Here is a 56,959-nt window from a genome sequence, read left to right on the forward strand (position 1 = left end):
AGAGCTTATGCCGCTGACTGGCGAGGCTGGACTCGATATCTCGAAGGCTTTGTCGGCCAGAAATCTGGGACATCGCAATGCCAATGAACTGATCCCAGCGTGAAGCAGAACGGAGCTTTTGCCCTACATGATGCTCACGGGCCGTTCGCTCGAAATCATGTCTGGACAAGGGCTGGAGCAACTGATGAAACGCGGTGTTATGATGAGACAAAGCCTGAATCCTTTGTGAGTAGAGTGTTTGGTCGCACTCTCATTTTACTCACTCGGATTCAGGCTTTTTCATTTACTGCTATTTATGGGACAGCAGTGCTATTGGGGCCGGTTTTTTTTCGCCTGCTAATTGCGACTAATCTTGCTCTGAGTCATTCTCTGTTCAGGGAGGGGCTTATAAGTTATAGCCAGTTGAATATTGCCGCGTATGACGGCCTTATGGAGAGGAATAAACGATGATGAAAACAATAACAGCCGCAGCTGCGGTTCTGTCTCTGTCTTTTGTGGCGCAGGGCGTGTCAGCTCAAACCGGTGAGGAGATCGTTGCCAAGCACTGTAAAGCCTGCCATGACGCGGGTGTCGGCGGTGCACCCAAGCTCGATGACAAGGCGGCCTGGGAGCCCCGTTTGGCAAAGGGTACTGACGGTATGTTGTCTACGGTTCTCTCCGGTAAGGGGGCAATGCCGCCGAAAGGTACCTGTATGAGCTGCTCCGAGGATGAGCTGAAGGCGGCGATTGAGGTATTAACTGCGGGGGTACGCTAGGTTTTCAGGTTGTCAGGGGAGTATGTAGATTGCTCCCTTTCCCGGCAGAGAAAGTGATGTATGCCTGCTATGCTGGAGGAGAGCAGTAACTCATAATAAAAGGAGCTCGTCCTTGGCTAATTCATTTACAGCGCTTCCTCTTGCCAGGCTCGAAAGTGTCCCCCACCTGCTACGGCCTGAGCATCAACAGTCACCGCCAGATCTTTATTCACCCGCTGTGCTGGTAATGACAGACTTTCTGACCACATCCCCGGTGAGTATTGAGCAGTCCTGTCAGGTCGATCACGCACTCGCATTCATGAAACGCCAACAGGTTAGATTGCTCTTTGCTATCGATGAAAAATCCGCGCTTTGCGGCATCATCGCCGCAAGGGATTTAACCGGTGATGGTGTCATTCGCTGTATTCAACAAAGCGGTATCAGTCGAGATCAACTAACGGTGCGTGAGTTGATGCTTCCGGTACTGGATTCGCGTGTGATCGATTACGCGGATGTGGAGCGGGCTTGCATCGGTCAGGTGATGTCGACGCTGACCCAGGCTTCCAGTCAACATCTGCTGGTTGTCGATCAGGGGTTGGCGGGTGTTCAGCGAATTCGCGGTATTATCTCTGCCAGTAACATAAGCCGGACGTTGAATCAGGACTTCGCGGTTATCGCGGAGTCAGGTTCATTTGCGGGCCTGGAGTCCGCGCTACACAGCGGAAAGTCGGTTTCGCGAATGACATCAACACTTTGATCTTTGTGCGTTTTCCGGTAGTTTTCGGACAAGGAGTCGGGCATTTGAGCCCGACATGCGCTTTTTGCTTCTAGCCCCGGGAGAATAAGCATGGCAAACCCCTTGGAGAGCCAGGTGGAACGGTACGACGCACTGCTGTCAGCGTCGGCGGACATGGTGATTGTGTTAGTGGATGGACAGGTCGAGTACTGTCATCCGGGTGAATCAACCTGGTTGCATTCGGAGATGCTGAAAGGTGTGAGGCTGGATAAGCTTCTGCCTTCAGATCTGCTGACTCAGGTTCAAGCGACAATTGAGCGCGCCCAAGCGACACCTGGAAATGTCGAGTCGGTCGAGTACGTGTTTCGTCCAGAACATATGGTGACCTTGAAAGAGGCGGGTTTGCGTGAACCGATTTGGTTTGAAGCGCGCTTTGTCGCCACGAATGCTGGCGATGTGATCTGGAGTGCCCGGGATATAAATGAGCGCAAAAAGTTACAGCGGAAGGTCACCAATCAGGCCCAGCGGGATCCTTTAACGGGTGCTTACAACCGCCGCGCTTTAATGACGGTAATGGCGCAGACCGTGGCTCAGGCGCAGCGCTATGACTGGACCTGCAGTGTTTTACTCATCGATGTGGATGATTTCAGCAAGATCAACGACCAGCAGGGTTGGGATGCCGGTGATCAGCTACTGCAGCAGATCGTAACCGGTATTCATAAGCTGAAGCGTACCGCAGACTTTTTAGCGCGCTATGGCGATGATCAGTTGGTTCTATTTCTGCCGGAAACCAACCACGACCAAGGCATGGCCGCCGGTGAGCGCGTGCGGAATCTGGTCCAGGAGATGGAGATGCCCTATCCAACGGGCGATCTGCAATGCACGGTCAGTGTGGGTGTAGCTGGGCTTCAGGGGCTCGAGGATACGGCAGCGGATATGCTAAAGCGCGCTGAAGAGAATCTTTATGTGGCTCGCAGCAGTGGCGGTAATCGTGTTGAGGGTGAGTCTAGCTGAGTTTCTCTAACTGGCGCTCACGCTTCAGGTTCTGGTAAAGATCGCGGCTGAAGATCGCCAAGGCTATCCAAATCAGGATAAAACTGATCAGTGTATCCGTGTCCACCGTCTCATCGAGCAGGGTGATCGCCGTTACGAACTGGATCGAGGGTGTGAGGTAGTTGGCAAAGCCCAGAATTGATAACGGCAGCAGCCGGGCGGCAGATGCAAACGCCAGCAGCGGTACGGCGGTCAGTACGCCTGCGCCAATCAGGAGTAGAGGGTGGGTGGTAAAGTAGCCGCCCTCTGCGTTGCCAAGTTCAAACCAGCTGAATGTGGCCAGTGCCAGCGGCAGAACCAGTGCTGTTTCAACCAGTAAGCCCGGTAGCGGTTCCACATCAACCTGTTTGCGTGCCAGCCCGTACAAGCCGAATACGAACGGCAGTGCCAACGCGATCCAGGGGATTCCGCCTTCACAGTAGATGCGATAGCCGACGCCGACAGTGGCGGTTACCAGCGCTGCCAGCTGGTGTGGGCTGATTTTCTCTTTCAGAATCAAAACGCCAAGCATGACGCTTACCAGTGGCGTCAGGTAGTACCCCAGGCTTGCTTCCACAACCTGTGCCTGAGAGACCGCCCAGATATAAATGCCCCAGTTCAGACTAATCAAGATAGAGCTGATCAGCAGGCGCTTAAGCTTACTCGGTGCTTTTAATAGCTCAATACAGCTCTGGAGTTGTCCGCGCAGCAACAACACGCCAAAAACGAACAGCGCGCTCCAGATAATGCGGTGGGCCAAAACCTCAATGGCGGGCACAGACGCAAGCAGGTGGAAATAAAGCCCAAAACCGCCCCAAATGCTGTAGGCAACGAGCGCATGGGCCACGCCTTTGGCGGAAATGGGCATCGTGTCTCCGGAGTGAATGCTGTCCTTAGCTCACGGGCAGGCGTTGGATGTCTGGGTGCTTCTCAAGGGTGCTGATCAGCAGCGCCATCTGGTCATCAGTTCCCACTGTGATGCGCAGATAGTTCGCAATGTCGGGTCGGCTGAAGTGGCGCACCAAAATATTGTGGGTTCTCAGGTAGCCCATTAACTCGGCTGCTTCCAGATAGCGGTGACGCACGAACAGAAAGTTGGTACTTGATGGCAGGCAGATGAAGCCGAGCTCTGCCAGCTCCTGGGCGCTGTGGTCCCGAGTTGCCATGACTTGATCGCAGGTGGCACGAAAGTAGCTTTCATCTGCCAGCGCAGCGCAGCCCGCCTCAATTGCCAGCATATCCATCGGATAGGAGTTAAAGCTGTTTTTGACTCGCTCCAGACCATCGATCAGATCAGCGTGTCCCAGTGCATATCCTATGCGCAGCCCGGCGAGCGAGCGCGATTTGGAGAATGTCTGTACGACCAGCAGGTTGGGGTACTGCTCAACCAGGGTTGCTGCGCTGGCGGCGCCGAAGTCGACATAGGCTTCATCAACCAGCACGAGGCTGTTCTGATTGCGCTTGAGCAGCTTTTCAATGTCATCGATTCCCAGGGCAATACCGGTCGGTGCGTTGGGGTTCGCAAAGATAATGCCGCCGTTATCGGTGCTGTAATCATCCAGGCAGATTTGGAATTCATCATCCAGAGGGACTTTCCGATGTTCAATGCCATACAGGTTGGCATAGACATCGTAGAAACTGTATGTCGTCTCAGGCATCAGCAGGGGCTTGTTCTGGCGGAAAAATGCCATAAATGCCAGAGCCAGTACTTCGTCAGAGCCGTTGCCAATAAAAACCTGCGAGCGAGTGAGTCCAAAATGCGCTGCCAGGGCTGCTTTCAGAGGGGTCGCATCGGGGTCCGGGTAGAGTCGCAGTCGATCGTAGTCGAACGCTCGTAAGACTGCCGACACGCCCGGAGCAGGCGGGTAGGGGTTCTCGTTGGTGTTGAGCTTGGTGAGATTCGCGACACGCGGCTGCTCGCCCGGAGTATAGGGAACCAGCGACTGGATGGCGGGACTCCAGAATTTGCTCATGGTGTTCGTATGCCTGGCAATTACAAATGGAAACAAGCGCAGAAGAATATCAGATCCCCCCGCGCCATGCGAGATGGGGCTATAGTGGATACAGGCGCAGACGGAAAACAGGTCCTGTATTCCTGTCGTTGGACGCTGTTAGAATAACATGACTCTTGTCTCTGATAATGGACAATTAAGGTTGCCTCGATTCAAGCATAAGTATCTCGATGTAAGACGGTTTGCCAGCGAGCTGATTCTTGCGCTGCTTCTGTTTGTGGCTGTTTTTCTACTCGCCTCCGAGCTCAACCTCAGCGAGGCGCTGTACCTGTGGTCACAACAGGTGGATGTTTATCAGCTGGATGAGTTGATGCTCAGCGTTCTGGTGGTGGGGCCTCTGTACTTGGCTATCTTTGCGTATCGAAGATTGCGCGAGATCCGCCATCTCGTGGAGGAGGCCAATACCGACGCGTTGACCGGAATTCTCAATCGACGCCGGGCCATGGAGTTGCTCTCGCACGAGGTTCGCCGCGCACATCGCTATCGGCGGGAGCTGTCGATCATTCTGTTTGATATCGACCATTTTAAGGATATCAACGACATCTATGGACATCCGGTCGGTGATCAGGTTTTGCGCCTGTGTACACGGCTCGCTGCGGGGCGGATACGGGATCTGGACCTGTTGGCCCGTACCGGGGGCGAAGAGTTTATGGTGATCACCACGGAAACGCCGGGTTCAGGTGCCACTGAGCTTGCAGAGCGCCTGAGGTCTGCCATCGAGTCGGCCAGCTTTGGACTTGATCAGTGCGTCACGGCCAGTTTCGGTGTTTCTCAGTTACGTCCTGGGGAAAGCTTTGCCGCCTTGATGCAGCGAGCTGATGAGCGCTTGTACTGGGCGAAACGTCAGGGAAGAAATCGGGTAAAAGGGCCTGACCCGGAGGGTCAGTCGTCACCTTAAGCTTTCGGCTTACTGTATCGGGCGATCCAGGGCTCCGATATCCAGCATGGGAGCCGCATCAATCTGATCGGCGTTGAGTAGCCCGGATATATGCTGTAGGGAGGCCACAATCATCGATTGCTCCCAGTCCGGCAGGTGGTCAAATTGATCGATAAAGCGATCTTGAAGCGTCGTCGGAGCGGATTTAAGTAACTCAATGCCGGCCTGTGTCGGGCAGGCCAGTACTTTACGTTTGTCTGTCTGGCTTCTTTCCCTTCTGACCAATCCCTTTAATTCCAGTCGGTCAAGAATACTGGTTACGGTAGCCTGTGCCAGGTTCATCTTGCGTGCGAGCACACCGATGGTGATTGCACCTTCTGCGTCCAATGTCTGCATCGTCATAAGCTGGGGCATTGTCAGCCCGGTGATGCGGCTGAGCTGCTTATCGTGCATATCGGTAACGCGAATAATCTGGCGCAACAACACCAAGACGTCCTGACTTCTCGCCATATCTACCCAGTTCTTCTCAAAGGAATCTATTGGAATAGCGGGGTTTTTAGCCTGATTCATAGCACCTTGCAATAGAAAGCTGTCTCTAAAATTTAAATCCATTGTAACGCTAAGCAAATTAAATTGACAGGTTATCAGGGTGTAATGCGCCCAATGCCCCACAATAAGCGCGCTTCTGTGTTACACTATGCTTTCGAAAAGCGAACAAAAGTCGTGGTTGATTAACGCATCGCGATATGTTTTAGAATAAAAACCATCGAAACACTAAATATTCAGGATGCTATGAATACCAACAAGATGAAGATCAAGTTTCGTAAACCGGAGTCCCGTGACGGCGCGGCGGTGTACAACCTGATCAAACGCTGCCCCCCGCTCGATACGAACTCCATGTATTGCAACCTTCTGCAGTGTGGCGATTTCGCCGACACGTCGATTGCAGCGGTGGATGAGAAAGGCAAGATGGTCGGGTTCATCTCCGGCTACATCCCGCCAAATCGTCCCGATACGCTGTTTGTCTGGCAGGTTGCTGTTTGTAAGTCAGCGCGGGGTCAGAAGTTGGGTAACCGTATGCTGATGGCGTTGGTGGATCGTCTCTCCGATGAGGGCGTTCACTATGTTGAAACGACAATCACGCCTGATAACAAGGCGTCTCAGGCGATGTTTGCCCGTTTCTTTTCCGCGCTTAGCGCTCCCGTTGAAAAGAGCGTGAAGTTTGCGCGTGAGGACCACTTCGATGGCGCCCACGATGATGAAGTTTTGTATCGCGCAGGCCCGTTCAAACTGGCCGTTGCGATGGCGTCTTGAAGCACGAAATTAACTCAAGCAGGAGTTTATAATGAGTATTTTTGAGCAGGTTGAATCAGAAGTTCGTTCCTATAGCCGTTCGTTCCCTGTCGTGTTCAACCAGGCCCGCGGGGCTGAGCTCACTACCGAGGAAGGCCGCACCTACATCGATTTTCTGGCCGGTGCCGGTACCCTCAACTATGGACACAACAACCCGGAGCTGAAAGAAGCGCTGGTCGAGTACATCAGCTCTGACGGGATCACCCATGGACTGGATATGCAGTCCAGCGCCAAAGCGCGTTTCCTGGAAACCTTCCACGAGTACATTTTAAAGCCTCGTGAAATGGAAGATTTCAAGGTGATGTTTACCGGCCCTACCGGCACCAACGCTGTTGAGGCCGCGCTGAAGCTGGCCCGTAAAGTAAAAGGACGCAGCACAATCGCTGCCTTTACGAACGGTTTTCATGGCTGTAGCGCCGGTGCGCTCGCCGCGACCGGTAACCAGCATCACCGCGGTGGTATGGGAACCTCACTGAACGATGTGTTCCGCCTGCCGTTTGACGGCTACCTCGGTGAAGGTGTTGACACTACGGAGTATTTTGAAAAGCTGCTGAACGATCCGAGCAGCGGTCTGGACCACCCGGCGGCAGTGGTTGTCGAAACGGTTCAGGGTGAGGGTGGCCTCAACGCAGCCAGCGCTGAATGGCTGCGCAATCTTGAAGCGGTATGTCGTCGCCATGACATGCTGTTGATCGTTGATGATATTCAGGCGGGCTGCGGCCGGACAGGTAGCTTCTTCAGCTTTGAGGAAGCGGGAATTCGTCCGGATATCGTGACGTTGTCCAAGTCACTCAGTGCCTATGGTCTGCCGTTTGCGGTGGTGACCTACCGTAAGGACCTGGATATTTGGTCGCCCGGTGAGCATAACGGTACGTTCCGGGGTAATAACCTGGCGTTTGTCACGGCTGCGAAGGCGTTTGAACTGTTCTGGAAAGATAACAGCTTCGCCGAAGAGGTGCAGCATAAGGCGGCCCACCTGCGTGATGGTCTGGAGAAGATTATCCGTCATTACGGTCCGGCGACGCTGAAGCTCAAGGGCCGTGGCCTGATGAGCGGTATCGAATGTCCAGACGGCGATATGGCCGGTGCGGTCATCAAGGAAGCCTTCGAAAATGGCCTGGTGATTGAGACCAGTGGTGCACATGATCAGGTGGTCAAATGCCTGGTTCCTCTGACCATTACCATGGCACAGATCGATTTCGGTCTGAATGTACTGGATAAGGCTTTTGCCAACGCGACCGCTGAGCGCGAGCAGAAAGCCTCTTAAGCAACAGTTACAGAAGGACACGGATATGATCGTACGTACAATGGCCGAGTGCGCTGAAAATGGCCGCAAAATTTTCTCAGAAACAAATACATGGGATAGCACCCGTTTGTCTCTGAAAGATGATGGTATGGGGTTCTCGTTCCATATTACGAATATTTACCCCAATACCGAGACCCATATTTGGTACCAGAATCACCTTGAAACGGTTTACTGCATCAGCGGTTCCGGCGAGGTGGAAACGTTGGAGGATGGCAAGGTCTATAAGATCGAGCCGGGTACAGTTTACATTCTGGACAAAAATGATCGTCATTTGCTGCGTGGCGGCCCCGAAGGGATGCAGGTAGCCTGCGCCTTCAACCCGCCGCTGCACGGCAAGGAAGTTCATGATGAAAATGGGGTGTATCCCCTGGAAGCGGAGTCTGTCGATGCCTGAAGAAGAGACCACAGCAACTGCCCGTCATAGTGTCGAGAAGATTGGCGGAACGTCCATGAGCCGTTTCGCCGAGTTGATGGATACCATCCTGATCGGTGACCGGAGCGGTGAGGATCTCTACCAGCGCATATTCGTCGTATCCGCCTATGGCGGTATGACAAACCTCCTGCTGGAGCACAAAAAGAGTGGCGAGCCGGGCGTGTACGGCCGGTTCGCCAACGGTGAGCAGGAGCAAAGCTGGCACGAATCGTTGGACAAGGTCCGTGACGAGATGCTGGCGATGAACCGCTCGCTGTTCGGTGATAGCGCTGCCTGTAGAAAGGCCGATGCCTTTATCACTGAGCGCATCGAAGGTGCGCGCAGCTGCATGGAAAACCTGCAGCAGCTGTGCCGCTATGGTCACTTTCAGCTCACGGACCACCTGCTGCGTGTACGTGAGATGCTGGCGGCAATTGGTGAATCGCACAGTGCGTTTAATACCGTTTTGGCGTTGCAGGATGCCGGTGTCAACGCCCGTCTGGTGGATCTCAGCGGTTGGCACGAGCCGGAACCGCTGCCGTTCGAAGAGATGCTGCGTTCGCATCTGGACGGTATCGATCTGGCGACAGAGCTGCCGATCGTCACTGGTTACACGCATTGTCAGCAGGGGCTGATGCGCACGTTTGACCGTGGCTACAGCGAGATGACGTTCAGTAAGATCGCGACGCTGACTAATGCCCGTGAGGCGGTAATTCATAAGGAGTTCCACCTGAGCACGGCGGACCCCAGTATCGTTGGTCTGGACAACATCGTGACCATTGGTCGTACCAACTATGATGTGGCCGATCAGCTGTCCAACCTGGGTATGGAGGCGATTCATCCCAAAGCGGCGAAAGGACTGCGTGAGAAGGGGATCGAGCTGCGTATTAAAAACGCATTCGAGCCGGATCACTCCGGTACTCTGATCAGCCAGGACTATTGCAGCGCAGAACCCTGTGTCGAGATCATTGCAGGCCGTAAGGGTGTATTTGCGGTGGAAGTGTTCGACCAGGATATGCTGGGCGATATCGGCTACGAGATTGAGCTTCTCCAGCTACTGCGTGAGCTGAAGGTTTACGTGATCAGCCGTGACTCCGATGCAAACAGTCAAACGTACTATCTGTCCGGGACCCGTAAGATCATTAACCGGGCTGTGCGTTTGATCGGTGAGAAGTATGCCGGCGCTGAGGTTCAGCTACACCGGGTAGCGATTGTTTCGGCCATCGGTTCTGATATGAAGGTACCGGGTATTCTGGCCCGCACGGTATCCGCTCTGTCCGGTGCTGACATCAGTGTACAGGCGCTCCATCAGTCTGTTCGCCAGGTGGAGATGCAGGCGATAGTCCGTGAAGAGGACTACGAAAAAGCCGTACGCGCCATGCATCACGCCTTGATTGAGCGTGAGGAGCACGGTGACGTGATCTGCGCGGCGTAACCTGCGCGGACTACACGCACCTGAAACAGATCGGCCCGGCGATTTGCATCGTCGGGCCGATTGCCGTTCAGTACCGGATCTTAGATCCGCTCGTCATACACATCGCTAAGCTGACGTGCTAACGCGCGTTCTTCCATCAGGTCTTCAATCTGACGGCGGCGTTTGCCGTTGTAACGCAGGCGGGTTTCCGCGACTTCGTTATCATCGGCGAGCTGCTCGCTCCAATCATCCAGGTCGTCCAAGGACTGATCGACACGAATTTTAGTGCCCATCGGCAGTAATCTCACACTTGAGTTGACTCTCTTCCGCTGGCTTGGCCATACGGAATCTCTCCGAGCGGGGTGTCCCCCTCTTAAGCGCGAATATAGGGCAAGAATTCTCGTCGCAGAAAATTAATTTTTACTATGGTTTTTTAAAAAAAAGCCGGGTTGAAGCTATCATTGAAAAGGGGCTGCAAGCCTATTTACAACCCCTTGTTTCTTTTGATTATTTTTCAAATACATAGGTGCCGGGCGCAGGACACAGAGGCGCGTATCCCTGTTCCGTGTTGCCCATGGCTGGCGGTGATTGGCGACCGCTCGAGTGCTGCTCAAGCCAGTCACTCCAGGGTTCCCACCAGGAGCCTGTCTGTTTGCTGTAGCGGTTTAGCCATTCGTCGGCAGAGATATACTTATCATCCGGCTTGTTTTCGGCGATTCGATAAGCGCGGCGAGGATGGCCGGGTTCGCTGACAATACCTGCATTGTGTCCGCCGCTGGTTAAAATAAACGTCAGGTCGGTGTTGACCAGCCCGTGCAGTTTATAAACCGAGCGCCAGGGGGCGACATGGTCTTTCTCCGTGGCAACGGAGAAGATCGGAACACGGATGTCGCGTAACGAAACCGGGCGGTCGTCAACGATGAAACGGCCGCTGGCCAGGTCGTTACGCAGGAACATGCTGCGCAGGTACTGTGTGTGCATTTTGTAGGGCATGCGAGTGGAATCGCTGTTCCAGGCCATCAGATCGTTCATATGTGGACGTTCCCCGAGCAGGTATTCGCTGACCAGACGGGACCAGAGCAGGTCGTAGGAACGCAGCAGTGTGAATGCACCGGCCATCTGGCTGGTATCCAGATAACCGCGATCCCACATCACATCTTCCATGTAACTGAGCTGGCTCTCGTCGATGAACAGCATCAGCTCGCCCGCTTCGGTAAAGTCGGTCTGCGCGGTAAACAGCGACAGGCTCTTGAGACGGTTATCCTCGTCTCGGGCCATGGCCGCTGCCGTTGTCGCGAGAAGGGTGCCGCCCAGGCAGTAGCCGGCAGCATGGACCTTTTGGTCGGGGACGATCGCGTTGATCGCCTTGAGGGCATCCCGGACACCGCGATTGATATAATCCTTCATGGCCAGGTCGCGATCATCGGCATCCGGGTTGTGCCATGAGATCATGAATACGGTGTGGCCTTTATCCACCAGGTACTTGACCATGGAATTATGCTCGGACAGGTCGAGAATGTAATACTTCATGATCCAGGCTGGAATAATCAGGACCGGCTCTGCATGAACTTCCTGGGTTGTCGGTGCGTATTGAATGAGCTCGATCAGCCGGTTGCGATAGACAACCTCGCCCTTGGTTACGGCCAGGTTTTTGCCGACGCAGTGTTCCTCACAATGACGCTCGCTACCCAGCATCTGTGCCTGAACATCCTCCATCAGGTTGCTCAGCCCTTTGAATACACTCTCGCCGTTGGTTTCGATGGCCCGGTTGATAATCTTCGGATTGGTCAGAGGAAAGTTGGTTGGTGAAAGCATATCCAGCCACTGGCGAGCGGCGAACGAGACCACGTTCTCATGGTGTTTGGCCACGCCCGGGATACCGGTGGTTGCATAGTGCCACCACTGCTCGTGCATCAGGAAGCCTTCGGCAATCACATTGTATGGAAAAGTCTGCCAGGCCGGATCATTAAAGCGTCGGTCCTGCTCCAGCGGCTGTATCAGGGGCGGAGTTTCGGGGTCGATGGCGGCACGGATACTCCAGACCAGATAGGCCTGCTGCTTGCGGGTCAGGTTTTCCAGCAGCTCGTTCATCTTGCCCGGCGAGTGGCCCACATGTATCAGCCAGTCCGCATAGGCAAGCGCGAGCGATGCCGGCGAAATGCCCTGCGTAAATCGCCCCTCGAAAGCGTGCATCACCCGGTCGATGCTGTTTTTGAGCTCAGTGAAGTTGGGTTGCGTCATGCAGCTTGTCTCCTTGCGGTTTTTGCGCCTGCGGCAATCAAATGCAACGTATAAAGTCAGACGCCTGAGAAAAACCGATTGTCTCTCGAAACAGTTGACTGAATCATTAAGACTAGCGCAGCAAGTGAGTTTCGTCAGCCTGTACCCATGAGAGAATCCGGTAATTGATCCAGGGCACGGTAAAAAGGCCGGGTGTGTGATCTGTGTCTTTTGCTGCACCTGCGAAAGATTTACACTGGGGCTGTAAGCTGATCCCTTGCTGGCGGCTTGCTCGAATTTAATACTGGCTGTGCACTGCCGGGCTACACTGGATGGCAGTGTGTCAACGCGGATGGGGCTTGTCTGTGTCTACCCGATATCTTAAACGGTTTTTCAAACCTCGTTCCATTGCGGTTTTCGGCGCGTCAGAGCGAGAAGACAGCATGGGGGGGATTGTTCTGCGTAACCTGCTTGAGAGCGGTTACGAGGGCAGCCTGATGGCCGTCAATTCCAAAGGGTATGAGTCGGTCAACGGGGTGTCCTGTTATGCCGGTGTCGCAGAGCTGCCCGAGATGCCGGATCTTGCAATCATCTGCTCCCCTCCGGAGGCTGTGGCCGGGATTGTGCGTAAGCTGGGAGCCAACATGGTCAAAGCGGCGATGATTCTGACCGGCGGCCTGTCGCTCCATCAGAGCAGCCATGCACGCACCTTGAGAGAGGATGTGCGAGAAGCTGCACGCCCCTATGGTATTCGGATTCTGGGCCCCGATTGTATGGGTATGCTGGTTCCGGGATCGAAAATGAACGCCAGTTACTCCCATGTCAACATACTCAAAGGCAAGGTGGCCTATGTGGGGCAGTCGGGACTGCTGGGAACAGCCATGATCGATTGGGCTAACGGCCAGGAGATCGGTTTTTCCCATTTCCTCACACTGGGGGATGGCGTCGACGTGGATCTACCCTCGATTGTCGATTATCTGGCACGAGACCCCTGGACCCACGCCATTTTGCTGCAGATGGATCGCGTTATTGGTGATGCGCGGTCATTTGTTTCGGCGATCCGGGCGGCGTCCCGAAATAAACTGGTCCTGGTTCTGAAGTCCAATATTGTCAATGATCCGACAGCACCGGTGAGTCATGCCCCCGGATTGCCCAATCCCGATATGGTGTATGACGCGGCATTACGCAGAGCCGGTGTGGTACGTGTCGATACAGCTGATGAGCTGTTTAACGCATTGGAGACACTCTCACGGATGAAACCGATGCGGGGTGAGCGGCTTGCGCTGGTCAGCAACGGCATGGGCCCCAACGCACTGGCCATGGACCGTTTGTTGAAGCAGGGCGGCCAGATGGCGCGCCTCTCTGAAGAGACCGAAGCGTTGCTGGCGGAGATACTGCCTCCCGAGGCACGGGTCACGAATCCTGTCGATTTGAACGCCGATGCCACACCACAACGCTTTGCTGAAGCGACCCGCGTTTTAACGAAAGATCCGAATGTGGATGCGGTACTGGTCATCCACGCGCCCACGCGACTCGCGCCGAGCGTAGAAACGGCGACAGAGGTCATCGACATTGCCCGCAAAACACCGCGCAATGTCCTGACCTGCTGGATGGGCCGATATTCAGCGATTGCTGCAAGGAATGCCTGTAATGCGGCAGGCATTACTACATTTCTGACGCCGGAAGAGGCGATCAACGCCTTCATGCACATGGTGGATTATCACCGTAACCAGCGTGTGATGCGACAGACCCCTGCACCCTATCAGCAGCATAACCGCCCGAATCGCGACAGGGCGCGGGAATTGCTCCAGCTGATCAAGGAGGAGGGGAGGCACTGCCTGCGTCATGCGGAAGCCACCATGCTCCTCAACCTGTACGAGATTCCCACCGCCAACACCTACTACGCAAACGATATTCCCGAAGTGGTTGAATGTGCACGGCAGATGGGTGGTTCTGTCGCTGTCAAGGCGTTGCACGCATCCAATAGTATGCCGTTCAGTTACGATGATAGCGGCCATCAGCGTTGGCATGACCTGGCGCTGGATCTCTACTCGATCAATGAAGTTCGGCATGCGACGACTAAGCTCGCCTACCGGGTCAGTGAGCGTTTTAGCTCAGAGGAACTCTATGGTTTCGCTGTCCAGCAGATGAAGCGAGGCTTTCAGTCACTTCAGATCAACGTGGGCGTTACACGTGATCCGGTGTTTGGGCCATTGCTGATATTCGGTGTGGGAGGGTATACGGTAGATGTGCTGGCGGACCGCCATATTATGCTGCCCCCGCTTAATCTTGCCCTGGCCCGAGAGATGGTTAAATCATCGCGGGTATATCGCATTATTGCCGAGAACAGTTATCAGATTGAGCGAGATGTAGATCATCTCAGCGGGATGTTACTGCGGCTGTCCGAGATGCTCGTTGATCTGCCGGAGCTGGAAGCTCTGGAGATCAATCCGTTGTTGCTGAATAAACGCGGCCTGCTGGCCGTTGATTGTTCGGTTTCGGTGGCAGAGCCGGCGCGTCTGGCAATCAGTCCCTATCCTGAACATCTGACCGAGCAGATTACGCTCAAGCGCTCAGGGCGACCCGCCACGTTGCGGGCGATCCGTGGCGAGGATGAGCCTGCCCATCTTGAGTTCTATAACAAGCTCAGTCCCGAATCGATCCGCCTGCGTTACTTCTACAGTCGTGGCATCCCGACACATGATGAGTTGGCCAACTGGACACAGATCGATTATGACCGGGAGATGGCGTTTATCGTTTCGGCCCCCCGTCTGGATGGGCAGGGGCAGGAAACGCTGGGGGTAGTTCGAGCTGTCACTGACGCTGATAATGTACGCGCTGAATTTGCCGTTGTAATCCGCGATGACCTCCAGGGTGAAGGGCTGGGGATTATTTTAATGCAGAAAACTATCGATTACTGCCGCTCCCGCGGTACTCTCGAACTGTCCGGCTCGACCCTGGCGACTAACAAGGGGATGCAGGCGCTGGCACGCAAACTGGGCTTCCGGATCAGTTATAACGCCGAAGAGGAGGTGATCGAGATGCGGATGCAGCTCAATGAGCCCACCGAAGACTGGCAGATCTACCGCTTGCAGCAGTAACCCTCGATTCGTATAGTGCGCCTGATCGATCAGTCAGGAAATACTCTGGATCATGGCGCTAAACCCTGTAAAACCTTCCGCTTTTGCCCTTTCTGTACCGGTAATGTTCGGGTACGTACCCTTGGGTATGGCGTTTGGCGTGCTATTTTCTGATTTGGGATATCACTGGCTCTGGGCGTTTGCGATGGCGTTGTTTATCTTTGCCGGCGCAGCTCAGTTTCTGGCCGTGGGCCTGATTGCCAATCAGGCGGGCTTGTTTGAGGTATTCGTTGCGATATTCCTGCTCAATGCGCGCCACCTGGTCTACGGACTTTCGCTGATCTCTCATCTTGGCCTCAAAGGCTGGCGTCGCTGGTATCTGATCTTTGCGTTGACTGATGAAACGTATTCCCTGCTGACGGCATTGGATCGGCGTGAAGGAGTCCTGTCCGGAGATGTTTTAGACAGTCTGCGGGTCAAGATCGCCGCATTGAATCAAGGATACTGGGTGTTGGGTTGCACATTGGGAGCCTGGCTTGGCAGCCGTCTTGATCTGCCGACTCAAGGTGCCGAGTTTGCCTTGCCAGCGCTGTTCATGGTGCTGACGCTGGAGCAGTATCGGGTTATCAAAAAGCCCCTGATTTTTCTGTTAGCGTTGCTGGTAGCGGCGATAGCACTGCTGATCAGCCGGGATCAGATGTTGTTGATCGCGGTTTTAATGGCGGTATCGCTGCTTTTGATGGCCAAAGGAGGCGAGGAATGGAGCCGACTGCGTATCTTTTAGCGTTTATTGCACTAGCGACACTGGCAACGTTTCTTACCCGCGCTATTCCGTTTATGTTGCTGTCAAAGCACGCAAACCACGAGTGGCTTCAGTTTCTCGGGCGTTACCTGCCGCCGGTATTGATGGTTTTGTTGTTGGTTTACGCGTTGAAAGAGCCGCTCAGTACCGGGCATGGGTTACCGCAGTCGCTGTTGGCGCTGGCACTGGTCACCGTTTTGCATCTCAGTCTGCGTAATGCGCTGGTGAGTATTATCGGCGGAACACTGCTGTATATGACGATGGTACAGCAGTGGATGCCAATCACCTGAACCCTTCTGTTCAGGGCATCTCGGGGCAGTACATCTCGTGCAGCGTGTGAATGATACGCTTGGCGGTATCGCCCTGCAGTGAGTAGTAGATGGTCTGGGATTCCCGTCGCGTTTTGACTAGTCCATCCTTTCTCAGCACCGCTAAATGCTGGGATAGAGCGCTTTGGCTCAAGTCCAGGCAGCGGTTTAGCTCTGATACCGACAGCTCTCTGCCATCCAGATGGCAGAGAATCAGAAGCCGGCTATCATTGGCGAGCGCCTTCATCAGCTTGGCGGCGCTGGAAGCATTGGCTTTCATTAGCTCAAGTGTGGAGTTTTCACTCACGCTGGCGCTATCGGCAGACGGGGTTTTCGGGTTCGGTTTGTTCACGATTACAACACTCCGGCGCTCGAGTAGCGGCCTGATATTCTTTTTTGGACTAACATCTTATAACGCTTACGCGATTTTATCCTATTCCCGGTCCTTCGCTCAAACAGTATATCAGAGATTGAAATATTAGTTATAACTAATACAATGATAGGGAATTCAGTTCGGCTCTAAGGGGACCACCTTGAAAATACTGCGTGATTCACTGTCGGAACTTTCCACCCGGTATCCGCGCTCGGTCTTTGGTATCGTCATCCTGCTCTGCCTGCTGGCGGCTTTCCAGATACCGTCAATCAAAGTGGATACCGATCCAGAGAACATGCTTCCCCATGATCAGACGGACCGTGTGTTTCATGATCAGGTCAAAGAGCGGTTTTCGCTTTACGATATGATCGTCGTAGGCATGGTCAATCATGATAGCCCGCAGGGGATCTACAATCCGCAGTCACTGGCGGCGCTGTCCAAGCTTTCCGAGGCGATCAGCGGGTTTGACGGCGTCATCTCCCAAGACCAGCTTGCACTGGATCGGGTAGACAATATTACCCAGGAAGGCCCGGGCAGTATCCGCTTTGAATGGTTGATGCGCGAAGCGCCGAGTACATTGGAGCAGGCACAAGAGATCCGCGAAGCGGTAGAGCGGCTGCCCTTACTCGATAACACGCTGGTCTCCGGTGATGGACGAGCCACTGCGATCTATGTACCGATTGAGAAAAAATCCCTCAGTTACGGTATTTCCCAGCAGATTGAACAGACCATCGCTACGCTCGATGTGGATGATGAATTTCACATTGCCGGGCTGCCGGTGTCAGAAGATACCTTCGGGGTGGAGATGTTCAAGCAGATGGCGATCTCCGCACCCCTGGCCGGACTGATGATCTTTATCCTGATGTGGGTGTTTTTCCGCAGTCTGCTGTTGATCACGGCACCGATGCTGGTAGCGCTGGCGTCGGTTATTATCACTATGGGATTGCTGATCGGGCAGGGCTTTACTGTACATATTATGAGCTCGATGATTCCAATCTTTCTAATGCCGATCGCCGTGGTTGATTCGGTGCACATACTCTCCGAGTTTGCGGATCGTTACCGGCCGGGTGACAACGCACGTCCTGCGGTCAAAGCGGTGCTCGGTCACCTGTTTACCCCCATGCTTTATACGTCGCTGACATCAGCGGTAGGCTTTGCATCCCTTGCGTTCACACCGATCCCGCCGGTACAGATCTTCGGTTTGCATGTGGCGTTCGGGATCATGCTGGCCTTTTTACTCACCGTGACCCTGGTGCCCGCGTATATTGTCAGTCTCTCGCCCAAGCGCATGGCGCAGCTGAAAGACCATAATATTGAGCAGGAGGACAACAGCCGTTTGGGACGGCTGCTATCGGCGACTGGGCGTTTCTCAATAAGCAGGGCTCGCGGGCTGGTGGTTGTGTTTGCGCTTGTCAGCATAGGCAGTGTCTGGGGTCTGAGCCTTATTCAGATCAACGATAACCCGGTGCGCTGGTTTAAATCGGATCACCGTTTGCGGGTGGCTGATCGGGTGCTTAACGACCACTTCTCCGGGACCTATAATGCCTATCTCGTGTTCGAGCGTGAGCAGGCGGATAACCCGGTTGTACTGTTGAACGAGAACCTTCGCGCAGTCACCGAAAATAAGGCACCGGCGCTGGCGGATCTGGTAGACGAGATGCTGAATGACCAGGCAGAGGATCTGGATCAGTACGCCAGTAACCTGGCCGGACGGTTTGATGAAGCAAGTTTCAATCGACCGGTAGAGGAGGAGTCGTTCTGGCTCTCATTGCTCAAGGAGACGGAGCGCGCCCAGATCGATGCCAAGTATTTCCTTAATCCCGAGGCGCTGAAGTACCTCGATAATATGGCTGATCACCTCACCGGTCTCGATCAGGTGGGTAAAGTGAACAGCCTGCCGGTGCTGGTGAAAACGGTTTACCGTGAACTGACCGGTGGCGCCGATGAACAGTTCCGGTTGCCGGAGTCGGCCCGCGGGGTTTCCCAGACGCTGCTCAGTTATCAATCGTCGCATCGCCCCGATGACCTATGGCATTTTGTAACGCCGGACTATCGGTCCAGCCTGCTCTGGTTGCAGCTTAAAAGCGGTGATAACCAGGAGATGAGCGCTGTCGTTAATGCTGTGAAGGCCTACATTGATGACAACCCCCTGCCAGAGGGCGTGACTGCCGATTGGGCCGGTTTGACCTACATCAATGTGGTGTGGCAGGAGCAGATGGTCAACGGCATGTTAAAGAGCTTGATCAGTGCGTTCGTGATGGTTCTGGTCATGATGGTGCTACTGTTCCGCTCAGTTCGGATAGGCTTACTGGCCATGCTGCCACTGACAGTGACGATCCTGTTTATTTATGGGTTGATCGGTGTGATCGGCAAGGACTACGACATGCCGATCGCGGTGCTGTCCGCTCTGACACTGGGATTGTCGGTGGATTTTGCGATCCATTTTCTGGAACGGGCCCGCGCGATCTATCGGGAGACCGGAGACTGGCGCGGGGCGGTTGACGAAATCTATAAAGGGCCATCGCGGGCGATCAGTCGCAATGCAGTGGTCATTGCTATCGGTTTTACTCCACTGCTGCTGGCACCGCTGGTGCCGTATATCACTGTGGGCTTTTTCCTGGCCGCGATCATGGCCGTATCCGCTGTGGTTACCATCGTCCTGTTGCCGGCGGTGATCACGTTGATTAAAGGCAAGGATTCGCTGTTTGGTGCTAAACGGGAGGGGTCATCATGACTCAATGGTTGAAATCAGGAGCGGCCGCGCTGCTCACCACGCTAATGATCCAGACGACCGCCGCGCAAACGCTGACCGATGTGAACACCATTGTCGATCAGGCGAACCTGGCGGCCTACTATCAGGGCAATGATGGCCGCAGCGAAGTGCGGATGCTGATCACCGACGGTCAGGGACGTGAACAGCTGCGCCAGTTTACGATCCTGCGCCTGGATGAGTCTGATGGCGGTGATCAGTACTTTTACGTGGCATTCAGCCGTCCCGCCGATGTGCGCAATACCGTTTTTATGGTTCACAAACATGTGGCGCGGGATGATGACCGCTGGCTCTATCTGCCGGGGCTGGATCTGGTTAAACGGATATCGGCCGGTGATAAACGGACCAGCTTTGTCGGTTCTCACTTCTTCTACGAAGATGTGTCCGGTCGTAACCCGGCTGAGGATACGTTTGAGCTGATGGAAACAACCGAGACGCACTACCATCTGAAAGCGACCCCTAAAGATCCCGCCAGTGTCGAGTTTGATCACTACCTGCTCTGGATTGACCAGCAAACCATGCTTCCGACACGGATCGATTATGTGGACGGCAACGGCGAAAACTACCGTCGGGTTGAAGCGTTGGAGGTGGAAGATGTTCAGGGCTTCCCTACCGTGATCAAAAGCCGTGTCTCCGATCTGCGCTCTGGTGGCGAAACCACCATGCAGTTTGGTTTTATGAAGTACAACATCGGTTTGGAGGCCGATGTGTTCAGCGAACGTTCGCTGCGTAACCCGCCGCGCGAGTGGCTGCGGAGGCCCGAATGAAGCCTTTGATAGCCGTGGTTGCGTTGGGGGTTGTCGGTGGGGCTCACGCAGCATCATCCGGTGATGATCTGTGGGGCGATGACAGTTGGGGCGAGCCGGAGACGGGGCCGCAGTTACATGGCTTTTTTGAGAGCGCCTTGGGGACGCGCTTGCAGGATGACTCGGCGATCAGCGATGACCTAACGCTTGGCGAGGCTCGTATGCGCCTGGAGTGGGCAGAAACGCTGGAGCACTTTCACTATAGTCTGAAGGGTGACCTGTACGCGGATGGCGTAGAGGAGGGCGTGCGCGCCGATATTCGTGAAGCCAGCATCCAGTTTACGCCGGTTGAGGCGATTGACGTGCAGGCAGGTCAGCAGGTGCTGACCTGGGGGACCGGCGATATGCTGTTCCTGAATGATCTCTTTCCCAAGGACTGGAAATCATTCTTTGCCGGGCGGGATGAAACCTATCTAAAGGCGCCGGCCCCCAGTATCAAAGTCAGCTATTACGGGGAAACGGCGAACCTGGATCTGGTCTGGATGCCCTTGTTTACACCGGACCGCTATATCGATGGTGAGCGCTTCGCCTATTTTTCACCGCTGGCTGGGGAGTCGGTAGCGGCTCCCAAGGGCAAGCTCGACGCGGATGAACCAAACGATCTGCCCGGCGACGGTGAGCTGGCGCTGCGCTTGTTTGGCCGTGCGGGTAGCGCTGAATGGGCTGTGTATGGTTACCATGGCTTTTGGAAGCAGCCGATGGGCGTGAACGCCATCGGGGAGCCGGTCTTTCCTGATCTGGATGTGCTCGGTGCCAGTTTTCGAGCCCCCGTGGCCGGAGGTATCGCCAACAGCGAGATCGCCTGGTATGAGGGCGAGGATTCATCCGGCGACGACCCCAGAGTCCCGAATGACCAGCTGCGCGCACTGGTGGGGTATGACCATGAGTTGATACCGCGGTTGAACGGGGCTGTTCAGTATTATGTTGAATGGACCCAGGATTATGACGCGTTAAAGCGCAGTGATGATCCACGTTATCGGCCGGAGGAGTGGCGTCAGGTGGTTACCTTGCGCCTTACCTGGAAACTGATGCGCGATAATCTGACGCTCTCCTGGTTCAACTACTGGTCACCCAGTGATGAGGATTACTATCTGCGGCCCTCGGTCAGCTACCGGATGGATGATAACTGGACGCTGACCAGCGGGGCGAACCTGTTTGGAGGAGATCAACCGCACACCTTCTTTGGCCAGTTTGAGGACAGCTCAAACCTCTGGGGGCGCATTCGCTACAGTTTTTAGGCGGCCCGTCCTCTCTGCCGGCGCGGGTCTGGCCCATCGGTCATGACCCGGTTACGGCCGGCACCCTTGGCGCGGTAAAGCGCTGTGTCGGCACGCTTGATCACCTGCGCGGGCTTTTCTTCCGACTCGCGCCAGGCGACACCAATACTGATGTTTACGGTGACTTGGGTCTGCCCCGTCTGGCCGCCGCGCGACTCCCTGCCCACTTTGTCGTTGCGAGGGCGCTGCGGTGCGCGCACCTGCATCGGATAGTTGGCGACGCGCTCCCGAACTCGATCCAGCGCGTTGACCACCTCCTCTTCGCGTCTGCCCGAGAACACAATCGTGAACTCTTCTCCACCATAGCGGTACAGAGTGCCGCCGGCTTCAACCCGGCGTAACTGGGTTGCTACCATGCGCAGCACCTGATCACCGACATCATGACCATAAGTATCATTAAACTTCTTGAAGTGATCTATATCGAGCATGGCGATGGCATAGTGCCGCCCAAGGCCAGCAAGGCGATGTTCGAGCGCCCGGCGCGCGGGCACTCCGGTTAATCCGTCGATAAAGGCCATGGCATAGATATGTTGTGTCACGGCAACCAGCACCGATGTCGGTATCAATATGAAAAACAGAGTGCTCAGGGCCGGGTCCCGCAGGTAGGCGACGCCCAGTGCAAAGCTTAGCAATGAGCCGAGCAGGGCAACCTCGTCACCGGTTCGTCGAAAGAGAGTCAGCACCAGACCCAGTAAGATCAGCCCCAGACAGACCCAGGCCGCCAGCTTATTAAGCAGCAGTTCCCCATGGACCATATCCAGTAACAGCGGCGGGAACTGGACCAGCAGCTTTACCAATTCCCCGGGGTGATAGTGCCAGGCAGCGCCGATGATCAGGTAGGGCAGTAACGCGGATGCAAGTTTGAAAATGCCTCGTCGGCTCAGGAGAGATGTATCCTGCTGGATAACCACCCAGGCTTGCATCAGCGGAGCGATCAGAGAAGTCAGGATGAACACGACGTAGCTATCCGGCGCATTGAGATTGTCTGTCTGCGCAGCCTGGATCAGCATTACGGCTGCAACCAGATGAGCGGCTACCAGCGTCAAGCGGCCGCGCTTAAAGGCGCCGGCAAAAAACACGGCCAGCAGCCCCAGAAACAGCGGTAGGTTGTCCAGTAAGGCCACCAGCGCAGGTTCCAGCGAGCGCGCCAGCGGGGCCAGTGCCCAGGGCACAGCCAGCAAAAGCAGCGGAAAAAGCAGGCGCGCAAGTGTGATCACAACGGTTGTCGTCCCCGATAGCTAACGGGGAGATGCTACCACGAACCTATGCGTTCTACACCGGCACGCCAGCGTCTGTGATGCGGTCAGCTACCCGGTTGAGGGTTACGGAAGCCGAGTAACCGGGCAATGGTCATGGCCGGGCACCAGCCGGTAAAGGCCGACTGCAGCAGGCTAGCACCGATTATGGCGGTAACGACAAGCAGTTGCTGAGGCAGGTGTGCCAGAAAGACCAGAGCCAGGGTGAGCAGGACGAGGCTGCCAGTGATCATATGTACACCCTGATGGATACTCATGCCCGTCGCACAAGTCTGTTCTTTAAGGCCTGCAAGGCGAAACAGGGTCATGGCCGGGCACCAGTTGGTGAATGCGGATTGCAGCAGGTTTAGGCCGACAAAGGCGGTCAGGTAGTAGCCCCAGGGGTGAACATAGTGGCCGATCGCCATACTGATCAATATAACGCTGCCTGCCATCAGGCGAAGCGCGGCATGAAGGTTCATCGAATTAAATCTCCATCACTAAATTAGTTATAACTAATATAGCATTCTCAGGTATGTGGTTGCTAGGTTCTCGGCCTATTCTATTGATAGAGTGAATTATGCTCTGCGCAATGCATAGGAGAGGTTATGTTCGAGCGGATACTGGTCAGTGTGGATGAAGATCACGCGCATCTGGAGATGGTCGATAAGGCGGCTCGAATGCTCGGTGAGGCCGGCTTGCTGGAGTTGTTCTGCTGTGTCCACCAGGCGTTATTGGGATCGGGTGGGCTACGCAGTGCCGAAGCAGAACGTCGTGCGCGTCACGCGTACATGACTCAGTGTGAAGCGAGGCTGGATCATCTGGCGGATCGGATCCGCCTGCCCCATGAACGCGTAGGCACAGATGTCTCCTGGAATGCCCATCTGGTGCAGGGTGTGCTGACCAAGGTAGAACGTTTCAGACCCGATCTGCTGGTTTACCCCGTTTCAAGCCACCCCGGATTTTTACACCACCTTTTAGCGCCGGAGGACTGGAAGTTACTGCGCGAAGCGACCCTGCCGCTGCTGATGACCCGCGAGCACCATTGGGGCAGCAGGCTGCGGTTGGCGGTAGCGCTGGATCCGTTTCATCCGCTTGATGAGCCGGCGTCACTGGATGGCAAGTTGTACGGTATCGCGCATCACCTTGCTCGACATCTGGATGCTGAACTGCATGTGCTGCACAGCTATCAGGCGCTGCCCCAATCCACCATTTTTGATGAACATCGTGTCACCGATTTCGCAGGATTACAGGAGGAGGTCCGTCACAAACATCAGCAGAAGCTGGAGGCGATGCTCGCGCCCTGGCGGAATGAACCGGGCGCTGCACAGCTTCACCTGATCGAAGGTGAGTTGCATCATGTGGTGCCGGATTTCGTGGAGCAGACCGGCATCGATCTTCTGATTGTTGGCAATGTGCCCCGTGGAGCGCTGGACAGGTTGCTCAGTGGCAGCAGCGCAGAGCGGTTACTGGACCGTGTGCGCTGTGACCTGATGGTGATTAAGCCTTAGATATCGAAGCTGGCCCAGATTGGCGCGTGGTCCGAAGGCTTTTCCATCGCCCGGATACCATAGTCGATGCCCGCGTCTTTACAGCGCTCAAGCAGTGGTCGGGTCGCCATGACCGCATCGATACGCAGGCCCCGTTTGGGGTCTGCTTCAAAACCGCGACTGCGGTAATCGAACCAGCTGAAGCGGTCATCGACCTCAGGATGACAATAGCGGAAAGTATCGGTCAGTCCCCAGTCACACAGGCGCTGCAGCCATTCTCGTTCCTGGGGCTGGAAGCTGGTTTTGCCGGTACGTAACCAGCGTTTGCGGTTCGCCTCGCCAATCCCGATATCCCGGTCAGTGGGAGAAATGTTCAGGTCTCCCATGACCACAATGGGCTGGTCAGGCGTCAGAGTGCTCTCCAGGTAGCTCATCAGGTCGGCGTAAAACTTCCGCTTGGCCGGAAACTTGGTTTCATGCGCGATATTTTCCCCCTGAGGAAAATACCCGTTGATCACGGTATAACGCTGGCCTGATTCTGTTTCATACTCACCGACAATCAGCCGACGCTGAGCATCTTCGGTATCATCGGGAAAGCCTCGCGTGATCGATAGCGGTTCATGGCGGGAAAGCAGGCAAACCCCATAGTGTGTCTTCTGCCCGTGATAATGGACGTGATAGCCCAGTGAATGCATAGCGTCGACAGGGAACTGGTCATCAGCCACTTTGGTTTCCTGGATCCCGATCACGTCGGGAGCGTGGTGCTCCACCAGTGCTTCGAGCTGATGCTGGCGGGCGCGAATACCATTTGTATTAAAAGACACCAGTTTGATCACGGTAACTCTCCTGACGCAATGAGCGGATTCAAGAGCGCGATACTAGCAAAATCAACGCAACGCCGAAGCCCTGTGTGATAGATTATTGCTATGACCGGGTTAGGGTCGATCAATTGGCAATTTTTACAGATCCCCCGTAGGGTGCTTGCCACTGAAGTTCCCGACCAGCAGGGGCCAGGACAACCAGAAGGAGAGAGGCGTGTCAGAGTTTGATTATGATCTGTTTGTGATCGGAGCGGGTTCCGGTGGCGTTCGTGCCGGGCGCATGGCCGCAGCCAAAGGAGTTCGTGTAGCGATTGCCGAGGACCTCTATTTGGGTGGTACCTGTGTCAATGTGGGCTGTGTTCCGAAAAAGCTCTATGTCTACGCCTCCCATTATGCGGAAGGCTTCCACGAAGCCAAGGGGTTCGGACTGGATGCCGGGCCTGTTCAGTTTGATTGGGCGCGTTTGCGGGACAACAAGAAATCAGAGATCGGGCGCCTCAACGGTATCTACGGCAACCTGCTGCGTAACGCCGGTTGCGAAGTGATAGACGGTCGCGCCGTTGTCACTGGCCCGAACAGTGTCCAGGTCGCCGGTACAACCTACACGGCAGAGAGGATTTTGGTGGCAACTGGTGGCTGGCCGTTTGTGCCGGAGTTTCCGGGCAGTGAGCACGCGATCAGCTCAAACGAAGTCTTTGACCTTGAGACCTTCCCCAAAAAAGTGATCGTGGTCGGTGGTGGCTACATCGCCGTGGAGTTTGCCGGTATTTTCGCCGGTTTGGGCGCGCAGACCGATCTGGTCTATCGAGGCGATATGATTCTGCGTGGTTTCGATCAGGAGATCCGCGAATTCACCGCCCAAGAGATCGTCAAAAAAGGGATCAATCTCTGCCTGGAGACCAATATCACGCGGATCGATAAGCAGAGTGACGGCACCTTGGTTGCCGAGTTTACGGACGGTCGCAAAGTTGAGGCGGATCAGATCCTTTATGCCACTGGGCGTAAGCCTAAAACTCAGGGCTTGGGACTAGAGTCGGTAGGTGTTGATTTAGCCGATAATGGGGCTATTCGCGTTAATGAAAACTTCCAGACCAATGTGCCTTCGATTTACGCGATTGGCGATGTGATCGATCGTGTTCAATTAACACCGGTGGCGCTGGCCGAAGGTATGGCACTGGTCCGTCATCTCTACGAGGCGGGATCGGCCGATGTGGACTATGATCTGATCGCGACGGCCGTGTTCTGTCAGCCCAATATCGGTACCGTGGGTCTGACCGAAGAGCAGGCCAGGGATCGATTCGAGAGCATCGAGGTTTACCGTTCTGAGTTCCGGGCGCTTAAGCATACGCTGAGCGGCAGTGAGGAGCGCACCCTGATGAAGATGATCGTCGACAAGGCGACTGACCGGGTTGTGGGGATCCATATGGTGGGCGATGACGCCGGTGAGATCATTCAGGGCATGGCAGTGGCGCTGAAGGCCGGTGCGACCAAGGCGGTGTTCGATAGCACAATCGGTATTCATCCGACCGCTGCCGAAGAGTTTGTCACCATGCGCCAGCCGGCGCGCAACTGATAGCGCACTCGGCCGGTGGCTGGTTGTACCCTAACGTCAGCCAGCCACCTTACCTGTTTTAGTCGTCGGCGCAGACTTGGTTGCGCCCCCCATCCTTAGCTCGATAGAGTGCCTGGTCGGCCCGTTCGATCAATGTGCTAACGCTGTCACCGGAGCGGAAGCGGGTAACGCCAAACGAAGCGCTGATTGAGCTGATGACAGACCCTGAGCTGCGTTGTCGAATCCGGATTGACTCCACTTTATGACGTAGCCTGTCCGCCAGCTCCACGGCTTCATCCAGATTGCCGCCCGGCACCAGTACCGCAAACTCCTCACCGCCATAACGGACCGGTATAAGCGGCTCCAGGCACTCTTCCTTGAGTAGCTTGCCGACGTACTGCAGCACCTTGTCGCCCATCAGATGGCCGTAGGTGTCGTTGAACCGCTTGAAGTGATCCACATCGATCAGAATCATAAACAGCCCACCGGGCGCACCGGCTTCGATAAGTTGTTCAAGCTCACCGTCAAAGACGCGGCGGTTATAGAGGCCGGTTAAAACATCCAGACTGGCATCCTGTCGTGTTTTCTGCAGTTCCTGCTTGAGGGATTCAATCTCGGACTGCGCCGCGTCAATCTGCTGCTGAAACTTGCGAGTGGTCTCGTTGATCGCCTGAGTATTCAGGGTCAGTGTTCGAACGATCGACTCCAGGGGTAGCGGATCCACGTCACTGTCACTGACTTCGTTCAGGGCATCCAGACTTTCCTTGAGTACTTCCGAATAATTATCGGTGTGCTGGGCCGCCTCTGCGGCTTGGTCCTGAAGCGATGAAACCAGGTTGAGCAGGCCCGCCTGAACTTCGTCCGTGGCGCCACCTTCACCTTCGAGCAGGTGACTTCTGAACAGCTGCTCGCTAAGCAGCGTGGGGCAGGTGCCGTAGGTTCTGACTGTGGAGTCCAAAGCCTCGTTTAAGGCCGGCAACTTGTTGGAGACGTAGGTGTACCACAGCGCATAATTCAGCGGATTGGGCGGTACGTTGTTGCGCACCATCAACGGGATGGCCTGACGCAGATAATCAGTTGCCTGACTGGGAGACTCGTTGTACTTCATGTCGAGTAAGTCCTGTGTACGAACTGTGTCGGGTTAACCTCGAATGTTGGCTGGTAACCAGATGCGCAGGTTCCGGAACCAATCGAGTGGGCCAAGCTGTTCGATCAGGTGCCGTTCCAGCTCTTCGGCGGCCAAACCAGAGCGTTTGACCGATGCATCCATCTCCGGGCTCACCTTGAGATCGAGATCGATATACTCTGGATGGTAGAACAGCGTCAGTTCGTAGTCAGGGTTCTCTCCAATGATCCGACTTAGCGCGGCATCAATATGATGCGCCACCTCCGTCCTTGGGGGCATGACCGGTAGACTGTCTTCCGGGTAGACCTGATCATCATATGTATCAATATGGAATATAACATGGCCGATGTCATCAAACCGATCTTTTAGTCTAAGAACGGCGACATCTCCGATGTAGTGGCCTTCGGCTGCGCTCAGATGCGGATCCACCTGCAGGTGCATTTCTAGCAGGCTCTGGTTGCCCATCTGGCGGCTCTTAAAACTGTGTACACTCTCAATGCCTTCTACCGACAATACGGTTTCGCGCAGCGCTTTCACACGCTCTTCAGGCAGCGCGGTATCCACCAGTTCTGAAATACTGCGAGTCACCAGGTCCCAGCCTATCTTGCCAACCATCAGGGCCACCAGAACGGCTGCCAGCGCATCCAGCCACCAAACGCCCATCATGGCACCGGCCACCGCGACGAGGACAACAATAGAAGAAAGTGCATCCGTGCGGCTGTGCCAGGCGTTGGCGATCAACAGGTCGGATTTAAGCTCTTTTCCAATCTTAAGGCTGTAGCGAAAAATCCACTCCTTGCCCGCAATTGAAAGCCCTGCGGCGACCAGGGCGGGCCAGGTAGGCAGAGGAGGTGGTTCTGCCGCAAAGAGACGGTCCACGCTTTCCCATGCCATCAGGCCGCCCACAGTGACTAGAATAACCCCCAATACGACGGTGCCGACGGTTTCGAAACGGCCGTGTCCCCAGGGGTGGTTACGGTCTGGCGCTTGGTGGGAAAGCCGAAGCACTGCGATAACCAGAAAGTCTGTAAGCAGGTCGGAGAGTGAGTGCAGTCCATCGGCGACCAGTGCCGCCGAGTTAGCGAAAATACCGATCACGATCTTGAGCACACCCAGGACCGTGTCGAGGAGGGAACCTATCAGTGTTACCTTCTCTGCCGCCCGGCGTCTTTCGTTGAGTTGTTCCTGCATGTCTGGAAGGCCCCTACAGAGTTCGCACGCATATTACAGGGCTTTGCTATTGTTAGGCCAGTGATCGCCGATAAGGATGATATCGGACAAAAAATAGTGTGATGAAATGTTGCAAAGGCCACAAGATTTTGTCTGGGTCGAAAATCAGGGATAACTTACGTTCCAACGTCTGTTTTTGTTTCCTGTTCGATTTTAATGTATTGATTCTAAACAATAAAAACAACTGGTTAAAAAACATACAATCTGTGTCAATGGACGGAATCATGGGTTGTTGGCGGAAATTTTGTGGCAGTTTTCACAGTGTTATCCACAGTAGATGTGGGTAGTGCGGCCAAACCCCCGCCACTGCTGGAGTGAGCAAATTATAAACAGCCTGTGTGTGAATGCTTCCGGCAATCGTGCTGGATATTTCATTGCCTGTCGCGGTAGACTGGTTCGCTAACTTATTTGCGGCGATTTGCCCGCAGTTGCCTGGCAGGAGTTGGCGCATGGACGCAAAGGAGCTCGGAAATCTAATTCTCCCTCTGTCCCTGTTTCTGATGATGCTCGGGGTGGGAATTACGCTCGCCGCTTCTGATTTCAAGCAAGTTTGGAAGCAGCCCAAGGCGGTGGCTGGGGGCGTGCTGGGTCAGCTTGTTGTGCTACCGCTGCTGGCGCTGTTGACGGCGACTCTGTGTTCGCTGCCTGGCATCTACGCTCTCGGCCTGTTGGTGATCGCTTTGTCACCGGGGGGCGTCACCTCTAATATGATCACGCTGGTTGCGCGCGGCGACACGGCGCTTTCGGTCACCTTGACGGCGCTCAGCAGTCTGATCACGCCATTTACGCTGCCGCTGGTATTGACGATGGCGCTGGCGTTCTACGGAGAAAGCAACACGCTTAGCTTCCCAGTATTGCCGGTAATCGGCAAACTCAGTGCCGTCACTCTGGTACCTGTGTGTCTGGGTATCTGGCTGAGGTATCGTTATGCTGAGCCATGCACTCGGTTGGAGCCCTGGGTCAAAAGAGCGGCGGTGATGCTGTTTGGTTTGATGGTGCTTTCGCTGATACGGGCCCACTGGGGCGCGTTGCCTCAGATGGTGACGGAGTTTGGTGCGGCAGTGACTGGCATGGCGCTCGCCGCCATGCTCTGTGGCACACTGATAGGTCGCGTACTCGGTTTGAATGGACAGCGCCAGGTGACCTTGGCCATTGAGGTTGGGCTGCAGAATGCCGGCACAGCGCTGATGGTCACATCGGTGGTGATACAAAGCAGCGAGATGTCCTCAATTGCTCTGCTATATGGCATCTTGATGCAATTTCCGGCCGCTGTTCTGATGCTTTGGAGAAACCTGCCCAACGTGCGGCGCCGGTACCAACCCTCCGGGCGATGACGGGTCAAGCAGGATTTCGTCGCGCTTTAATCGATCCCCAGTAGTTTGTGGGTTTGCAGGCTCAATTTCCATCTGGGATGGGCCAGACAGTATTCGATGCAACGGCGCTGGTTGGCGCCTTGCAGGGGACCATCCATCGGTTGCAGGTAGAAGTGTTTGAACTGCAGTGACTCGAAGCGCTCAGGCTCCGCCAATGATTGCGGGTAGACCAGTTTGAGCTCGTCGCCAGTGCGGATCACCAGGTCGGTTCCGGCTTTAGGACTCACGCAGACCCAGTCGATACCAGATGGCAATGGACGGGTCCCGTTGGTTTCGATGGCAACCTCGAAGTCCAGCCGGTGAAGTGCATCAACCAGTGGTTCATCCAGCTGCAGCGCTGGCTCTCCACCGGTACAGACCACATAGCGTTGCCCGGCCACGCCTGCTGGCCAGAGTGACGCGATAGATTCTGCCAAGTCCGAGGCGGTACTAAATTTGCCACCGCGCTGTCCGTCGGTGCCAACGAACTGGGTATCACAGAACTGACAAACGGCTTTGGCACGATCTTCCTCGCGCCCAGACCAGAGGTTACAGCCGGCAAAGCGGCAAAATACCGCGGGTCTGCCGCTTTGCGCCCCTTCACCCTGCAGGGTGTAGAACATTTCGTAAACGGTATACATGGGTTATTGGCGCCTCAGCGCTCAAGTTCTCCACCAAAAGCGGTTAGTAGTTGAGGCAGGAGTCGGGTCAGCTCCAGGCCAAGCTGAGTCAGATCTGCATCCAGCGCCGCCAGCTCTTCTTCCGGCGCCTGCTCTTCGAGCTGGTCCCGATACTCGTCGGTCAGGCGCAGGCGGTGAAGGGTCAGGTCGTCGTGCAGCACAAAACGCAGCTGCTCCTCCCAGCACAATGCCAGCTTCGCGACCTCCATGCCGTTATCGATATGGGCACGGATCTCCGGACTCGTCAGTAACTGCCCCTTGGCACGGATGACACCTTTCTCGTCGGTCAGTGTATCGCGCAGTTCACACTCCTGCTCCAGCTCGAAACCACTGGGCAGGCTGGGGTCACCCTGTAGCCAGTTTGACATCCGTGCCGCTGGAGATATCTGGACTTCCGGTAGATGAACGCGAAGGGACCCCAGGGCATCTCTGAGCTCGGACAGAAGCAGTTCGGCTTTAGTCAGTGCCGATGCATCGACGATGATCCAGCCCTGCTGCGGTGCGATCAGTGCATGACAGGGGCGGCGGCGGGTAAAGGCACGCGGGAGCAGCTCGAAGGTGACTTCGTCCTTGAGCTGGGCGCGCTCTTTACGGAACACCTTGCGCGACTCTTCCTGTTCAATTTTTTCTACCCGCTCGGCCAGTGCATCGCGAACCACGCTTGAGGGGAGTATACGCTCCTCCAGCTGCAGGCAGATCAACATAAAGCCGTGGCTGGTGAACACCGGGTCGTCAGTGAGCCCGGATGTGGGGGAAGTCCAGCCAACGCGTTTCAGTTCATGTCGCGAACAGGGGCTAAAGGGCTTGCTGTTGAGCGCCTCCTGAAGGCGCTCCGGGGTAAGGTCGGACTCCGGCTTAAACCGGTACCAGATAGCGTTTTTAAACCAAAGCATGCAGCCTCCCGTTACGAGCCCGTCCTGTCCGCGGGCAACCTGAGGCGCGCATTATTGGCTCAGGGGGAGCGGGTTGCAACCCCTGAGGTCGGTATCAGGCTCCTTCGTAGGCGAGCAGGGTATAGACCGGTACGCCGGTCTCCTGGATACGTGCCGAGCCCTGAAGGTCGGGCAGATCGATCAGTGCTGCCGCCTCGATAATCTCGGCACCCAGCTTTTTGATCAAGGTGCAGGCGGCCAGGATGGTTCCGCCGGTGGCGATTAAATCGTCAAAGATCAGAACGCGGTCACCGCTGCTCACCGAGTCGGTTTGCATCTCGACGGCGGCGGTACCGTATTCCAGATGATACTCCTGATGGATGGTATCGCCCGGTAATTTACCTTTTTTGCGCACGAGAACCAGCGGCAGATTCAGCTGATGCGCGAGAATCGAGCCGAACAAAAAACCGCGCGCATCAATACAGGCGATGTGCGTGATATCGGAGTCGATATAGCGCTGGATAAACGCATCGGCCACCATGCGGGTGGCCTTCGGGTCCTTGAAAACAGGGGTAACGTCCCGAAACAGTACGCCAGGTTCAGGCCAATCCGGTAGTGAACGGATGACTGATTTGACGTAAAACTCGTCGTAGGACATTGGTTATCTCCTGTTCTCTGTTGCTCTTTTGATCCACCTCAATGTCGACCGGGCTTGAGACGGCTTTAATGAATGGCGTTGGGTTACACATTGAGATGGCTACTTCATTGTGCAACTATTTGGCGCGCACCCTTAACGGATGCGCGCCTTTTTATTGTCCTGTTTACAGCTGCTGAGACGTGCTGCCGTCAGCATCTTCGAAGGGGTTGCACTCGCCGGCCAGTTCGTACATCTCGGGCAGGTTGGTCAGCTCGATTTCCTTGCCGTCGACACGAATCAGCGACATCGCCTGGAATCGGGTAAAGATCCGGCTGACGGTCTCTACCGCCAGGCCCAGGTAATTACCGATTTCGTTGCGTGACATCGACAGGCGGAAGTGGGTGGCTGAATATCCCCGCGCTCTGAAGCGTGTCGAGAGCTTGATCAGAAAGGTCGCGACGCGCTGTTCGGCGTTTTTCTTAGACAGCAACATCATCATCTGCTGATCGTCCCGCAGTTCCTTGCTCATGGTGCGCAGCATCTGCCGTCGAAGCTCAGGCATCTGGCCGGCCAGGTCATCCAGACGCTCGAACGGTATTTCACAGACGGTTGTGGTTTCCAGTACCTTGGCTGAGACGGGGTAAGTGATCCCGTCAACACCACTCATGCCGACCAGCTCGCCCGGGAAGTAGAACCCGGTGATCTGCTCTTCGCCTTCGTTGGTGAGTGTGTAGCTCTTGATTGTACCCGCCCGTATCGCATAGACGGAGGTAAAAGCCTCCCCCTGGTTGAACAGGTGCTCGCCCTTTTTCAGCGGCCGACTTTTCTCGATGATATCGTCAAGCCGTTCCATCTCCGTCATGTTGAGCGAAACCGGCAGGCAGAGAGAGCTCAAGCTACAGGTGCTGCAGTGCACCTGTTGCAGACTGCGCAGTTTGCCTTCACATTTCTGTTCACCCATGGGGCTGTCCCTTTTTTTCGTGTGCTTACGGCATTATGTAACATTTGATCGATCGGTTGAAGGACTGATCAAATGATACGAGAGTAGCTTTTCGTTGCGCTGTCCCGCGGAATATAGGCATCGAAAGCCATACAGATCCGACGGATCAGCAGTCGTCCGGCTGGAGTCACGCGGATCGCGTCTCGCTCCAGGCTCACCAAACCATCTTCGGTGAATTGATCAAGATCGGCCAGCTCACGCTCAAAGTAGTGGGCGAAGTCGATCGACCAAGTCTGCTCAAAGCGCGCCATATCCAGCTCAAAATGACAGATAAGCTCCGTGATTGCCGCGCGCCGGATATGATCGTCGCGGTTCAGTGTAACGCCCCGTTTGATGGCGTGGCTGTGGCTGTTCACTGCGTCAGTATAGGCCGTGATATCGTGCTCGTTCTGATAATAGACATCGCCGATCTGGCTGATCGCCGAGACGCCCATGGCCACCAGGTCACAATCCGCGTGGGTGGTGTAACCCTGAAAATTGCGGTGCAGATGGCCCTCGCGTTGTGCAATGGCGAGTTCGTCATCAGGTTTCGCAAAGTGATCCATGCCGATATAAACATAGCCGGCATCGAGCAATCTTTCGATCGTAGACTGCAGAATATCGAGCTTCGTTTGAGGGCTGGGCAGGTCATCAGCATTGATATGACGCTGAGACCGAAAGCGATCCGGCAGGTGGGCGTAGTTAAACACCGACAGGCGATCCGGCGACATGTCGATCACGGACTCAAGCGTGGCTTGGAAACCGGCCAGGCTTTGATGAGGCAGGCCGTAGATCAGATCCATATTGATCGACTTGAAACCCAGCTCGCGAGAGCGGTCAAGGACACGGCGTGTCATCTCGGTAGGCTGAACCCGGTTAACCGCCTCCTGTACCTTGGGGTCCAGGTCCTGGACACCGAGGCTGACACGGTTAAAGCCGATCTCTCTCAGCACTTGCAGCGTGCTATCCTGCGCCTCTCTGGGGTCGATCTCTATGGAATAGTCGCCCTGGTCATCGTCTCGGAGCCGGAAGTTCTGGCGCAGCTGACCCATCAGCTCGCGCATCTGCTCGTCCGATATAAAAGTCGGTGTACCGCCACCCCAGTGCAGCTGGTTTACCGTACGTTCCTGGCTATACCACTGGGATAGCTGCTTCATCTCCCGGTACAGCGTGTCCAGGTAGGGTTGCGCCTTGTCCCGCCGGCGTGTAATGACTTTGTTGCAGGCGCAGTAATAACAGACGTGCGCGCAAAACGGGATATGAACATAGAGTGACAGGGGGGCCTCGACATCCGCTGTGCGCTGCGCAGTGTCAACCAATGAGTTGGCGGACAGGGATGGATCGAACTGCAGAGCCGTTGGGTAAGAGGTGTAGCGAGGCCCCGACAGGTCGTAGCGGCGGATCAGGTCTATATCCCATTGGATACGTTCTGCAGTTGTCACAATCTATTTCCTCTGTTTAGCGGTGGCGCCCGGCCAGTATAGCGTTGTTTGGGATACGGATCTTGGGCGAACTGTGTTCAATGGCCATGGCCAATCCATGCCGTGATCGGAAGGGTATATATGCCAAAACCTATAATCATCAGCCCGGCGGCTTGGCGAACGCCCTGGCGCTGCATCAGTGTTCTGACCTGCTGAGCGAGTAAGCCGGTGGTGATCATGGCCGGCAACGTTCCCACGCCAAATGCTGTCATCAGCAGTGCGCTCTTGTGCCAGCTACCGGCTGCGCTTGCCCAGAGTAGGGTGCTGTACACAAGTCCGCAGGGCAGCCACCCCCACACTAATCCCAGCGCCAGAGCACGGGGTGTCGTATCAGCGGGGAGCAGCCGGGCCGCCAGGGGGCGAAGGTGACGCCAGAGCAGGCCGCCACCCCGTTCAAGCCAGTTGATAATCTGCCACCACTGAGCGACATAGAGCCCCATGCCGATCAAAAGCAGTCCGGCCAGGGTGCGCAGAATGACAGCGCCGGTCGCACCGCCGCTCAGTTGGTGCCCGGCCAGTCCGATGAGGGCACCGGCGAGTGTATAGCTGGCCACTCGGCCCAGGTTGTAACACAACGTTAGCCAGAGCCCACGACCGGTGCGGCCGTGGCTCTGGCTGACACCCACCGTTGCCGCGATGCCGCCGCACATGCCGACGCAGTGGGTTGCGCCCAATAGTCCCAATAGAACAGCGGTGGAATAGGTGAGTGCTTCAGTCATGCTTTGTGTCGGTGTCAGGGCCTTTAACGCGCTTTTCCGGCCGGACATCTTCCGGGATGAGCTCTTCATCATCTTCATAGAGAATGCTGTGAGCCGGAGAATCCAGATCGTCGAACTGGCCCGAATTGACGCTCCAGAAGAACGCGGCGATAGCGATGCCCGCCAGAATAATGGCGATAGGAATCAACAGATAAATAATGCTCATAGGACCTCCGAGCGCTCTAGCGGTCGCGTTTGGGACGGCGGCTCAATCGTAGGGCGTTGCCAACAACCACCAGCGAACTGGCGGACATGCCGATAGCGGCCATATAGGGAGCGATAAAACCGGTGGCGGCCAGCGGTAACGCCAGCACGTTATAAAGCAGAGCCCATGCCAGATTTTCGCGAATGATAGCGCGAGTCTTGCGAGCCAGTCGAATCGCATCGGTGAGACGCATCAGATCGTTTGCGATCAGAACCGCATCGGCGTTGGTTTTGGCCAGGTCGGTAGCGCCCGCCATCGCGATTGAAGTACGGGCCCCGGCCAGCGCCGGGATGTCATTAATACCGTCACCGATCATGACAACCTCGGCCCCTGTATCGGAGAGCGCCTTCAGGAAGCTGAGCTTCTGCTCCGGGGCCATGCCTTTCTGAACCTCGGAGATCCCGAGCCTGCGGGCCACATCGTCAGCAGCGCTAGAGCCGTCACCGGTCAGCATGACAGTAGTCAGACCCAGGCGGTTAAGCAGGGCGATAGTCTGGGCCGACTCGGGACGGATCTGGTCGTCGAGCCTGAACCAGCCCAGAGGCCGGTCGGTATCACAGAGAAGCAGCCAAAGCCCACTTTCATCAGGCGCCGGTGGCGGAGTAATCCCGGCCAGTTGCGCGGCAAACAAGGGAGTGCCGATTCGCATCTTTCGTCCATCAAGCTCGCCTTCGAGCCCCTCGCCCAGGTGGTTACGAATGTGCTCGGCGCGGACCTGGAAGTAGGGGGTAAAGGCTTGGGCGATCGGGTGTTCGGACCCCGCTTCCAGGGCGGCCGACAACCTCAACAACTCATCCGTATCCGATCCGCCCAGCGGCCGGATATCCTGAATCTGCAGGTTGCCTTCGGTGAGGGTGCCGGTTTTGTCAAATACCACATGCGTGGCGGTTGCCAGGCTCTCCAGAACATGGCCGCGACTGATCAGTACACCCGCCTGGCGCAGGGTGCCTGTAGCTGCTGTCAGTGCTGTGGGCGTCGCCAGGGACAGCGCGCATGGGCAGGTTACTACAAGCACGGACAGCGTGATCCAGAACGCGTTTTGGGGCTCAATCAGCCACCAGCTCGTTGCGACAGCGGCGGCGGTGATCAGGGTGCAGGCGACAAAGTAGCGTGCCACCTGGTCAGCAATACGTGCCACCGTAGGCTTCTCGGCTTGCGCGCGATCCAGCATGCGAACAATAGTCGAAAGGCGCGAGTCGCTCCCGGTCTCGGTAATCTCTATGACAACCGGGTGTTCAACATTCTGTGTACCGCCTACGACCAGGTCACCCGGGGCCTTGGACAGGGGCATATATTCGCCGGTCAGGGCTGATTCATCCACCGAGGTGTGCCCGGAGACGATGCGACCATCGGCGGGCAGGGTATGGCCGGGTTTAACCAGTACCCGGTCGCCCACCCGCAGGCGGGTGGCGGGAACAAGTACTTCCTGTTCACCCTCCAGGCGCAACGCACTGGCGGGCAGCAGATTCAGTAGCGCGTTTCCAGCTCGGCCGGTTCTGTGGCGCGCCTGCATCTCCATAAAACGTCCGATCAGCAGGAAGAATGTAAACATCGTGACGGAGTCAAAATAGACCTCGCCGCTCCCGGCGAATGTGGCCCAGACACTGGCGCTGTAGGCAAGCAGGATTGCCAGCGATACCGGTACATCCATGCTTAGCTGTCGGGTCTTGATATCGCGCAGTGCCGCCGTGTAAAAGGGTCTGGCGGAGTAGAGTGCAACGGGTGTGGCGAGCACCAGGGACGCCCAGCGAATAAAGGTTACGATTTGGCTTTCCATACTCGCTATATCACCGGCATATAAAGCGGCGGCGAGCATCATCACCTGCATCATGCCTAAACCGGCGACACCGATGCGGCGGATCGCACGCTTCTTTTCCTGCTCAAGCAGGGCTTCTTCCTGATTGGGCTGATAGGGGTGCGCCTGATAGCCGATCCGGTCCACCTCGCCGAGCAATGCGCTTAAGCGGGTTTCCGACTCATTCCAAACCAGGCGTGCACGGTGGGTCGTCAGGTTAACGCTGGCCCGAACGACCCCGGGTTGTTTGGCAAGGTGGTGCTCGAGTAACCAGACGCAGGCGGCACAGGTGATGCCCTCTATCACCAGCAGCGCTTCCCGTTCTCCCTGGGCCGTTTTTCGGACAAAACTGTGTTGTACGTCGGGATCGTCGAACAGGCTAAGCTCAAGCGCCCGCTGCTCCGAATTGCCGGTGATCCGATCATTTTTCTGGTTCTGCTTGTCCCGGTGTCGGTAGAACGTATCCAGACCACCGTCTACGATGGTCTGCGAAACGGCCTGGCAGCCCGGGCAACACATGGCGCGCTGCTCGCCGTCAATGAGTGTGCGAAACTGGCTGCCGGGCGGTACGGGAAGGCCGCAGTGGTAACACGCTTCCCGGGTCACCCCGTCCACATGGGAATTCATCGATGCGCTATTCAGCCGTTGCGGCCCAGGGTGTAAGTAACATGATCGTATGGCGGAGTGGTTTCCAGCCGTAGCTGCCAGCTCTGATCCATCGGTTCCAGAATCAAGTAGCGCTTGCTCTCCAGTTTGTCCTGAAGCGAGCCGCTATAAAGTCCCTGGCCATCAAGCGACCGTAGGCGCAGTACCTGATCGTATTTTTGATGCGTGGGGTGGACCAGGCTGAGCTGCAGCTCTTCCGGCAGCTGGGTTGCTGAGTTGAGGCGCAGTTGGATATCGCCGGTCAGGCTGTCCATCATGAGCTCGCCATTAATGCCCATCTCGGCCGCATGCTGTTCACGGCTGTGATCGATGTTTAAGCCACGAGCGACTTTGTAATAGTCCTCCTTAACAATGCCGTCACTGGTCGTCACCGCCAGATAGATAAAAACCGGCGCATAAATCATGACAGCGATAAGAGGGGCCAGTACAAACCAAAGCCAGGTTTGTTTGTACCAGGGGGCGTGATTTTCTTGACTCATGGACTACCTCAAAAACGGAGCGGCCGGGTGAAAGCCCGGCCGCTATTTTAAACTAAAATGGACGTTCGCGCCTATCGGGAAGGGGCCGGTCCGATAAAGCGGTTTTCCTCGGTCACGCGGATCGAGGTCGCATCGACAGCTTCGACAGTGAACTGGATGTCATAGTTCGGTTTTTCCAGATCACTGGGTGGTACGTGCAGTCGAATCGGGTAATCCAGAAGCTCGCCCGCAGCAATATCAACGACAGGCTCCGACACAAGTGTCATGCCGTCGATGCCGCTGACCGAAATTCGATATGTGTGATCGTTCTGTTCTTTGTTCGCGATCTTCAGCGTGTAAACGTTCTCAATCAGCCCGGACGGTGTTGTGGTGTAGAGTTGTCCACGGTCACGAATGATATCGACCTCCAGCGGAACCCGGCTGTACAGGGTGTAGGCGAAGGCTGAGAACATGGCGATCAATGCCACGAAGTAACCGATCAGTCGTGGCCGCAACAGGTGGGTTTTCTTACCTTCCAACTGGTGCTCCGTGGTGTAGCGCACCAAGCCGCGGGGGTATCCCATACGATCCATGATGTCGTCACAGGCATCGACACAGGCGCCGCAGGCCACACATTCATACTGCAAGCCATCACGAATATCGATGCCCACCGGGCAGACATGAACACAGTTGCCACAGTCGATGCAATCGCCCAGTCCCTGTGCTTTATAGTCCGCACCTTTTTTGCGGCTGCCGCGCTTTTCACCGCGCTTTTCATCGTAAGAGATGATCAGCGTGTCCTGGTCGAACATAACGCTCTGGAAACGTGCGTACGGGCACATGTAGATACATACCTGTTCGCGCAGCCAGCCTGCGTTCCCATAGGTCGCTACGGTAAAGAAAGCCAGCCACCACATCTCCCAGGGGCCAAGCTCAAAACTGAACAGGTTGGGCACCAATTCACGAATCGGTGAAAAGTAGCCTACAAATGCGATTGCTGAGGCGGCGGCGATAAGCAGCCAGAGCAGATGCTTGGCGCCTTTGCGCACCGCTTTGTCCTTGCTCATGGTGCTTTTGTCGAGCCGGATCCGCTTATTGCGATCACCCTCGGTAACACGCTCGGCCCAGATGAATAGCCAAGTCCAGACAAACTGGGGGCATGCATAGCCGCACCAGAGGCGGCCGGCGAATACAGTAACGAAGAACAGTGTGAAGGCCAGGATAATAAGCAGCCATGAAAGCAACATAAAATCCTGAGGCCAGAATGTCATCCCAAAGACGTGGAACTGCCGTTCCGGCAGGTCGAACAGGACCGCCTGCCGACCATCCCACTGCAACCAGGGGAATCCGTAAAACATCAACAGCATTATGGCGCCGGAAATGATGCGGAAATTCTTGAAGAAGCCTTTGTAATATTTGACGTAGATGTGTTCACGTTTGGCGTAGAGATCGAACGTCTCCTTGTCGCCGTTCCCTTTCTTGGGAGTTACATCTTTCACCGGTATCTGGTTCATGCCTTACCACCACAAGTCAAGTAATGCTGACAGTGTTTGAATGCTGTCTTTGTATTAGGTCCTGCGAATATTACAGGGGTTGTGAAGCTTACTTCCAGTCTCGGGAACATACCTGATCTTCGTTATTATCGACACCGCTGCAACGCTCTGTTCCGGCGGTTGCGGGAACGGGGGAGGGTTAAAACTGCCTGAAACGATTCATTGGTGTCAGTCTTTTATCATGCCGCCTTTTTAAACCGGTATTGCCTGAAGGCTTACTGGTTGGAGAGGCTGTAGACGTACGCAGCGATCAGGTGGATCTTGTCGTCTGACAGCAGGTTGCTGTGTGCGGGCATTACACCTGCACGGCCATTACGGATAGTGTGAGCAACCTGTTCAAAGCTGCCGCCGTAAAGCCAGGTGTCATCAGTCAGGTTCGGAGCGCCCAGTGCTTGCATGCCGGTACCCTCAGGGGTGTGGCAGGCCGCGCACAGTGCCTGGAACTGGCTCTTGCCGCGCTCCGCCGCTTCTGCATCGACACCTTCGCGATCGCTCAGTGACAGTACATAGCTGGTTACGTCGCGAACACCATCTTCACCCAGAACTGCGCCCCAGGCCGGCATTGCGCCGTTACGACCGTTAGCAATAGAAGCCTTGATTGCATCCGGGTTGCCGCCGTAAAGCCAGTCGTTATCGGTCAGGTTGGGGAAACCGTATGCGCCGGTGCCGGCAGAGCCGTGGCAGACCGAGCAGTTGTTGGCGAACATTCGCTGACCCATTTTCAGGCCGGCTTCTTCACCCTGCAGTTGCTCGATTGACAGGCTGGCATACTTCTCAAACACCGGGCGATACTGCTCTTCCGCGTGTTTCATCTCCTCTTCCCACTGACCGTGGGAGCTCCAGCCCAGCAGGCCCTGGAAGTTACCCAGGCCCGGGTAAAGCACCAGGTAACCCAGACCGAATACGACGGTAACCAGAAACATCTGGAACCACCACTTCGGCAGCGGGTTGTCGTACTCCTCGATACCATCGAACGCGTGTCCGAGGGTCTCTTCGGTTGTTTCCTTGTGTTTCTCGCTCTTGCGGGTCGCAAACAGCAACCAGGTGCAGCCGAGAATCACAGCCAGGGCAATCACACTTACCCATGCGCTCCAGAAAGCACTCATTTCTCATCTCTCCCGTTATTGGCGCCATCATCCTGCTGATCAGGCTGGGGCTCAGCCGTTTTCTGTTCGGTGTCGCGGCTCTTGTTCGTTTGCTCGTCTTCCTCGTCTGCGAAGGGAGCCTGAGCCGCTTCATCGAATTTTTTGCTGTTCTTGGGGTTCGCCACCCAGATAAACAGGGCAACGAACGTGATCAGCATTATCAGTGGCAGGAAAGGGCCATAAACTTCGTAACTCACTGAGTAGGTTACCGTTTGTTGGTGTAAACAGTGTGCAGTTTGCCCAGGGACTGCAGGTACGCAACCAGAGCATCGATTTCGTACTTGCCGGCCACTTCTTCGCGGGCACCTGCAATCTGCTCATCCGTATACGGGACGCCCAGCTTGCGCAGTGTTTCCATCTTTGCCTGAGTGTCCGCGCCGGTCAGCTTGTTTTCAAACAGCCAGGGGTAGGACGGCATTTTGGATTCCGGAACTACGTCGCGCGGGTTGTACAGGTGCGCACGCTGCCAGTCATCCGAGTAGCGACCACCGACACGGGCCAGGTCAGGACCGGTACGCTTGGAGCCCCACAGGAACGGATGCTCCCATACGTGCTCGTTTGCAGTGGAGTAGTGACCGTAGCGCTCCGTCTCAGCACGGAAGGGGCGAATCATCTGAGTATGACAGACGTGGCAGCCTTCCTTGATGTAGACATCACGGCCTTCCAGTTCCAGCGCGGTGTAGGTCCGAAGACCATCGATCGGCTTGGTGGTTGAGCTCTGGAAGAACAGAGGTACGATTTCGGCCAGGCCGCCACCGCTGATGACGATGATGATCAACAGGATCATCAGGCCGATGTTCTTTTCTATCGTTTCATGTTTGATCATTGCTATCTGCTCCTCGTCTCAATCAAGCAGTCTGGGCGCTGGGCTCAGCCGCTTTAACAGAGCTGCCGGCACGAACGGTCTGCCAGACGTTGTATGCCATCAGCAGCATACCGGTCAGGAAGAACGCGCCGCCCAACCAGCGGACGAAGTAACCCGGGTGGCTCGCTTCCAGTGCTTCTACGAAGCTGTAGGTCAGCGTGCCGTCAGCGTTAACTGCGCGCCACATCAGGCCCTGCAGGATACCGTTAACCCACATAGAGCAGATGTAGAGGACGGTACCGATAGTCGCCAGCCAGAAGTGGGTGTTGATCAGGCCTACAGAGTACATCTGGGCCTTGCCGAACAGTTTCGGGATCATGTGGTAGACCGCACCGATGGAGATCATCGCAACCCAGCCCAGGGCGCCGGCATGAACGTGGCCAACGGTCCAGTCAGTGTTGTGAGACAGGGCGTTTACGGTCTTGATCGACATCATCGGGCCTTCGAAAGTGGACATGCCGTAGAACGACAGGGAAACCACCAGGAAGCGCAGGATCGGGTCGGTACGCAGTTTGTGCCACGCGCCAGACAGGGTCATCATGCCGTTGATCATACCGCCCCAGGAGGGTGCCAGCAGGATCAGGGACATAACCATACCCAGAGACTGGGTCCAGTCAGGCAGTGCGGAGTAGTGCAGGTGGTGACCACCGGCCCACATGTAGGTAGCGATCAGTGCCCAGAAGTGCACGATAGACAGACGGTAGGAGAAGATCGGACGCTCGGCCTGCTTGGGTACGAAGTAGTACATCATGCCCAGGAAGCCGGCGGTCAGGAAGAAACCTACCGCGTTGTGGCCGTACCACCACTGAACCATTGCATCCACTGTACCGGGGTACATGGAGTAGGACTTCAGGAAGGTAACCGGCATAGCCATGCTGTTGACGATATGCAGCACTGCCACGGTGATGATGAACGCCATGTAGAACCAGTTACCGACATAGATGTGCGAGGTCTTGCGCATCTTGACGGTACCCAGAAATACAACCGCGTAAGCCACCCATACGGCGGTGATCAGCAGGTCGATCGGCCACTCAAGCTCGGCATACTCCTTGGCGGAGGTGAAGCCCAGCGGCAAAGTGATTGCTGCCGACAGAATAACCAGCTGCCATCCCCAGAATGTGAAGGAGGCCAACGCATCCGAGATCAGACGGGTCTGACAGGTGCGCTGCACGACGTAGTAGGACGTCGCGAACAGGGCGCATCCACCGAACGCGAAAATTACCGCGTTGGTGTGTAACGGACGGATACGTCCGTAGCTTAACCAAGGAAGGTCAAAGTTCAGTGCAGGCCACACCAGCTGTGCGGCGATCAGGACGCCGACGGCCATACCGACGATACCCCAGACCACCGTCATGATGGCGAACTGGCGCACGACTTTGTAATTGTAAGTCGGGTGTTCAGTTGCAGTGCTCATGTCAGGCTCTCATCAACAAGCTAGAATAGTAAGAAGAGTTCCGCCGCCAATTATCTGGTAATACCCCCACCATTTCAACGCGATGATTCATTTATCTGTGGTTTATTGTCGCACCGCAAAAGCCATCGGGATAATATCCAAGTAAATTGATTGGGATTTATTGGGGGTTTAGTTAATCTTTTGTTAATTAAAGGAATTTCTGTTTTTTAGGGGGCTCTATCAGAACGTATGCCCTGTTGCTTGTGGGGTTTTGGGTGGCGTTTGATGCCGCACTGTTAAAAACAAACAAAACTTTGCTTGATATGGATCAACGGCGCTATTTTAGGTCAGCTCTAAGCCTTTAGTATGAGGTTTTCGACTTTTTAACAATGGGTGATGTTTTTTTGACGTTGTGAATGGGAGACAGGGTCTCTATAGTGCGTCGCTTTTCATTCCCCTGACGGCGTCAACCGTCCACACCGTTGAGAGGTAAATAGCCGATGTCCGGGCTTGATACACTGGTTTTGCTCTGCCGCCCCGGTTTTGAACCTGAATGCGCATCCGAGATCAGCGAAGTCGCTGCCGCGGCGGGCTTTTATGGTTATCCCAGGCTGGATCAGGGGGAGGGGTATGTCACATTTTACGTTCATCCGCCCGCTACTGCGCTGGAGCTGATGGAGACAGTACGTTTTCGCTCTCTTATTTTCACGCGTCAATGGCTGGCTTGTCTGCCTAAGCTTGAAGATCTGCCGGCGAAGGACCGATTGACACCTGTAGCGGAGGCGGCAGCCCACTTACCGGCCTGTGCTGAAGTTGTCGCCGATACCGCGGATACCACAGAGGGCCGTGAGCTGCGCGGGTTCTGTCGCAAGTTTGTGTCGGCGCTTGCCCCTCATCTGCGCAAGGAAGGGGTATTGTTGCCGCGCAAGGAAAAATCGGCCTGGCGCATGCATCTGTTTGTTCTCAGTGGTCGTGAGATCTGGCTCGGAGTGGCTCCGGTAAAAAACAGTTCGGCCTGGGAGGGGGGGATTCTGCGCCTGAAATTCCCGGCCCGGGCGCCGAGCCGTTCCACACTGAAGCTGGAGGAGGCCTGGCATTGGTTTATTCCTAAACATCAATGGGATCGGCTGATCGCTCCGGGTATGCGAGCGGTGGATCTCGGGGCGGCGCCGGGTGGTTGGACCTGGCAGCTGGTTGAGCGAGGTATGTTTGTCACTGCCATCGATAATGGCCCCATGAATGAAGATCTGATGGAAACCGGTCAGGTGGAGCACCTTCGGGAGGATGCCTTTGTGTATGCCCCGGCAAAGCCGGTGGACTGGATGGTGTGTGATGTGGTTGAGAAGCCGGCCCGCACAACCGCATTGGTTATCGAGTGGGCGCTGAATGGATGGGCGCGTCAGATGGTCTTTAACTTGAAACTGCCGATGAAACAGCGCTATCCCGAAGTGCGCCAGTGTCTCGAGCGAATCGAGAGCGCTCTGGCTGATCAGGGTGGTTGGCGGCTTGAAGCGCGCCAGCTTTATCACGACCGGGAGGAGGTGACCTGCTGGCTGGCTGCCCCTGAAATACGTTGAAACCGTCACGCATGCCGGTTCAATGCTCAAAAATGGTGATCTTTTCCTCTGTTTCGAGCAGTGGCCCCAGGGTTTCCATCATCTCGCGCCGCTCCGGGCTGTTGTGCCAGCGCTCCCAGTCGGCAACGGAGCGGTAGGTGGCCTGAACCAGTCGATGGTTTGGGTCGGCAACGTTATGCAATATCTCACCGGATATGAAACCCGGCGCTTGCATGGCTCGTTGCAGTGTCTCCCGGGAGAGGCGGTCGTAATGAGGCCCCAGATCCGCCGCCACATGGCGTTCAATCATGACTTTGATCATAGTCGTATCCTCCAGCTTCCCTATGACTAAAAGGATAATCGCTTGCGAACGCTTGGCAAATACCTGAAGCGGTTCCTACGCCTGAGGCTTTTTGCGACAATACGCTCCTCCATTCACAACAGGATCCACGATGGACGATATAAAGCCAGATCAGGAGATGGATGCATGTGGCCTTTTTTGCCCTGAACCGGTCATGCTGCTTCACTCTCGAGTGGGTGAACTGGAGCCGGGTCAGGTATTGTGTGTTCGGGCTACAGACCCGTCGACTCAGCGTGACATCCCGCGGTTCTGCCAGTTTCTTGGCCATGAACTGGTCGCTACGGCAGAAGAATCGGGTAGTGTGTTCGTCTATTACATACGCAAAGGTTCCACCTGAAAGTGTCCGACATTGAAACGTTGCAGCAGCGCTTTGAGGCGATGCTGCTTGATTGTGAGAAGCGCCTGCAGGCTTTAGAAGGAAGCCGGGCGCATAGTGTGACAAGTGAGAGCAAGCCAGTGACTGATAATGAGAAATCGCCGGAGGCGAAGAATCGCAACCGCGCCAAAAACCGCGCCGCTAACCAGGCTGCGCTGCAGCAGCTGTGCGAAGCCTACCCGGAGGTTTTTAATCGCGACAACGTGCGTCCGCTGAAAATCGGCATCCAGGAGGACCTGATAGCGGATGAGAAACTGGCTCGCAACCGCATCAAACGTGCTTTGGCCAGTTATGTCCGCAACCCCGCCTACCTGAAGGCGCTGGTTGTGGGGGCTGAACGCGTTGGAATTGACGGTCAAGCATCGGGCAGTGTCACTGAAGAGGAGGCTGCGCACGCGACAGAAAAGCTTGATCAGATCAAGCAGGAGCGGCGTGAGCGCCAGAAGCAGGAGCGTCAGCAGGCCCGCCAGCGGGCGGAGCAGGAGAAGGAAGAGCGCTTGAGCAACAAGCTGGATCAGTTGCTAGAGTTGAACAGGAAGGCGCGCTAACGCGTGCCTTGACTTGATAGGGGAGTGGAATGATGTCGAATGCGCTGACGTTGAGCTGTCCCAGCTGTTTCGTGACCAATCGGGTGCCGGTTGATCGCCTTGCCCAGGCTCCGGTATGTGGCCGTTGTGGAGCTCCCTTGTTCCAGGGACGTCCTGTTGCAACAAATGAAGCGCAGTTCGAGAAACTGATCGCTAATACCGAGTTACCGGTTGTGGTTGATTTCTGGGCCGACTGGTGTGGCCCCTGCAAAATGATGGCCCCGATCTTTGAGCAGGCTGCGCGCAGCTTTGAGCCCCGGTGTCGCTTTGTGAAGGTAGACACTGAACAGGCGCCGGGTTTGTCTGCGCGCTACGGGATTCGAAGTATACCTACCTTGATCGTATTTCGTGATGGTCGCGAGGTGGGGCGCCAGGCGGGTGCGTTGGATCGCTCCGCCCTGGAGCGCTGGGTCGGCGAGTTTCTCTAAGTAGCCAGGTTTGGCTGGCTACTCAGGTCAGTGGCGCCGGTTGGCCATGCAGGAAGCCCTGGACGCCATCGATGCCCATGGTGATTAGCGTACTGCGCTGAGTCTCGCGCTCGACGTGCTCGGCGTAAGCCTTGATATGGATGTTGTGCGCGACGCCCACCAGGCTTCGCACGAAGAACCGGTCTTCATCGCTATGATCGATCTCCCGGATCAGTGAACCGTCAATTTTCAGGTAGTCCGGCTTTACCGCGTACAGATAGCTGAACCCGCTTGGGTGTATGCCGAAGTTGTCAACGCCAAACCCGATACCCCAGTGCCTCGAGGCTTCGCGCAGGCTGCGAACGGCCTCCGGGTTGTTGAGTATCGTCGTTTCATTGATCTCCAGTTGCAGCCGGTCCGGTGTATTTAGATCTTTGAGCCTGGCGTCCAGCCACTGGATAAACCCGTCACTGAGCAGCGCATCCTGACCCAGGTTGACACTGATCCGGATTCCCCTGGGTTCCCGTTTCAGATAATTGATGGCGTTCACAAGTACCGCGCGGTCCATGGCGTCCAGCAGGCCAAGCTCGCGGGCGACACCAATAAATCGGCCGGCGGGGCAGGGTTCGTTCTGTTCATCAAGAATTCGGGCCAGTAGCTCGCCATGAATTTGCTGGCCGTCGGGGTCCAGTAGCTGCTGATACTGCAGAAACACCTGCCCATTATTGATCGCCGCCGCCACATGATGATGCCAGCCGTCTGTGGTCTCCTCCTGGCCGCGGATCGATCTGTACTCCGCGTAACGCTGGTCGCGATCCAGTGCCTGCTTGAGGGCCAGGCGAGCCTGGGAAATTAACTCGTCCGCGGAGCTGTGGTCACCGCTGTGACTGAGCCCCACCACCGCGGGAAGTGGCGGTGTCCTGTTCTCATAGAGACTGGCAAGCCGATTGGCGAGGTGATCGTATATAAGATCAAGCGGCGCGCGCAGCGTCTGCAGGGGCTGCTGAGGCAGCAGAACAAGGAAAAGGCCGCCGCCAATGCGGCCACACAGTGGGCGTCGTGCGGTTTGGGTCAGCACGCTAAGCTCGTCGGCCACCTGTTTGAGGTAATGATTGGTTGCGTCTTCGCCGCACTCGCTGTTAAGCCTGCCCAGTTCCGGAAGCTGAATCAGCAGTAACGAAGAAGGGCCAAAATCTCGATCATACTCGACGCGCTCACGCAGTTGGGCGAGGGTTGCACGCTCATTGTAAAGCCCGGTCAGCGCATCCTGATAGGCAATTCCGCGCAACTCTTCGATATTTTTAGCTTGCTCCTCAAACATGTGACGGACCTGGCCGACCATCTCATTCATCGCGTGCACCACGGTGCGTAGTTCGCGGGTATGGGGAAGTTCAGGCTGCTCGATATATTGCTTGCGAGCCAGTGCGTTTGCCTGTTCCTCAACTGTTTTAAGCGGTTTTAGCAGATACCGGAGCAGCAGACTGATGGCCAGGCCCGATGCCAGTGCAAGTGCTATGAACAGGACCAGTGTGCGTTGAGCCGCCTCCCAGTAGCGTTCGTAGGCATAGCCTGCCCGGCTCTGGACATGAATGGTACCAACCTGACGCCATTGATGGGCGACGCTGCGTTCCATCTCCGGTGGTGTAAGGTGAATCAGGTCGACAAACCATGTGGGAACAGATTCGCTGATTTCAGGTGGGGTATCTTTAACGAACAGGGTGTCACCGTTGGGACTGGTCACCTCAATCCGTTGGTAAAATCCGCTGTCGAAGATTGCGTTGACGGCCGTCTCAATGGCCGCGGCATCCTTGGCTGCCATGTAGGGGGCGATGTATAGGCCGAGGTGGGTGGCGCTGTCCTGGGCATGTGATTCGAGCTGGCGCATCAACATCTGTTTGCCGCTGTCGGAGATGATATACAGGGTGCCCGATGCAAGCCCGACGAGTACGGCAAACATGGCGGCTATGAGTTGGTTGACTAGAGACATAGCGATTCCTTGCGACCCCTTATTGCACATTAACATTGTTGGTATCGATGCGTGATTGAACCTGGACCCAGGGTTTGAGTCGGTCGGCACTTCCCACCAGCTGGGAACGGCGGCCCCGCTTTGTAAGCCACAGATTATCCCCGTTGAAAGTATATACGTGGAGAAGATCGGGGCGCTGATCCGCGGTCTTGATCTCGCCAATCAGGTTGTCGAGCACCAGGGGGACCGCATCTTCAGATGGGTAATAAGTCAGTACCATGTGCGCCTGATTCAACTCCAGCGCCTTGACATAGGCCAGGCTCATTTTACTCACATCCACGCCCAGCTCATTAAGTGTGTAGTACTTGGCGATGCTGAAGTCCTCGCAGTCGCCGCCGTTGGATATCAAAAACTCAACCGGTGTCGCCCAGTAGTCCTCTTGTCGCCAGTGGTCGATATCATCCAGAAAGCGCACTTGATTGAAAAATGCGTTTACACGCTCCAGTTTCTCGGTCTCGGGTGCATCCGCGAGATCCGACATCAGCTTTTGCCAGGCGGTCAGGCGACGCTGAGCCTGATCGCCATAAAGACGTCCATACTCGGCGATCTGTTCAGCGCTTAAACGGACGCCATCTGAAGCGATGCTAGCCAACGCCAAAATCAGAGACAGCACGACCGATAGATTCAGCACTCGGTAACGCTGCTTCCTGGTGGAGTTCGCTGTGTCCCGTGGTTTCAACTGCACTGCCCCTTATCCTGAGCGCATATGATGAGTAATCTTGCCCAAGGGGACAAGCTTTGCGTCCGGCGGGGCCCCTTATCCGCCGGGCATCATGCCGCACTGGGACAGCAGGGTTTGCCAGGCGCGCGTATGCCGGTCCCGCGCCGCTATGTAGCGGCCCCATAGGCTTTGTTCGCTGTCTCCGAAGAGTTTCTTCAGGTAATCCGCTGCCGGTTGGGGTGCCGGCAGGGCGTTAGTGATAGAGAGCTGGTAGTAGCGCCACCGCTCTCCCTGGCGGTGTACCAGCGATAAATAGGGTTGGAGTTCACCGGCGTAGTAGGTCTGGAAAACGTTGCGAATGATTCGAGCCTGATTGTTGGGTTTTTGTTGAAAGCAGACTGGACGTTCTGCCAGACGCTGCTCCAGCGCATCCGCCGTGCTGTCAAGCGTGGCCGTGATCAGTGCCAGACTTTGCAGCCAGGCGGCGCCAAAGTCGGAGCGATACAAAGACTCGAAGTCCTGCTCCAGGTCATCGATAAAGTGGGGGGCTTGCCAATGGTGCCTGTCAGTCAGCGTCGCAAGCTGTTCGAAGTGCACCAGCGCGGGTTGTAATGATGAAAAGACGGATGAGGCTGTCAAAGGCAGGGGTTGGCCTGTCAGGGCAAAATGCTGTTCCATCTCCGGGCTCAGGTAGAGGCTGTTCCAGAGCACGCCCCCGAGATTATCCGCTTTGGCGTCAATGACTTCATCAAGGCGTGCTTTCAATCTCGCCAGATCGGGGGCGTTATCTTCCGCCAGATCTTCCCGGCACTGGCGCAGGGCAGGCAGCAGTTTTATCTCATAGATCAGGCGCTGTGAGCCGGGGGCGAGTTTTCCCAGTGACGAGTTACGCTCTGCTATGGTGTGCAGCAGGCCGCAGTGGCGAAAATCCAGCACATCGACCAGTCCTTCGCTGAGCGCGGTAACGTCCAGTGAGCGAGCGCGAGTGGGCGGAAGAGGGGGAATCCGGCCAGAGGCTAGATCCAGATTCAGGTCCACTTCATGCTCGATGGCGTTTCCGACTCGGTCCGCATAATTGTCCAGTAACGCGTGGACCTCGGATTGTTGGGAGCAGCCCGTCAGCAATCCCAGCGTAACGAGTAAAAGGCCGCGTAAAATCAACATCACTCTCACGTCTCTAAATCGTATCTGTAAGCTTACGTCAGATCGGTGTCGTGTGATCAGTTCCCGAGCCGGATGATTTCGGCCAGACCGGCTATTATCGGGCGATGGATGAAAAAAGGGCGCCGCCTGGGCGCCCCTGTTGTCCGAGGTGGGGTCAGTCGATACGGCGACGGACGTAGGAGCCCGGGGCCGCTTCAATAACGGGATGATCTTTATCGCCGTATTCGGCTGGCGCATCAATCTTCTTGCCTGCACGACGGCGCACCCAGTCTGCCCAATGCGTCCACCAAGAGCCTTCGTTGTTTTCGGCGGTTTCTAGCCAGTGATCGGGCCCTTTGCCCTGTTCTCCTTTGGTCCAGTAATTACGGCGGTTTTTCCAGGCCGGGTTGATTACGCCGGCGACATGGCCACTGCCGCCGAGAACGAACTCAATATTGCTGCCAAAGGTTTCGGTAGCCTTGAAAGTACCCTTCCAGGGCGCGATGTGATCTTCAATGGCGGAGAGGAAGTAGCAGGGGATCTTGATCTTGCCCAGATCAATCTTCTCGCCGCAAATGGTGAGTCCTTCGGGTTTGGCCAGGCAGTTCTCCAGATACATCTTGTTCAGATAGAAGGAGTACATCTTTGCCGGCAGGTTGGTGGAGTCACTGTTCCAGTAGAGGATGTCGAACGGCGGTGGTGTCTGACCCTTCAGATAATTGTTGACGACATAAGACCAGATCAGGTCGTTGGCACGTAGCATATTGAACGATGTGGCCAGCTCGCGGCCGTTGAGTACGCCCTGGGAATTAACCTTGCTTTCCAGCTGTTTAACCTGATATTCGTCGATAAAGACACCCAGGTCACCCGGTTCCTCGAAATCGGTGAGAGTCGTGAGGAAGGTGCACGAACCGACGCTATCATCTTTTCGGTTAGCCATGACACCCAAGGCGGTTGCCATCAGGGTTCCGCCTACACACCAGGCTACGGCATTTACTTTCGGGCTGTCCGTGATCTCTTTGGTGACTTCGATCGCTTTGAAAATACCCCGCTCAACGTAATCATCCCAGCTCAGGTCGCGCTGTTCCGGTGTCGGGTTGGCCCAGGATACCAGGAACACGTTCTGGCCCTGTTCCAGGCACCAGCGCACAAATGAGTTATGCTCCTGCAGGTCAAGAATATAAAACTTGTTGATGCTTGGCGGCACGATCAGGGTCGGGCGCTCGTATACCTGCTCGGTTTTCGGCTTGTAATGGATCAGCTGGAAGAGGTCATTCTGAAAAACCACGGCACCTTCGGTGGTAGCCAGGTTTTTACCCAGCTCGAAGGCATTTTCGTCGGTCATCGAGATCCGGCCTTTCTCCACATCGCTCAGCAGGTTTTTCAGACCGTCCACCAGGCTTTGGCCCTTGGTCTCCAGGGCCTGCTGCATCACTTCAGGGTTGGTTATGGCGAAGTTGGTGGGGGAGAAGGCATCCACGTATTGCTTGGTGTAAAACTCAAGTTTGCTTTGCTCGCCGTTGGAAAGCTTCGCGTTGTGAGCCATGTCCACCAGCATCTTGGAGGTTAGCAGGTAGGACTGCTTGATGTAATCGTAAACCGGGTTGGCCGACCACTCTTCGCCCTTGAAGCGGCGATCACCCGGCTCGGGCTGGACCACGGGCTGCTCGGCACTTGTACCGCTGAGCAGGTTGCGCCAGAGGTTGAACTGGGCTTGCTGATAGTCGGTGATGGCGCGGATCCAAACGGTGGGGTCTTCCAGGGAGCGGGTCGCCAGCTCCGTCCATGACTGGGTGAACTGACGGAAAATATCATCGCCACCGGATGCGGAGAACATCTCCAGCACCTTATTGGTTTCTCGGTTGACGAAGTTGATAAATTCCTGGGGATCGTTGATGTAGTTGCCGCTCTCTGTTGCTTTATCCATAGAACTACCGACTCCAAAACATATAAAAGTGTGAGCGGCCGGATCTGCGGGTAGGCATTTCCGGCTGATTTTTGAGCATAGACCCAGCCGGAAACGAGGACAACCCTCGTTTTAGTGTGGCGACTGCTTCGGTCAGGTGCGATGCTTCTCCTCAATCATGGCATCGATGTGTTGCAGTATCTTGTAACTCTCCTCTTCAGCATCGGCCATGGTGTTCACAATTTGCTTGCGGATGGCCGCATCGCCGCGCCAGTTCTCGCCTCGCAGCGAGACGGCATCCTGCACCAGGCGGTGCACGGCCGCGTGAGGGGCTTCCAGTTGACCGTAGGCGCGGGTGTTGGAGAAGCTTTCCGCACCGAGGCCGTCGTAATACCAATGTCCAAGACGGCATTCGGTGTGATCGCGTTGTACCGCGTCTTCCTCTTCGGGCCAGGACTGGCTGTCATCGAATAGCAGGTAGCCATACTGTTTGAAAATAACGTGATCCGCTTTGGTCAGGGATCCGAAAGTGCGGTCCTTGGCATGGCTGAGATAGCGCTTGGTTTGGTTGGCGCCGTCGGCGATGGCGTCGAATTGGGCGCTGAACTGTTCGACAAGCTCGCTGACTTCGGCCGATTCGCGGTTGGACTCGCGGGCCTGTTCAACCATCTGATCGACGCGAACGTTGAAACTCTCGATGGTGTGGGTGACGTCCACGGCGGCATCTTTGGTGCGCCGCGACAGCGCTTTTACTTCATCGGCGACCACCGCAAATCCTCGACCCTGCTCACCGGCACGGGCGGCTTCGATCGCGGCGTTGAGAGCCAGCAAATTGGTCTGATCGGCTATATCGGTGATGATCGACAGGGATTCAGCCACTTTATGGCTGTCCTGGCCCAGTTGCTCGATCACGGTAACCACAGAGTCGATGGTCTCGTGGATTCGGCGCAAGGCAACGACCATCCGTTCCACGGAATTACGACTCGCCATTGCTTCGGTTTGGCTGCGATCGGCAATACCCTCGATCTGCTCCATCTCCTGACTGATACTGACCAGGTCGGCTTGGTTCTGCTTGAGGTTCTGGATCAGGTGTTTGGTATTGAGGCTGTGTAGCTCTGAGTTGAGCTCGTTGCCGGCGACAAATTCGGCTCCTTTGCGCATCACATCCAGGGACGTATTGATGCGCTTGAGCGACTCTCTGAGCTGTCCGGGCAGGCCTTTATACAGCGCATAACGGTCATAACGCCCCTGACTGACGTGACGGAAACAGGTGTCGACCTCTTTGAAGTAGGTTTCGATCTTGTCGAAGAAATCGTTGAGCTCCCAGGCAACCAGGCCCGCTTCGCCGAGTTCGACTGTACGGCTGATCCGGCTGTCGAAACCGCCGCGATTGGCTTCGGCCAACGTATCCCGTACCTGCTCCAGAGTCATAAAGGAGCGGCGGATACTGCGATACAGAAACAGCGACAGGAGGCCGGTGAGGATCGGCAGTAGCGTCATGACCGCCGAGAGCATCAATTCGCCCACGACCGCAAAATAGATAACCGGTACGAGGCACAGGAGAGGCACTGCGGCCGCTGAAAACAGTAGTCGCTTTTTCAGGAAGGGGCGACCATTCTCATGGGCCGATCCGGATCTGTTTGAGGCTACCAACTTTCTACTCCTTTCTGCACTGCAAGCTATGAACGCGCTCTCGATGGTGTCTTCAAGGGGCCGAGTCAGGGGTTGTCCAACGACCAGATCAGCTCTTCATAGCGTGTGTTGTTACGCTCACAGAATTCTTGCAAGTACTCAATGGAGCGTTGTGGGCCGGATTTGGCACCCTCCCGTTGCTCGATTTCCAGCATGTCACGGTAGAGCGGGGTTACTGCCCGAATGGCGTCATCAGTTGGCTTGCGCCGTACCGAATAAAAGCCCACAACCTTGCCGTCTGCATTGATATCGGGGGTGACGTTGGCCAATACCCAATAGTACCCGCCATCCTTGCAAAGGTTTTTTACGTAAGCAAAGAACTCCTCGCCGGCGTTCAATGTATCCCACATCAGCTTAAACGCGCCGCGCGGCATATCAGGATGACGAATCAGGTTGTGTTGCACCCCCAGCAGTTCCTTTTCGTTATAGCCGGAGATCTGCATGAAAATACGATTCACATAGGTGATAATACCGCGCGTGTCGGTTTTGCTGACGATAAATTCGTCATCGCGCAGGCGTACTTCATTGTTGTTTGGGGTGACTCGGTTCTTCATGTTCTCTCCGGTCAGAGGGTGTCTGGATCGAAACGGCGCGTATTATACGGGAATTTGTATCGGTTCGGTATCGATTTGCCGAATCGGCTGGTTAAGAACTGTTCAGGTAGGTGGTCATGCGGTTTCTGGAGTTGATGACGACAGAGGGATGTCACCTCTGTGAAAATGCGATCGTTGTGCTCCAGGCGGGGCTCAGCTCCGAGGTGTTTGAGGTTGATCTGGTGGATATCGCATTTGATGATGCGCTGATGGATGCCTATGCCACCCGGATACCGGTGTTACGCGAACCGGCATCCGGGCGGGAGCTGGGATGGCCTTTCGGGCCGGAGGAGCTCGAAGCGTTCCTCGATGGGCGTTGACAGAACGTTAGAGCGTTTCCTTGTCTCCTGCTTTGTAGAACGCCAGTAGCGCGCGTTCCTGGTTGGACAGTAAGCGGGCGCTACGGCCGGCGCGCTCATCATAGATTACGCCAAATGCCAGTACGTTCTGAACGTAGTTGCGGGTTTCGTCAAAGGGGATCGTTTCGATCCAGATATCCAGTGGCAGGTCCTGACGTGCTTCCAGCCAGCGTTTTACGCGGTGAGGGCCGGCATTGTAGGCGGCTGTCGCATAGACCCGGTTGCCATCGAAACGTTGATACATCTCACCCAGATAGGCGCTGCCGATCGCGATATTCGTCGCCGGATCGTACAGGGCGCTGAGGTTGTTCAACGGCAGTCCGTGACGCCTTGCTGTGCCACGTGCTGTTGCCGGCATCAGCTGCATAAGGCCCAACGCGCCGGCATGGGAGCGTGCGTTGACCCAGAAAGCGCTCTCCTGACGGGCGATAGCGGTGGCCCAGGTTGTGGTGATGCCATTTTTTTGGGCGTGCTCTTCAAAGAGCGACCGGTAGGGGTCCGGAAAGCGAATATCCAGGTCGTTCCAGCGCTCACTCTGTATCGCGCCGCGTATACCCTGAGTGTGCCAGCCCCAGCTATTGACCAAGTGCGATGCGAGCTGTTGCTGGTCCAGAGGAAGCCCGCGTGTGGCGAGATTCCACTCGGAGCGCGCATCGTAGAGTTCATCGAGCTCATACAGTTCTTTCATACGGCGAAATGCCGGTTCCGCGGCCAGACGCTCCAGTGCACCGGCATCGAAAACCGCCGGTTCATGGGCCAGGGTGAACGGGTGCTGACCGAGCTCGGCGGCCAGAAAACCGTAAAACGTGCGGTCCTGGCTGATCTGCTGAAGACGCTCTGATACGTCCTGCCCCTGGCGCTGAAGCGACACGCTGAGCCAGTACTGCCAGCGCTCATGGCCGGCCCGTTCGGGGGGGAGTTTGCCGATCAGTGCTTCCACGGCGGGCCAGTCGAGACGCGTTAACGCCAGGCGTGCCCGCCATTCGGTCAGCTCGCCGAGCCGGTAGTCCGGGTCGAGTCGGGCCAGCTGTGCCTCAGAGGCTTCAGAGAAACGCTTCGCTTTGTACAGCCCCAAACGGGTTGTCAGGTGGGCCTGTTCTTCAAACGGAAGCTGTAAACGCTCCCGGTCCCGAATCCAGAGTTCGATGGCGCGGTCCAGGTCGGCGCGACGTAAGCGGTTAACGGCCAGGATCAGCAGGTCACGGTGGGCCGGCTCGCTTAGCGTCAGTAGTTGCGGATTGGTTGCCAGTGCGCCAGGTTCCCGGTACAGCTTAAAAGCCAGTGCAATTCGCTTTTGGGTGCTTTCGTGCTGGGCTTTACGTTCGGCGTAACGCGCCAGAGATGGGCGGCCGTTGCTCAGGGCCGCTATGACGCGCTTGAAAGCGTGCTCATCTTTTAACTCGCCCGCTTTCATCCAGGCATTGAACAGGGGGTCACAGGCATCCGGCTGAGAGTAACCAACGCTCCAGAGTCTGGCAGCCTCGTTA

The 56,959-nt window shown here is 55.9% G+C and carries 56 protein-coding genes (1 of these 56 cut by a window edge); 22 read left to right on the forward strand and 34 right to left on the reverse strand.

Annotation, left to right across the window (positions count from 1 at the left end; translation table 11 throughout):
• Positions 1-211: DUF4372 domain-containing protein (locus tag G403_RS24910; RefSeq protein ID WP_156899663.1), on the reverse strand; the 211-nt coding region annotated here is incomplete at its 3' end.
• A 235-nt stretch (positions 212-446) separates the two neighbouring features.
• Between G403_RS24910 and G403_RS22665 the strand changes: the two genes are divergently transcribed.
• From G403_RS22665 to G403_RS0108340, 3 genes are all read left to right on the forward strand, one after another.
• On the forward strand, positions 447-755 hold the full coding sequence (locus tag G403_RS22665) for a c-type cytochrome (protein ID WP_211232662.1): 309 nt from the start codon (positions 447-449) through the stop codon (positions 753-755).
• 112 nt (positions 756-867) lie between these two features.
• On the forward strand, positions 868-1,491 hold the full coding sequence (locus G403_RS22670; protein WP_156899664.1) for a CBS domain-containing protein: 624 nt from the start codon (positions 868-870) through the stop codon (positions 1,489-1,491).
• A 90-nt stretch (positions 1,492-1,581) separates the two neighbouring features.
• Positions 1,582-2,484: a GGDEF domain-containing protein gene (locus G403_RS0108340; protein ID WP_027853582.1), complete on the forward strand. Its 903-nt coding sequence runs from the start codon at positions 1,582-1,584 to the stop codon at positions 2,482-2,484.
• Here G403_RS0108340 and rarD read toward each other — a convergent pair.
• On the reverse strand, positions 2,477-3,370 hold the full coding sequence (rarD, locus tag G403_RS0108345) for an EamA family transporter RarD (protein WP_027853583.1): 894 nt from the start codon (positions 3,368-3,370) through the stop codon (positions 2,477-2,479). The genes G403_RS0108340 and rarD overlap by 8 nt on opposite strands.
• 25 nt (positions 3,371-3,395) lie before the next feature.
• Entirely contained in the window at positions 3,396-4,475 is a 1,080-nt protein-coding gene (hisC, locus tag G403_RS0108350; RefSeq protein WP_027853584.1) for a histidinol-phosphate transaminase, read from the reverse strand.
• Positions 4,476-4,656: 181 nt separating this feature from the next.
• On the opposite strand from hisC, the gene G403_RS22675 reads away from it, so the two are divergent.
• Positions 4,657-5,412, forward strand: coding sequence for a GGDEF domain-containing protein (locus G403_RS22675; RefSeq protein ID WP_051298742.1), 756 nt, complete (start codon positions 4,657-4,659; stop codon positions 5,410-5,412).
• Between the two features lie 9 nt (positions 5,413-5,421).
• On the opposite strand, the gene G403_RS0108360 is transcribed toward G403_RS22675, so the two are convergent.
• Complete coding sequence (locus tag G403_RS0108360) at positions 5,422-5,901, reverse strand: MarR family winged helix-turn-helix transcriptional regulator (RefSeq protein WP_027853585.1); 480 nt, start codon at positions 5,899-5,901, stop codon at positions 5,422-5,424.
• Positions 5,902-6,183: 282 nt separating this feature from the next.
• On the opposite strand from G403_RS0108360, the gene ectA reads away from it, so the two are divergent.
• Genes ectA through G403_RS0108380 form a run of 4 tightly spaced genes read left to right on the forward strand, consistent with a single transcriptional unit; the run spans position 6,184 to position 9,897 of the window.
• The gene (gene ectA, locus G403_RS0108365) at positions 6,184-6,705 is read left to right on the forward strand and encodes a diaminobutyrate acetyltransferase (RefSeq protein WP_027853586.1); all 522 of its coding nucleotides are present in this window, start codon (positions 6,184-6,186) and stop codon (positions 6,703-6,705) included.
• Between the two features lie 31 nt (positions 6,706-6,736).
• Positions 6,737-8,011: a diaminobutyrate--2-oxoglutarate transaminase gene (ectB, locus tag G403_RS0108370; RefSeq protein WP_027853587.1), complete on the forward strand. Its 1,275-nt coding sequence runs from the start codon at positions 6,737-6,739 to the stop codon at positions 8,009-8,011.
• A gap of 25 nt (positions 8,012-8,036) precedes the next feature.
• A complete protein-coding gene (locus G403_RS0108375) occupies positions 8,037-8,444 on the forward strand; it encodes an ectoine synthase (protein ID WP_027853588.1) in 408 nt (135 codons plus the stop codon).
• Positions 8,437-9,897, forward strand: coding sequence for an aspartate kinase (locus tag G403_RS0108380; protein ID WP_036233096.1), 1,461 nt, complete (start codon positions 8,437-8,439; stop codon positions 9,895-9,897). The genes G403_RS0108375 and G403_RS0108380 overlap by 8 nt, the downstream gene beginning before the upstream one ends.
• Positions 9,898-9,977: 80 nt before the next feature.
• Here G403_RS0108380 and G403_RS0108385 read toward each other — a convergent pair whose 3' ends face one another.
• Positions 9,978-10,169, reverse strand: a complete 192-nt coding sequence (locus tag G403_RS0108385) for a PA3496 family putative envelope integrity protein (protein WP_027853590.1) — start codon at positions 10,167-10,169, stop codon at positions 9,978-9,980.
• A gap of 214 nt (positions 10,170-10,383) precedes the next feature.
• The gene (locus G403_RS0108390) at positions 10,384-12,117 is read right to left on the reverse strand and encodes a PHA/PHB synthase family protein (protein ID WP_027853591.1); all 1,734 of its coding nucleotides are present in this window, start codon (positions 12,115-12,117) and stop codon (positions 10,384-10,386) included.
• A 344-nt stretch (positions 12,118-12,461) separates the two neighbouring features.
• On the opposite strand from G403_RS0108390, the gene G403_RS0108395 reads away from it, so the two are divergent.
• The 3 genes from G403_RS0108395 to G403_RS0108405 are packed head-to-tail and all read left to right on the forward strand — an operon-like array spanning position 12,462 to position 16,268.
• Positions 12,462-15,197, forward strand: coding sequence for a bifunctional acetate--CoA ligase family protein/GNAT family N-acetyltransferase (locus tag G403_RS0108395; RefSeq protein ID WP_027853592.1), 2,736 nt, complete (start codon positions 12,462-12,464; stop codon positions 15,195-15,197).
• Between the two features lie 52 nt (positions 15,198-15,249).
• Positions 15,250-15,960: an AzlC family ABC transporter permease gene (locus tag G403_RS22680; protein WP_036233099.1), complete on the forward strand. Its 711-nt coding sequence runs from the start codon at positions 15,250-15,252 to the stop codon at positions 15,958-15,960.
• Positions 15,936-16,268: a branched-chain amino acid transporter permease gene (locus tag G403_RS0108405; RefSeq protein WP_027853593.1), complete on the forward strand. Its 333-nt coding sequence runs from the start codon at positions 15,936-15,938 to the stop codon at positions 16,266-16,268. Before G403_RS22680 ends, G403_RS0108405 begins: the two co-directional genes overlap by 25 nt.
• A gap of 10 nt (positions 16,269-16,278) precedes the next feature.
• Here G403_RS0108405 and G403_RS0108410 read toward each other — a convergent pair whose 3' ends face one another.
• Positions 16,279-16,566 (reverse strand): ArsR/SmtB family transcription factor, encoded by a 288-nt coding sequence (locus tag G403_RS0108410; protein WP_036233147.1) that lies wholly within the window; start codon positions 16,564-16,566, stop codon positions 16,279-16,281.
• Between the two features lie 253 nt (positions 16,567-16,819).
• Here G403_RS0108410 and G403_RS0108415 point away from each other — a divergent pair, with 253 nt between their 5' ends.
• The 3 genes from G403_RS0108415 to G403_RS0108425 are packed head-to-tail and all read left to right on the forward strand — an operon-like array spanning position 16,820 to position 21,473.
• On the forward strand, positions 16,820-19,393 hold the full coding sequence (locus G403_RS0108415) for an efflux RND transporter permease subunit (RefSeq protein WP_245578222.1): 2,574 nt from the start codon (positions 16,820-16,822) through the stop codon (positions 19,391-19,393).
• Positions 19,390-20,196 carry an outer membrane lipoprotein-sorting protein gene (locus G403_RS0108420; RefSeq protein ID WP_036233107.1) on the forward strand — a complete coding sequence of 269 codons (807 nt, stop codon included), beginning with the start codon at positions 19,390-19,392 and terminating at the stop codon, positions 20,194-20,196. Before G403_RS0108415 ends, G403_RS0108420 begins: the two co-directional genes overlap by 4 nt.
• On the forward strand, positions 20,193-21,473 hold the full coding sequence (locus G403_RS0108425) for a hypothetical protein (protein ID WP_027853597.1): 1,281 nt from the start codon (positions 20,193-20,195) through the stop codon (positions 21,471-21,473). Before G403_RS0108420 ends, G403_RS0108425 begins: the two co-directional genes overlap by 4 nt.
• On the opposite strand, the gene G403_RS24445 is transcribed toward G403_RS0108425, so the two are convergent.
• Complete coding sequence (locus G403_RS24445) at positions 21,470-22,729, reverse strand: GGDEF domain-containing protein (RefSeq protein ID WP_051298744.1); 1,260 nt, start codon at positions 22,727-22,729, stop codon at positions 21,470-21,472. The two genes, G403_RS0108425 and G403_RS24445, sit on opposite strands and share 4 nt — an antisense overlap.
• Before the next feature lie 86 nt (positions 22,730-22,815).
• Positions 22,816-23,229 carry a YgaP family membrane protein gene (locus G403_RS0108435; protein ID WP_027853598.1) on the reverse strand — a complete coding sequence of 138 codons (414 nt, stop codon included), beginning with the start codon at positions 23,227-23,229 and terminating at the stop codon, positions 22,816-22,818.
• Positions 23,230-23,355: 126 nt separating this feature from the next.
• Here G403_RS0108435 and G403_RS0108440 point away from each other — a divergent pair, with 126 nt between their 5' ends.
• Positions 23,356-24,258, forward strand: a complete 903-nt coding sequence (locus tag G403_RS0108440; protein WP_027853599.1) for a universal stress protein — start codon at positions 23,356-23,358, stop codon at positions 24,256-24,258.
• Here G403_RS0108440 and xthA read toward each other — a convergent pair.
• Complete coding sequence (gene xthA, locus G403_RS0108445; RefSeq protein WP_027853600.1) at positions 24,255-25,070, reverse strand: exodeoxyribonuclease III; 816 nt, start codon at positions 25,068-25,070, stop codon at positions 24,255-24,257. The genes G403_RS0108440 and xthA overlap by 4 nt on opposite strands.
• Positions 25,071-25,272: 202 nt before the next feature.
• On the opposite strand from xthA, the gene gor reads away from it, so the two are divergent.
• The gene (gene gor / locus G403_RS0108450; RefSeq protein ID WP_027853601.1) at positions 25,273-26,631 is read left to right on the forward strand and encodes a glutathione-disulfide reductase; all 1,359 of its coding nucleotides are present in this window, start codon (positions 25,273-25,275) and stop codon (positions 26,629-26,631) included.
• Between the two features lie 58 nt (positions 26,632-26,689).
• Here the strand turns inward: gor and G403_RS0108455 are convergent, their stop codons facing one another.
• Both G403_RS0108455 and G403_RS0108460 read right to left on the reverse strand, forming a co-directional pair.
• Positions 26,690-27,718, reverse strand: coding sequence for a GGDEF domain-containing protein (locus tag G403_RS0108455; RefSeq protein ID WP_027853602.1), 1,029 nt, complete (start codon positions 27,716-27,718; stop codon positions 26,690-26,692).
• A gap of 33 nt (positions 27,719-27,751) precedes the next feature.
• Positions 27,752-28,927: a cation diffusion facilitator family transporter gene (locus G403_RS0108460; RefSeq protein ID WP_027853603.1), complete on the reverse strand. Its 1,176-nt coding sequence runs from the start codon at positions 28,925-28,927 to the stop codon at positions 27,752-27,754.
• Between the two features lie 488 nt (positions 28,928-29,415).
• On the opposite strand from G403_RS0108460, the gene G403_RS0108465 reads away from it, so the two are divergent.
• Positions 29,416-30,300, forward strand: coding sequence for a bile acid:sodium symporter family protein (locus G403_RS0108465; RefSeq protein WP_027853604.1), 885 nt, complete (start codon positions 29,416-29,418; stop codon positions 30,298-30,300).
• A gap of 26 nt (positions 30,301-30,326) precedes the next feature.
• Here G403_RS0108465 and queE read toward each other — a convergent pair whose 3' ends face one another.
• The 14 genes from queE to ccoN all read right to left on the reverse strand — a co-directional run bounded on the left by queE (position 30,327) and on the right by ccoN (position 43,826).
• Positions 30,327-30,959, reverse strand: coding sequence for a 7-carboxy-7-deazaguanine synthase (gene queE / locus G403_RS0108470; RefSeq protein ID WP_027853605.1), 633 nt, complete (start codon positions 30,957-30,959; stop codon positions 30,327-30,329).
• A gap of 14 nt (positions 30,960-30,973) precedes the next feature.
• Entirely contained in the window at positions 30,974-31,891 is a 918-nt protein-coding gene (locus G403_RS0108475) for a recombination-associated protein RdgC (RefSeq protein ID WP_027853606.1), read from the reverse strand.
• Positions 31,892-31,985: 94 nt separating this feature from the next.
• Entirely contained in the window at positions 31,986-32,528 is a 543-nt protein-coding gene (locus G403_RS0108480) for an adenine phosphoribosyltransferase (protein ID WP_027853607.1), read from the reverse strand.
• Positions 32,529-32,691: 163 nt separating this feature from the next.
• The gene (fnr, locus tag G403_RS22690) at positions 32,692-33,468 is read right to left on the reverse strand and encodes a fumarate/nitrate reduction transcriptional regulator Fnr (protein ID WP_051298746.1); all 777 of its coding nucleotides are present in this window, start codon (positions 33,466-33,468) and stop codon (positions 32,692-32,694) included.
• Positions 33,469-33,536: 68 nt separating this feature from the next.
• Positions 33,537-34,928 (reverse strand): oxygen-independent coproporphyrinogen III oxidase, encoded by a 1,392-nt coding sequence (hemN, locus tag G403_RS0108490; protein WP_036233112.1) that lies wholly within the window; start codon positions 34,926-34,928, stop codon positions 33,537-33,539.
• Positions 34,929-35,005: 77 nt separating this feature from the next.
• Positions 35,006-35,686 (reverse strand): sulfite exporter TauE/SafE family protein, encoded by a 681-nt coding sequence (locus G403_RS0108495; RefSeq protein ID WP_027853609.1) that lies wholly within the window; start codon positions 35,684-35,686, stop codon positions 35,006-35,008.
• Entirely contained in the window at positions 35,679-35,891 is a 213-nt protein-coding gene (gene ccoS, locus G403_RS0108500) for a cbb3-type cytochrome oxidase assembly protein CcoS (protein ID WP_027853610.1), read from the reverse strand. The genes G403_RS0108495 and ccoS overlap by 8 nt, the downstream gene beginning before the upstream one ends.
• A gap of 16 nt (positions 35,892-35,907) precedes the next feature.
• Positions 35,908-38,352, reverse strand: a complete 2,445-nt coding sequence (locus tag G403_RS0108505) for a heavy metal translocating P-type ATPase (RefSeq protein WP_051298748.1) — start codon at positions 38,350-38,352, stop codon at positions 35,908-35,910.
• A gap of 11 nt (positions 38,353-38,363) precedes the next feature.
• Entirely contained in the window at positions 38,364-38,870 is a 507-nt protein-coding gene (locus G403_RS0108510) for a FixH family protein (protein ID WP_027853612.1), read from the reverse strand.
• Positions 38,871-38,941: 71 nt separating this feature from the next.
• Entirely contained in the window at positions 38,942-40,363 is a 1,422-nt protein-coding gene (ccoG, locus tag G403_RS0108515) for a cytochrome c oxidase accessory protein CcoG (protein WP_027853613.1), read from the reverse strand.
• A 254-nt stretch (positions 40,364-40,617) separates the two neighbouring features.
• On the reverse strand, positions 40,618-41,508 hold the full coding sequence (gene ccoP / locus G403_RS0108520) for a cytochrome-c oxidase, cbb3-type subunit III (protein ID WP_027853614.1): 891 nt from the start codon (positions 41,506-41,508) through the stop codon (positions 40,618-40,620).
• Positions 41,505-41,744: a cbb3-type cytochrome oxidase subunit 3 gene (locus G403_RS22695; RefSeq protein ID WP_036233115.1), complete on the reverse strand. Its 240-nt coding sequence runs from the start codon at positions 41,742-41,744 to the stop codon at positions 41,505-41,507. The genes ccoP and G403_RS22695 overlap by 4 nt, the downstream gene beginning before the upstream one ends.
• An 8-nt stretch (positions 41,745-41,752) precedes the next feature.
• A complete protein-coding gene (ccoO, locus tag G403_RS0108530; RefSeq protein ID WP_027853615.1) occupies positions 41,753-42,373 on the reverse strand; it encodes a cytochrome-c oxidase, cbb3-type subunit II in 621 nt (206 codons plus the stop codon).
• A 22-nt stretch (positions 42,374-42,395) separates the two neighbouring features.
• The gene (gene ccoN, locus G403_RS0108535; protein ID WP_027853616.1) at positions 42,396-43,826 is read right to left on the reverse strand and encodes a cytochrome-c oxidase, cbb3-type subunit I; all 1,431 of its coding nucleotides are present in this window, start codon (positions 43,824-43,826) and stop codon (positions 42,396-42,398) included.
• Positions 43,827-44,305: 479 nt separating this feature from the next.
• On the opposite strand from ccoN, the gene rlmM reads away from it, so the two are divergent.
• Positions 44,306-45,382, forward strand: coding sequence for a 23S rRNA (cytidine(2498)-2'-O)-methyltransferase RlmM (rlmM, locus tag G403_RS0108540; protein ID WP_027853617.1), 1,077 nt, complete (start codon positions 44,306-44,308; stop codon positions 45,380-45,382).
• Positions 45,383-45,401: 19 nt separating this feature from the next.
• Here rlmM and G403_RS0108545 read toward each other — a convergent pair whose 3' ends face one another.
• Positions 45,402-45,683 carry an antibiotic biosynthesis monooxygenase family protein gene (locus tag G403_RS0108545; RefSeq protein ID WP_027853618.1) on the reverse strand — a complete coding sequence of 94 codons (282 nt, stop codon included), beginning with the start codon at positions 45,681-45,683 and terminating at the stop codon, positions 45,402-45,404.
• Between the two features lie 130 nt (positions 45,684-45,813).
• Between G403_RS0108545 and tusA the strand changes: the two genes are divergently transcribed.
• The 3 genes from tusA to trxC are packed head-to-tail and all read left to right on the forward strand — an operon-like array spanning position 45,814 to position 47,113.
• Positions 45,814-46,059 carry a sulfurtransferase TusA gene (gene tusA / locus G403_RS0108550; protein WP_027853619.1) on the forward strand — a complete coding sequence of 82 codons (246 nt, stop codon included), beginning with the start codon at positions 45,814-45,816 and terminating at the stop codon, positions 46,057-46,059.
• Between the two features lie 2 nt (positions 46,060-46,061).
• Complete coding sequence (locus G403_RS22700; protein ID WP_027853620.1) at positions 46,062-46,646, forward strand: ProQ/FINO family protein; 585 nt, start codon at positions 46,062-46,064, stop codon at positions 46,644-46,646.
• A gap of 32 nt (positions 46,647-46,678) precedes the next feature.
• Positions 46,679-47,113: a thioredoxin TrxC gene (gene trxC, locus G403_RS0108560; protein WP_027853621.1), complete on the forward strand. Its 435-nt coding sequence runs from the start codon at positions 46,679-46,681 to the stop codon at positions 47,111-47,113.
• A gap of 22 nt (positions 47,114-47,135) precedes the next feature.
• Here trxC and G403_RS0108565 read toward each other — a convergent pair whose 3' ends face one another.
• The 6 genes from G403_RS0108565 to G403_RS0108590 all read right to left on the reverse strand — a co-directional run bounded on the left by G403_RS0108565 (position 47,136) and on the right by G403_RS0108590 (position 55,074).
• Entirely contained in the window at positions 47,136-49,079 is a 1,944-nt protein-coding gene (locus tag G403_RS0108565) for a bifunctional diguanylate cyclase/phosphodiesterase (RefSeq protein ID WP_027853622.1), read from the reverse strand.
• A gap of 19 nt (positions 49,080-49,098) precedes the next feature.
• Entirely contained in the window at positions 49,099-49,803 is a 705-nt protein-coding gene (locus G403_RS0108570) for a transglutaminase-like cysteine peptidase (protein WP_245578223.1), read from the reverse strand.
• Positions 49,804-49,875: 72 nt separating this feature from the next.
• On the reverse strand, positions 49,876-50,943 hold the full coding sequence (locus G403_RS0108575; RefSeq protein WP_027853624.1) for a DUF3080 family protein: 1,068 nt from the start codon (positions 50,941-50,943) through the stop codon (positions 49,876-49,878).
• A gap of 154 nt (positions 50,944-51,097) precedes the next feature.
• Entirely contained in the window at positions 51,098-52,849 is a 1,752-nt protein-coding gene (locus G403_RS0108580) for a PHA/PHB synthase family protein (protein WP_084403986.1), read from the reverse strand.
• Between the two features lie 132 nt (positions 52,850-52,981).
• A complete protein-coding gene (locus tag G403_RS25775; protein ID WP_027853626.1) occupies positions 52,982-54,481 on the reverse strand; it encodes a methyl-accepting chemotaxis protein in 1,500 nt (499 codons plus the stop codon).
• A 65-nt stretch (positions 54,482-54,546) separates the two neighbouring features.
• Positions 54,547-55,074, reverse strand: a complete 528-nt coding sequence (locus tag G403_RS0108590; RefSeq protein ID WP_027853627.1) for a PAS domain-containing protein — start codon at positions 55,072-55,074, stop codon at positions 54,547-54,549.
• A 116-nt stretch (positions 55,075-55,190) separates the two neighbouring features.
• Here G403_RS0108590 and G403_RS0108595 point away from each other — a divergent pair, with 116 nt between their 5' ends.
• On the forward strand, positions 55,191-55,433 hold the full coding sequence (locus tag G403_RS0108595) for a glutaredoxin family protein (RefSeq protein WP_027853628.1): 243 nt from the start codon (positions 55,191-55,193) through the stop codon (positions 55,431-55,433).
• Between the two features lie 7 nt (positions 55,434-55,440).
• Here G403_RS0108595 and G403_RS22705 read toward each other — a convergent pair whose 3' ends face one another.
• Positions 55,441-56,959: the 3' portion of a transglycosylase SLT domain-containing protein gene (locus G403_RS22705; RefSeq protein WP_051298750.1), read on the reverse strand. It continues 434 nt past the right edge of the window; only the last 1,519 of its 1,953 coding nucleotides appear in the window; the start codon falls outside the window, past its right edge; its stop codon occupies positions 55,441-55,443.

Source organism: Marinobacterium litorale DSM 23545, assembly GCF_000428985.1.
Taxonomy (GTDB): domain Bacteria; phylum Pseudomonadota; class Gammaproteobacteria; order Pseudomonadales; family Balneatricaceae; genus Marinobacterium_D; species Marinobacterium_D litorale.

Excerpts from the sequence above, each read along its gene's own strand:
- G403_RS22665 (WP_211232662.1), top strand. The coding sequence starts at position 447 with ATGATGAAAACAATAACAGCCGCAGCTGCGGTTCTGTCTCTGTCTTTT.
- G403_RS0108340 (WP_027853582.1), top strand. The coding sequence starts at position 1,582 with ATGGCAAACCCCTTGGAGAGCCAGGTGGAACGGTACGACGCACTGCTG.
- rarD (WP_027853583.1), bottom strand. The coding sequence starts at position 3,370 with ATGCCCATTTCCGCCAAAGGCGTGGCCCATGCGCTCGTTGCCTACAGC.
- hisC (WP_027853584.1), bottom strand. The coding sequence starts at position 4,475 with ATGAGCAAATTCTGGAGTCCCGCCATCCAGTCGCTGGTTCCCTATACT.
- G403_RS0108360 (WP_027853585.1), bottom strand. The coding sequence starts at position 5,901 with ATGGCGAGAAGTCAGGACGTCTTGGTGTTGTTGCGCCAGATTATTCGC.
- ectA (WP_027853586.1), top strand. The coding sequence starts at position 6,184 with ATGAATACCAACAAGATGAAGATCAAGTTTCGTAAACCGGAGTCCCGT.
- ectB (WP_027853587.1), top strand. The coding sequence starts at position 6,737 with ATGAGTATTTTTGAGCAGGTTGAATCAGAAGTTCGTTCCTATAGCCGT.
- G403_RS0108375 (WP_027853588.1), top strand. The coding sequence starts at position 8,037 with ATGATCGTACGTACAATGGCCGAGTGCGCTGAAAATGGCCGCAAAATT.
- G403_RS0108380 (WP_036233096.1), top strand. The coding sequence starts at position 8,437 with ATGCCTGAAGAAGAGACCACAGCAACTGCCCGTCATAGTGTCGAGAAG.
- G403_RS0108385 (WP_027853590.1), bottom strand. The coding sequence starts at position 10,169 with ATGGGCACTAAAATTCGTGTCGATCAGTCCTTGGACGACCTGGATGAT.
- G403_RS0108390 (WP_027853591.1), bottom strand. The coding sequence starts at position 12,117 with ATGACGCAACCCAACTTCACTGAGCTCAAAAACAGCATCGACCGGGTG.
- G403_RS22680 (WP_036233099.1), top strand. The coding sequence starts at position 15,250 with ATGGCGCTAAACCCTGTAAAACCTTCCGCTTTTGCCCTTTCTGTACCG.
- G403_RS0108405 (WP_027853593.1), top strand. The coding sequence starts at position 15,936 with ATGGAGCCGACTGCGTATCTTTTAGCGTTTATTGCACTAGCGACACTG.
- G403_RS0108410 (WP_036233147.1), bottom strand. The coding sequence starts at position 16,566 with ATGAAAGCCAATGCTTCCAGCGCCGCCAAGCTGATGAAGGCGCTCGCC.
- G403_RS0108420 (WP_036233107.1), top strand. The coding sequence starts at position 19,390 with ATGACTCAATGGTTGAAATCAGGAGCGGCCGCGCTGCTCACCACGCTA.
- G403_RS0108425 (WP_027853597.1), top strand. The coding sequence starts at position 20,193 with ATGAAGCCTTTGATAGCCGTGGTTGCGTTGGGGGTTGTCGGTGGGGCT.
- G403_RS0108435 (WP_027853598.1), bottom strand. The coding sequence starts at position 23,229 with ATGAACCTTCATGCCGCGCTTCGCCTGATGGCAGGCAGCGTTATATTG.
- G403_RS0108440 (WP_027853599.1), top strand. The coding sequence starts at position 23,356 with ATGTTCGAGCGGATACTGGTCAGTGTGGATGAAGATCACGCGCATCTG.
- G403_RS0108455 (WP_027853602.1), bottom strand. The coding sequence starts at position 27,718 with ATGAAGTACAACGAGTCTCCCAGTCAGGCAACTGATTATCTGCGTCAG.
- G403_RS0108460 (WP_027853603.1), bottom strand. The coding sequence starts at position 28,927 with ATGCAGGAACAACTCAACGAAAGACGCCGGGCGGCAGAGAAGGTAACA.
- G403_RS0108465 (WP_027853604.1), top strand. The coding sequence starts at position 29,416 with ATGGACGCAAAGGAGCTCGGAAATCTAATTCTCCCTCTGTCCCTGTTT.
- queE (WP_027853605.1), bottom strand. The coding sequence starts at position 30,959 with ATGTATACCGTTTACGAAATGTTCTACACCCTGCAGGGTGAAGGGGCG.
- G403_RS0108475 (WP_027853606.1), bottom strand. The coding sequence starts at position 31,891 with ATGCTTTGGTTTAAAAACGCTATCTGGTACCGGTTTAAGCCGGAGTCC.
- G403_RS0108480 (WP_027853607.1), bottom strand. The coding sequence starts at position 32,528 with ATGTCCTACGACGAGTTTTACGTCAAATCAGTCATCCGTTCACTACCG.
- fnr (WP_051298746.1), bottom strand. The coding sequence starts at position 33,468 with ATGGGTGAACAGAAATGTGAAGGCAAACTGCGCAGTCTGCAACAGGTG.
- G403_RS0108495 (WP_027853609.1), bottom strand. The coding sequence starts at position 35,686 with ATGACTGAAGCACTCACCTATTCCACCGCTGTTCTATTGGGACTATTG.
- ccoS (WP_027853610.1), bottom strand. The coding sequence starts at position 35,891 with ATGAGCATTATTTATCTGTTGATTCCTATCGCCATTATTCTGGCGGGC.
- G403_RS0108505 (WP_051298748.1), bottom strand. The coding sequence starts at position 38,352 with ATGAATTCCCATGTGGACGGGGTGACCCGGGAAGCGTGTTACCACTGC.
- G403_RS0108510 (WP_027853612.1), bottom strand. The coding sequence starts at position 38,870 with ATGAGTCAAGAAAATCACGCCCCCTGGTACAAACAAACCTGGCTTTGG.
- ccoG (WP_027853613.1), bottom strand. The coding sequence starts at position 40,363 with ATGAACCAGATACCGGTGAAAGATGTAACTCCCAAGAAAGGGAACGGC.
- ccoP (WP_027853614.1), bottom strand. The coding sequence starts at position 41,508 with ATGAGTGCTTTCTGGAGCGCATGGGTAAGTGTGATTGCCCTGGCTGTG.
- ccoO (WP_027853615.1), bottom strand. The coding sequence starts at position 42,373 with ATGATCAAACATGAAACGATAGAAAAGAACATCGGCCTGATGATCCTG.
- ccoN (WP_027853616.1), bottom strand. The coding sequence starts at position 43,826 with ATGAGCACTGCAACTGAACACCCGACTTACAATTACAAAGTCGTGCGC.
- rlmM (WP_027853617.1), top strand. The coding sequence starts at position 44,306 with ATGTCCGGGCTTGATACACTGGTTTTGCTCTGCCGCCCCGGTTTTGAA.
- G403_RS0108545 (WP_027853618.1), bottom strand. The coding sequence starts at position 45,683 with ATGATCAAAGTCATGATTGAACGCCATGTGGCGGCGGATCTGGGGCCT.
- tusA (WP_027853619.1), top strand. The coding sequence starts at position 45,814 with ATGGACGATATAAAGCCAGATCAGGAGATGGATGCATGTGGCCTTTTT.
- trxC (WP_027853621.1), top strand. The coding sequence starts at position 46,679 with ATGTCGAATGCGCTGACGTTGAGCTGTCCCAGCTGTTTCGTGACCAAT.
- G403_RS0108565 (WP_027853622.1), bottom strand. The coding sequence starts at position 49,079 with ATGTCTCTAGTCAACCAACTCATAGCCGCCATGTTTGCCGTACTCGTC.
- G403_RS0108575 (WP_027853624.1), bottom strand. The coding sequence starts at position 50,943 with ATGTTGATTTTACGCGGCCTTTTACTCGTTACGCTGGGATTGCTGACG.
- G403_RS0108580 (WP_084403986.1), bottom strand. The coding sequence starts at position 52,849 with ATGGATAAAGCAACAGAGAGCGGCAACTACATCAACGATCCCCAGGAA.
- G403_RS0108590 (WP_027853627.1), bottom strand. The coding sequence starts at position 55,074 with ATGAAGAACCGAGTCACCCCAAACAACAATGAAGTACGCCTGCGCGAT.
- G403_RS0108595 (WP_027853628.1), top strand. The coding sequence starts at position 55,191 with ATGCGGTTTCTGGAGTTGATGACGACAGAGGGATGTCACCTCTGTGAA.